At 33.0% G+C, this 57,671-nt stretch carries 50 protein-coding genes (2 of these 50 cut by a window edge); 15 read left to right on the top strand and 35 right to left on the bottom strand.

What is annotated here, in order from left to right; all coding sequences use genetic code 11:
- From B5X64_RS12985 to tsf, 5 genes are all read right to left on the bottom strand, one after another.
- Positions 1–2,436 carry the 5' portion of a T9SS type B sorting domain-containing protein gene (locus tag B5X64_RS12985; RefSeq protein ID WP_079465661.1) on the bottom strand. It extends 984 nt beyond the left edge of the window, so only the first 2,436 of its 3,420 coding nucleotides appear in the window; it begins with the start codon at positions 2,434–2,436; the stop codon falls past the left edge of the window.
- A 113-nt stretch (positions 2,437–2,549) separates the two neighbouring features.
- On the bottom strand, positions 2,550–5,387 hold the full coding sequence (locus tag B5X64_RS12980; RefSeq protein WP_079465660.1) for a T9SS type B sorting domain-containing protein: 2,838 nt from the start codon (positions 5,385–5,387) through the stop codon (positions 2,550–2,552).
- A gap of 142 nt (positions 5,388–5,529) precedes the next feature.
- The gene (locus B5X64_RS12975) at positions 5,530–8,589 is read right to left on the bottom strand and encodes a T9SS type B sorting domain-containing protein (protein WP_079465659.1); all 3,060 of its coding nucleotides are present in this window, start codon (positions 8,587–8,589) and stop codon (positions 5,530–5,532) included.
- Between the two features lie 80 nt (positions 8,590–8,669).
- Entirely contained in the window at positions 8,670–12,572 is a 3,903-nt protein-coding gene (locus B5X64_RS12970; RefSeq protein ID WP_079465658.1) for a T9SS type B sorting domain-containing protein, read from the bottom strand.
- A gap of 203 nt (positions 12,573–12,775) precedes the next feature.
- Positions 12,776–13,600 carry a translation elongation factor Ts gene (gene tsf, locus B5X64_RS12965; protein WP_079465657.1) on the bottom strand — a complete coding sequence of 275 codons (825 nt, stop codon included), beginning with the start codon at positions 13,598–13,600 and terminating at the stop codon, positions 12,776–12,778.
- 138 nt (positions 13,601–13,738) lie between these two features.
- Between tsf and B5X64_RS12960 the strand changes: the two genes are divergently transcribed.
- Entirely contained in the window at positions 13,739–14,440 is a 702-nt protein-coding gene (locus B5X64_RS12960) for a DUF6759 domain-containing protein (protein ID WP_079465656.1), read from the top strand.
- 39 nt (positions 14,441–14,479) lie between these two features.
- On the opposite strand, the gene B5X64_RS12955 is transcribed toward B5X64_RS12960, so the two are convergent.
- Positions 14,480–15,436, bottom strand: a complete 957-nt coding sequence (locus B5X64_RS12955; protein ID WP_079465655.1) for an acetyl-CoA carboxylase carboxyltransferase subunit alpha — start codon at positions 15,434–15,436, stop codon at positions 14,480–14,482.
- A gap of 47 nt (positions 15,437–15,483) precedes the next feature.
- The gene (gene gltX / locus B5X64_RS12950; protein ID WP_079465654.1) at positions 15,484–16,992 is read right to left on the bottom strand and encodes a glutamate--tRNA ligase; all 1,509 of its coding nucleotides are present in this window, start codon (positions 16,990–16,992) and stop codon (positions 15,484–15,486) included.
- A 120-nt stretch (positions 16,993–17,112) separates the two neighbouring features.
- On the opposite strand from gltX, the gene B5X64_RS12945 reads away from it, so the two are divergent.
- Positions 17,113–17,457: a phosphomannose isomerase type II C-terminal cupin domain gene (locus B5X64_RS12945; RefSeq protein ID WP_066674759.1), complete on the top strand. Its 345-nt coding sequence runs from the start codon at positions 17,113–17,115 to the stop codon at positions 17,455–17,457.
- A 98-nt stretch (positions 17,458–17,555) separates the two neighbouring features.
- Here the strand turns inward: B5X64_RS12945 and B5X64_RS12940 are convergent, their stop codons facing one another.
- Genes B5X64_RS12940 through B5X64_RS12930 form a run of 3 tightly spaced genes read right to left on the bottom strand, consistent with a single transcriptional unit; the run spans position 17,556 to position 20,426 of the window.
- Positions 17,556–18,455 carry a glycosyltransferase family 2 protein gene (locus B5X64_RS12940; protein WP_123921049.1) on the bottom strand — a complete coding sequence of 300 codons (900 nt, stop codon included), beginning with the start codon at positions 18,453–18,455 and terminating at the stop codon, positions 17,556–17,558.
- Positions 18,452–19,267 (bottom strand): DUF6492 family protein, encoded by an 816-nt coding sequence (locus B5X64_RS12935; RefSeq protein WP_079465652.1) that lies wholly within the window; start codon positions 19,265–19,267, stop codon positions 18,452–18,454. The genes B5X64_RS12940 and B5X64_RS12935 overlap by 4 nt, the downstream gene beginning before the upstream one ends.
- A 7-nt stretch (positions 19,268–19,274) precedes the next feature.
- Positions 19,275–20,426 carry a glycosyltransferase gene (locus B5X64_RS12930; protein ID WP_079465651.1) on the bottom strand — a complete coding sequence of 384 codons (1,152 nt, stop codon included), beginning with the start codon at positions 20,424–20,426 and terminating at the stop codon, positions 19,275–19,277.
- A gap of 98 nt (positions 20,427–20,524) precedes the next feature.
- On the opposite strand from B5X64_RS12930, the gene B5X64_RS12925 reads away from it, so the two are divergent.
- Positions 20,525–22,567, top strand: a complete 2,043-nt coding sequence (locus B5X64_RS12925; RefSeq protein ID WP_172459108.1) for a glycosyltransferase — start codon at positions 20,525–20,527, stop codon at positions 22,565–22,567.
- Here B5X64_RS12925 and B5X64_RS12920 read toward each other — a convergent pair.
- Genes B5X64_RS12920 through B5X64_RS12905 form a run of 4 tightly spaced genes read right to left on the bottom strand, consistent with a single transcriptional unit; the run spans position 22,564 to position 26,285 of the window.
- The gene (locus B5X64_RS12920; protein WP_066674749.1) at positions 22,564–23,400 is read right to left on the bottom strand and encodes a glycosyltransferase; all 837 of its coding nucleotides are present in this window, start codon (positions 23,398–23,400) and stop codon (positions 22,564–22,566) included. The genes B5X64_RS12925 and B5X64_RS12920 overlap by 4 nt on opposite strands.
- A gap of 3 nt (positions 23,401–23,403) precedes the next feature.
- A complete protein-coding gene (locus tag B5X64_RS12915; protein ID WP_079465649.1) occupies positions 23,404–24,375 on the bottom strand; it encodes a WaaS/CpsH family glycosyltransferase in 972 nt (323 codons plus the stop codon).
- Positions 24,372–25,310: a glycosyltransferase family 2 protein gene (locus B5X64_RS12910; RefSeq protein ID WP_079465648.1), complete on the bottom strand. Its 939-nt coding sequence runs from the start codon at positions 25,308–25,310 to the stop codon at positions 24,372–24,374. The genes B5X64_RS12915 and B5X64_RS12910 overlap by 4 nt, the downstream gene beginning before the upstream one ends.
- Entirely contained in the window at positions 25,311–26,285 is a 975-nt protein-coding gene (locus tag B5X64_RS12905) for a WaaS/CpsH family glycosyltransferase (protein WP_079465647.1), read from the bottom strand.
- 62 nt (positions 26,286–26,347) lie between these two features.
- On the opposite strand from B5X64_RS12905, the gene B5X64_RS12900 reads away from it, so the two are divergent.
- The gene (locus tag B5X64_RS12900; RefSeq protein WP_079465646.1) at positions 26,348–27,427 is read left to right on the top strand and encodes a glycosyltransferase family 4 protein; all 1,080 of its coding nucleotides are present in this window, start codon (positions 26,348–26,350) and stop codon (positions 27,425–27,427) included.
- Here the strand turns inward: B5X64_RS12900 and B5X64_RS12895 are convergent.
- The 5 genes from B5X64_RS12895 to B5X64_RS12875 form a co-directional block, all read right to left on the bottom strand.
- Positions 27,424–28,164, bottom strand: coding sequence for a polysaccharide deacetylase family protein (locus B5X64_RS12895; protein ID WP_079465645.1), 741 nt, complete (start codon positions 28,162–28,164; stop codon positions 27,424–27,426). The genes B5X64_RS12900 and B5X64_RS12895 overlap by 4 nt on opposite strands.
- A gap of 3 nt (positions 28,165–28,167) precedes the next feature.
- Positions 28,168–28,923, bottom strand: coding sequence for a glycosyltransferase family 2 protein (locus B5X64_RS12890; protein WP_079465644.1), 756 nt, complete (start codon positions 28,921–28,923; stop codon positions 28,168–28,170).
- A 69-nt stretch (positions 28,924–28,992) separates the two neighbouring features.
- Positions 28,993–29,751, bottom strand: a complete 759-nt coding sequence (locus B5X64_RS12885) for a glycosyltransferase family 2 protein (RefSeq protein WP_079465643.1) — start codon at positions 29,749–29,751, stop codon at positions 28,993–28,995.
- A 125-nt stretch (positions 29,752–29,876) separates the two neighbouring features.
- Positions 29,877–31,127, bottom strand: a complete 1,251-nt coding sequence (gene rocD, locus B5X64_RS12880; protein ID WP_079465642.1) for an ornithine--oxo-acid transaminase — start codon at positions 31,125–31,127, stop codon at positions 29,877–29,879.
- A gap of 249 nt (positions 31,128–31,376) precedes the next feature.
- Positions 31,377–32,402 carry an MAC/perforin domain-containing protein gene (locus tag B5X64_RS12875; RefSeq protein WP_079465641.1) on the bottom strand — a complete coding sequence of 342 codons (1,026 nt, stop codon included), beginning with the start codon at positions 32,400–32,402 and terminating at the stop codon, positions 31,377–31,379.
- Between the two features lie 504 nt (positions 32,403–32,906).
- On the opposite strand from B5X64_RS12875, the gene B5X64_RS12870 reads away from it, so the two are divergent.
- Positions 32,907–35,003 carry a WG repeat-containing protein gene (locus B5X64_RS12870; RefSeq protein ID WP_079465640.1) on the top strand — a complete coding sequence of 699 codons (2,097 nt, stop codon included), beginning with the start codon at positions 32,907–32,909 and terminating at the stop codon, positions 35,001–35,003.
- Positions 35,004–35,176: 173 nt separating this feature from the next.
- On the opposite strand, the gene accC is transcribed toward B5X64_RS12870, so the two are convergent.
- From accC to pdxA, 5 genes are all read right to left on the bottom strand, one after another.
- Positions 35,177–36,532: an acetyl-CoA carboxylase biotin carboxylase subunit gene (gene accC / locus B5X64_RS12865; RefSeq protein ID WP_066674717.1), complete on the bottom strand. Its 1,356-nt coding sequence runs from the start codon at positions 36,530–36,532 to the stop codon at positions 35,177–35,179.
- 97 nt (positions 36,533–36,629) lie between these two features.
- Positions 36,630–37,112, bottom strand: coding sequence for an acetyl-CoA carboxylase biotin carboxyl carrier protein (accB, locus tag B5X64_RS12860; RefSeq protein ID WP_079465639.1), 483 nt, complete (start codon positions 37,110–37,112; stop codon positions 36,630–36,632).
- A 127-nt stretch (positions 37,113–37,239) separates the two neighbouring features.
- Complete coding sequence (gene rpmF, locus B5X64_RS12855) at positions 37,240–37,443, bottom strand: 50S ribosomal protein L32 (protein WP_079465638.1); 204 nt, start codon at positions 37,441–37,443, stop codon at positions 37,240–37,242.
- A gap of 59 nt (positions 37,444–37,502) precedes the next feature.
- On the bottom strand, positions 37,503–38,024 hold the full coding sequence (locus tag B5X64_RS12850) for a YceD family protein (RefSeq protein WP_079465637.1): 522 nt from the start codon (positions 38,022–38,024) through the stop codon (positions 37,503–37,505).
- A gap of 83 nt (positions 38,025–38,107) precedes the next feature.
- Positions 38,108–39,199, bottom strand: coding sequence for a 4-hydroxythreonine-4-phosphate dehydrogenase PdxA (pdxA, locus tag B5X64_RS12845; RefSeq protein ID WP_079465636.1), 1,092 nt, complete (start codon positions 39,197–39,199; stop codon positions 38,108–38,110).
- A gap of 49 nt (positions 39,200–39,248) precedes the next feature.
- Here pdxA and B5X64_RS12840 point away from each other — a divergent pair, with 49 nt between their 5' ends.
- From B5X64_RS12840 to B5X64_RS12830, 3 genes are read left to right on the top strand one after another with little or no spacing between them, the layout of a single operon-like run.
- A complete protein-coding gene (locus B5X64_RS12840) occupies positions 39,249–39,845 on the top strand; it encodes a riboflavin synthase (protein ID WP_079465697.1) in 597 nt (198 codons plus the stop codon).
- Positions 39,835–41,289 (top strand): sensor histidine kinase, encoded by a 1,455-nt coding sequence (locus B5X64_RS12835; RefSeq protein ID WP_079465635.1) that lies wholly within the window; start codon positions 39,835–39,837, stop codon positions 41,287–41,289. Before B5X64_RS12840 ends, B5X64_RS12835 begins: the two co-directional genes overlap by 11 nt.
- Complete coding sequence (locus B5X64_RS12830; protein ID WP_079465634.1) at positions 41,289–41,993, top strand: tRNA1(Val) (adenine(37)-N6)-methyltransferase; 705 nt, start codon at positions 41,289–41,291, stop codon at positions 41,991–41,993. Before B5X64_RS12835 ends, B5X64_RS12830 begins: the two co-directional genes overlap by 1 nt.
- A 33-nt stretch (positions 41,994–42,026) precedes the next feature.
- Here the strand turns inward: B5X64_RS12830 and B5X64_RS12825 are convergent, their stop codons facing one another.
- Positions 42,027–42,737: a cell division ATP-binding protein FtsE gene (locus tag B5X64_RS12825; protein WP_079465696.1), complete on the bottom strand. Its 711-nt coding sequence runs from the start codon at positions 42,735–42,737 to the stop codon at positions 42,027–42,029.
- A 155-nt stretch (positions 42,738–42,892) separates the two neighbouring features.
- Positions 42,893–43,051, bottom strand: coding sequence for a 50S ribosomal protein L34 (gene rpmH / locus B5X64_RS12820; RefSeq protein WP_054511485.1), 159 nt, complete (start codon positions 43,049–43,051; stop codon positions 42,893–42,895).
- A gap of 210 nt (positions 43,052–43,261) precedes the next feature.
- Between rpmH and B5X64_RS12815 the strand changes: the two genes are divergently transcribed.
- The gene (locus B5X64_RS12815; RefSeq protein WP_079465633.1) at positions 43,262–44,266 is read left to right on the top strand and encodes a DHH family phosphoesterase; all 1,005 of its coding nucleotides are present in this window, start codon (positions 43,262–43,264) and stop codon (positions 44,264–44,266) included.
- A 125-nt stretch (positions 44,267–44,391) separates the two neighbouring features.
- On the opposite strand, the gene B5X64_RS12810 is transcribed toward B5X64_RS12815, so the two are convergent.
- From B5X64_RS12810 to tilS, 8 genes are all read right to left on the bottom strand, one after another.
- Complete coding sequence (locus B5X64_RS12810; RefSeq protein ID WP_228418910.1) at positions 44,392–45,147, bottom strand: patatin-like phospholipase family protein; 756 nt, start codon at positions 45,145–45,147, stop codon at positions 44,392–44,394.
- A gap of 102 nt (positions 45,148–45,249) precedes the next feature.
- Positions 45,250–46,032, bottom strand: coding sequence for an alpha/beta fold hydrolase (locus B5X64_RS12805; RefSeq protein ID WP_079465631.1), 783 nt, complete (start codon positions 46,030–46,032; stop codon positions 45,250–45,252).
- Positions 46,033–46,044: 12 nt separating this feature from the next.
- Entirely contained in the window at positions 46,045–46,566 is a 522-nt protein-coding gene (locus tag B5X64_RS12800; protein ID WP_079465630.1) for a hypothetical protein, read from the bottom strand.
- A 60-nt stretch (positions 46,567–46,626) separates the two neighbouring features.
- Positions 46,627–47,148, bottom strand: a complete 522-nt coding sequence (locus B5X64_RS12795) for an ExbD/TolR family protein (protein ID WP_079465629.1) — start codon at positions 47,146–47,148, stop codon at positions 46,627–46,629.
- 208 nt (positions 47,149–47,356) lie between these two features.
- On the bottom strand, positions 47,357–49,435 hold the full coding sequence (locus B5X64_RS12790; protein ID WP_079465628.1) for a protein-disulfide reductase DsbD family protein: 2,079 nt from the start codon (positions 49,433–49,435) through the stop codon (positions 47,357–47,359).
- A 99-nt stretch (positions 49,436–49,534) separates the two neighbouring features.
- The gene (locus B5X64_RS12785; protein WP_079465627.1) at positions 49,535–50,503 is read right to left on the bottom strand and encodes a redoxin domain-containing protein; all 969 of its coding nucleotides are present in this window, start codon (positions 50,501–50,503) and stop codon (positions 49,535–49,537) included.
- Positions 50,504–50,572: 69 nt separating this feature from the next.
- Positions 50,573–51,139, bottom strand: a complete 567-nt coding sequence (locus tag B5X64_RS12780) for an RNA polymerase sigma factor (RefSeq protein ID WP_079465626.1) — start codon at positions 51,137–51,139, stop codon at positions 50,573–50,575.
- The gene (gene tilS / locus B5X64_RS12775; protein WP_079465625.1) at positions 51,112–52,440 is read right to left on the bottom strand and encodes a tRNA lysidine(34) synthetase TilS; all 1,329 of its coding nucleotides are present in this window, start codon (positions 52,438–52,440) and stop codon (positions 51,112–51,114) included. The genes B5X64_RS12780 and tilS overlap by 28 nt, the downstream gene beginning before the upstream one ends.
- A gap of 86 nt (positions 52,441–52,526) precedes the next feature.
- Between tilS and B5X64_RS12770 the strand changes: the two genes are divergently transcribed.
- The 6 genes from B5X64_RS12770 (at position 52,527) to B5X64_RS12745 (ending at position 57,429) form a co-directional block, all read left to right on the top strand.
- Positions 52,527–53,360, top strand: a complete 834-nt coding sequence (locus B5X64_RS12770; RefSeq protein WP_079465624.1) for an OmpA family protein — start codon at positions 52,527–52,529, stop codon at positions 53,358–53,360.
- Positions 53,361–53,723: 363 nt separating this feature from the next.
- Complete coding sequence (locus tag B5X64_RS12765; RefSeq protein ID WP_079465623.1) at positions 53,724–54,371, top strand: O-methyltransferase; 648 nt, start codon at positions 53,724–53,726, stop codon at positions 54,369–54,371.
- An 84-nt stretch (positions 54,372–54,455) separates the two neighbouring features.
- Positions 54,456–55,172: a C40 family peptidase gene (locus B5X64_RS12760; protein ID WP_079465622.1), complete on the top strand. Its 717-nt coding sequence runs from the start codon at positions 54,456–54,458 to the stop codon at positions 55,170–55,172.
- Between the two features lie 5 nt (positions 55,173–55,177).
- The gene (locus tag B5X64_RS12755; protein WP_079465621.1) at positions 55,178–55,645 is read left to right on the top strand and encodes a DUF1648 domain-containing protein; all 468 of its coding nucleotides are present in this window, start codon (positions 55,178–55,180) and stop codon (positions 55,643–55,645) included.
- Between the two features lie 27 nt (positions 55,646–55,672).
- Positions 55,673–56,188 carry a hypothetical protein gene (locus B5X64_RS12750; protein WP_079465620.1) on the top strand — a complete coding sequence of 172 codons (516 nt, stop codon included), beginning with the start codon at positions 55,673–55,675 and terminating at the stop codon, positions 56,186–56,188.
- Positions 56,188–57,429: a 3-deoxy-D-manno-octulosonic acid transferase gene (locus B5X64_RS12745; protein WP_079465619.1), complete on the top strand. Its 1,242-nt coding sequence runs from the start codon at positions 56,188–56,190 to the stop codon at positions 57,427–57,429. Before B5X64_RS12750 ends, B5X64_RS12745 begins: the two co-directional genes overlap by 1 nt.
- Here the strand turns inward: B5X64_RS12745 and B5X64_RS12740 are convergent.
- Positions 57,421–57,671, bottom strand: partial view of a deoxyuridine 5'-triphosphate nucleotidohydrolase gene (locus B5X64_RS12740; RefSeq protein ID WP_079465618.1) — the 3' portion only. The gene runs 376 nt beyond the window's last position; only the last 251 of its 627 coding nucleotides appear in the window; the start codon falls outside the window, past its right edge — the gene reads right to left on this strand; its stop codon occupies positions 57,421–57,423. The two genes, B5X64_RS12745 and B5X64_RS12740, sit on opposite strands and share 9 nt — an antisense overlap.

Raw genomic sequence — 57,671 nt, 5'->3', positions numbered from 1 at the left:
ACCTACGGTAAAATTAACCTGCTGAATCACGGGTGCACATCCATCGGGAGAATCTACGCGAATGTAAATCGTAGTATTGGTGTTGTAGCTCCAGTTATTAGGAAGCGTAGCGGCATTTCCTAAATTAGCATCTGCTAAAAGTGCATAATATCTTACATTGGTAAAATAGAGAGGGTTGTTTAATATCAATTGTGTAATGTCTGATAGCACAATATTCACAGTTCCGTCCATATTTTCATCACATTGATTTCCCATATTTGCAGGAATTACTATCGCTAAAGGAAATAAATTTAAAGTAATCTGTGCAATACTTTTACAACCTGTAGTATTTTTTACAACAGCATAAACGATAGTTCCATTCGGAGCAGAATAGGTAGTGGGAACAGTTATTAATGCAGCTAAATTTTCGTTTTGTGCATCAAGTAGAGATGGATAATAAGTAATGGTTACCGGTGTGTTTGTGGTAACAATTGCTGAAGTAAGATTAAAAGTTCCGTTACCATTAATATTACAAGCGTTTAATATTGCATTATTTACGGTTACCGGACGAATATTAAGGGTTACTGTAACCGTTTCGCAATCCGGAAAGTTAGGATTATTCCCGCAGAAGGTGTAAACAAGGGTATCTGTTCCTGTAATAGAAGGATTGGTTACGGTATAGGTGATAACTCCTGTAGTTGTATTAATGGTTGCGGTTCCTAAAGTGGGAGCGGTGGTAATGGCAACTGTTGAGGCAACTGGAGTTTGTGTAGAAGTTGTAAATACAGGTGTGATAACTTTTGTCTCACAGATATCATAAGTGACAGCCGACTGTTTCATACAGTTTAAAACCTTGAAAGGTGCTGTAATCAATGGAGCACAGGTTCCCATCGTTACCGAACATGTATAATTTCCTGATCCGGTAGGAGTGTAGGTAGGTGATGTAGCTCCCACAATAAGAACTCCACCAACATACCATTGATAAGAATCATAGATAATCGGGTCTACCGTAAGTACAATCCCGGGTACACAATCTCCGCCGGATTTTAAAATTACTGGCTGTGTAGAGAATCCTGCAAAGAAACCGCCATATCCTACGGCATCACTTCCTGCTGTAATTCCTGCTGTAATTGCTTTTGTTGAATTTACTGTAATTGTTCCTGTTGTATTGGGAATACCATAAGTTACCCAGTTGGTTGTTCCTGTCATATCGAAAGGGCCGGTTCCTGGAGGAGGAGGGGTTCCATTTACAAAAACGGTAGCGCCTCTTTCGGTAATAAGATTTAGTTTTGTTGGGATTATAAGAATTCCTGCAGGATTAGCAGTGGTGTGTACCAAATTTTCATTAATAAATCCTATTTCGTCAATCTGTTTTGGCAGATAGCAATTGAGTGCAGGGATAAAATTAAAGCCACCCGTTGCCACTTCATTTGCTGTAGCACCAGCTCCTGCGAGCATTTGATAAACGTAAGCATTTTTGCTTGTTACAATATACAGGTTATAGTGGGAGGTTCCTTGAAGTTGATATTTCGTATCTGGAATTACAAAATACTGTCCGGTATTCAGGTTGGCAACGGGTGTCAATTCATTATTTACATACACTGCAGTATTGTCTTGAGTAGCAATTACCAATGCTCCTTCCATATTGCTGCCGATATTTCCGTTACCTTTTACAAGGGCAAAAGTAGTCCCAAGCTGGCTTACTGGTATCGACTGATCCATTAAAATATCAGAACTTGTAGGGTTGTTTCCTGCATATTGTCCGTTGAAGTTTCCGTTGGTGATATTTACAGGTTTTGTGGCTACAACTTTAGCACCAATAAATCCGTCAAAATTTCCGGTAATATTTCCAATTCCATCAATTATGTAAGATTGTCCTTTATTTAATGTAAATGTCAGAGTAGGGTTCGTAGCTCCCGAGGTTCCGTTTGAAAACTGTACGGTATTTTTGTAACCGGAGATGGTGACCGTTGTGTTGTCTTCAGTTGCCAAAACACTTGTCATAAAATTGAGAATGGCATTATTTACTGTAATGGGAGCGGTAGCTACATGAAAAGTTGTGCCGGTGGAAGCAATACCTTTTGAGGTAATAATTTCTGCGTGGTTAAAAACCGAAAATCTTAGATTGGCATAAAAAGGAAAGTCGGCTTTTAGATATAAACCTTTTGAAGTAGGGGTGAAAAGGTCGGTCTGCTGAGTCGTAATAATATATTCTCTAAGAACATCAAATTTTTGCGGATTGTTTTTGCTAATAGTAACGGTTCCAATAACAACATTATTATTGTATATAGTAACTACAAATGGAGTTGTACGGTTGGTAGAAAGATAAAGTTTTTGATAAGGATTTGGGTTTCCTGTACGATCTACCATAGGAGCAAACCAGTGTTCCCTATCCAATTGAGCGAATGAAGTAGAGAATATATAAAAAATAAGAAAAAAAGATAGAATTTTCTTCATATTGGACTTGATTTTACTACAAATTTAATAATAAAATACGTTAATAGTTTTATAAAAACACAAAAACCACGATTTGATATCGTGGTTTTTATAATATTTGATTTGAAAATTGGTTATTCTCTATTTTTCACTAAGATCCAGCCTGAGAATTTAATTGGCGTTTTGGTTCTGTTATTTTCATTCCAGCTGATGCTGTACCAATAGTTTCCTGTAGAAACTTTCTTTTTATCGTTGGTCGTGCCATCCCAAGTATAGTTATTCTCTTTATTGCCCTGATGAATTCTGTTACCATATCTGTCAAAAATATTCAATACCAGATTTGGTTTATTAGCAAGAGCAGAGTAGTCTAAAATATCATTTATTCCGTCTGAGTTTGGAGTGATTACATTCACAATATTCGGAATTGTAATACTTACTTCAATCGGTACACAAGTGAATGTGTCTCTTACGTAAACTTTAATATCACCTCTAGGAAGATCTGTAAATACGTTTGAAGACTGAAAGTTGATATTATTTATTGAATATTCGTAAGGGCCAACACCTCCGGTAACATATACCGTAATACTTGTGTTAGAAACCTCAATGTTTGTAATAACCGGCTGTTCAGAAGCATAAACTTTTACCGCTTGTTTTGTCGTACAGTCTCCTGTTTTCAATTTTACCCAGTAAGTTCCTACTCCAACATCTGAGATTGTTTGTGTAGTAGCTCCTGTGCTCCATAGATATGATGCAAATCCTGGTCCTGCATCTAATACCGTTTTGTCTTCGATACATATTATTTTATCAACTAATATAGCTGACTCTACAGGTGCTAAAACCACTAAGGTTACTTTTGCCACACGATAACATCCGTTTGCATTCGTTACTCTGATGTAAACTACACCATTTGGAGCAATATAATGATCAGGAACCAAGATCTCATTCGTTTGGTTATTAGCATCAGTTAAAGAAGGGTAATATGTTTTAGTAACTCCAAGTTGACCGGTTACGTTAGCGTTTGTAAGATTAAACAATCCTGTTGCGATATTTTCTTCTAAGAAACAAGTTCTTAATGTAGCATCATTTACCACAGGGCTTTCTGTTACAGTCAGTGTAAGGGTAATTTCTTCACAATCTACAAATTCAGGATCGTTTCCGCAGAATTTATAAACAATTGTATCTGTTCCTACAAAACCATTGTTTGGAGTATATCCTATCACTCCTGTTGTAGGATTGATGATTGCAGTACCATTCGCTGGTGGTGTAATAATTTGAACGCTACCTGGTGTAAATAGCTGTGGAGACGTCGTAAATTGTGGAACAATATTTAGATATCCTTCACACACGGTTTTAGTCTTAGCAGTTTTCTCAAGACAAGTGAATACTTTAAATACAGGAGTAATTGCCGGCAGACAAGTTCCTACTGTAATTTTTACGGTGTAATTTCCTGCGGTAGGTGGGGTATACGTGTTCCCATTGGCTCCAGGAATTGCAATATCGTTTCTATACCACTGATAAGTATCGTAACTGTCATCTACTTCTAAAATCAATCCAGGGATACATTCTCCTGTTTGTCTTGCAATAAGCGGAATTGAAGAGAAACCTGCAAAATATCCTCCATATCCTGCAGAATTATATCCTCCATTAATTCCTGCAGTTACTGCTTTTGTAGAAGTAATCGTTAGGTTTCCTGTAATGGGTTGTATTGCATACGTTACCCAGTTGGTGTTTCCTGTAAGTGGGAATGGGCCTTGTGCGGCAGTAGGAGTTATTGGTGCACCACCATTAGTGGAATAAGTAACAATAGCACCTGCTTCGGTAAGGATATTAAGCTTTAAAACAATTGCTCCTGATGAACCAGGCATTTCTTGTACTTTACCAATCTCATCGATTTTTCTTGGCAAAAAGCAGTTCAATGGGGGGATATAGTTATAACCTCCTGTTTCTGTACCTGTTCTTCCAACTAATTGATATAAATAAATATTTTTAGTTGCTTTTATATACATGTTGTAGTGCCCGCTTGTACCCTGCTGTACATAATTATTCTCTAGAATTCTATAATAGTCTCCTTCAGCTAGCGTTGCTACTGGCGTTCCATTTCCATTAAGGTAAATTTCGGTATTGTTTTCGGTTGCAACAATGATACCTCCTTCAGTATTGAATGAAGGAATCGGAGATAAACTTCTTACCATTGCAAATTCGTCTCCAAGACGGTCTACTGGAACAGATTGATCCATAATAAGATCGGAGCCGTTACTTGTTTGTCCTGTAGCATACATTGCATTTGCATTTCCATTAGTTACAGAAATTGGTTTTGTGGCAACAATTTTTGATCCAATAAAACCATCTCTATTAGCTACAACATCGGCTTGTCCTGCTAAAATATAAGACTGTCCTTTATTTAAATTGAACGTTAATGTAAGTGGAGGGGTTGTATTATTTACAAACTGAACATTTGCGTCATATCCCGAAACTGTTACTGTCGTAGCATCTTCGGTTGCCATAATTCCGGTTGTGAAATTATGAGTGCTAGATGTGGTTGTGATAGGAGCCGCCGCTGCATAAAATTTTGTTCCTATTCCTGCTTTACCTTTTGATGTGATAATTTCACCATGTGCACCCATAGCAGCTCTTAATGATGCAAAATAAGGCTTGGTACCTTTGGTATAAACTCCCATATTGACTGGAGTAGATGCCATACTGTTATTATCTGTCCAAATAAACTGTGGTGGTAGAGGAAATGATTGTGGGTTATTTTTACTGATTGTAACTGCTCCTATCTGGGTATTGTTATTAAAGATTTTTACTTCAAAAGGAGCGACTGAATCTGTAGATAAATAAAGGGTGTGAGTGTATGGCGTGCTGTTTTGACTGTCAAAATAGGGAGCAAACCAATGGTCTGTATCTCTCTGAGCAAAAAGTATATTGCTGCTAAAGAGCATTAATAAAAAAGTGAGTAAAAGTTTTCTCATAATGTAGAATTAGGATTTTTACAAAAATAATAGAATAATTTAAAAGGACTGTAAAAAAAACATGAAAAATATAAAATAATTAGGAAATAGGTAAAAAAAAGCCACAACCGTTAAGTTGTGGCTTGATATTAAAAAATGATTCTTATTCTCTATTTTTTACTAAAATCCAACCTGTGTATTTAATTGGAGTTTTTGCTTCATTAGGTTCATTCCAGCTGATGTGGTACCAATAAGTTCCGGTAACAATCTTTTTATTAGAATGGGTTCCGTCCCATCGGTAATTATTAGATTTATCCCCTGTGAATATTTTGTTACCATATCTGTCATAAATTACGAAATTAAGATTATCCTTATAAGCTAACTCTCTGTAATCTATGTAGTCATTTACGTTGTCTCCGTTAGGCGTAATTGCATTGACTAAATTAGGAACAGTAACTTCCACTGAAATAGGATTACAGTTGAAAGCATCTTTTACATAGAATGTATGTTGCCCTCTCGTAAGATTGGTGAAGACATTAGAATCTTGCCAAGTGGTTACTCCGTCTACAGAGAACTGGTACGGTGCTACTCCTCCGCTTACAATTACTGTTGCTGTATTATTAGAAATTTCAATTGAAGTAATGACAGGATCTTGTGCTTTTTTTACACTTACAAACTGCTTCACAGAGCATCCCGAATCCTGAAGAATTACCCAGTAATCACCTACTGCTACTCCTACTATTGATTGAGTAGTTGCACCAGTGCTCCAACGGTAAGATTGATATCCTGGACCTGCATCTAAAGTAGTTCTGTCGTCAATACAGATGTATTTATCTACCAATATCGGTGATCTTTTTGGAGGAGTCACTTTCAGATTGATTTTAGCAATTGCATAGCAGTCATGTGAGTTGAAAACTCTTGCATACACTGATCCGTTTCCAGAAATATAAGTGTCAACCCCTACAATTTCATTGGTTCCATTGCTTGCATCTACCCATGTAGGATAGAATTTTTTTGTAACTGGTGATTCAGCGGTTACATTAGCACTCACTAGATTAAATCTACCTTTGGTTTCGTTGTTTTCTAAGAAACATTCTGTTAAAGTATCTTCTTTAACTACCGGAGTAGGGAAGAAATCTAAAGTAATTTTAGCATTTCCTACACATCCTTCAGCTGTTAAAACCCTTACATATACTGAACCTAAACCTGAGAAATAATTTGTTGGATTAGTAATTTGATTTGTATTAGCTTCTAAGTTTGCTAAAGTAGTATAGAATTTTTTTGTTGTTGGTACTACATTGTCAGTAACATTTGCGGTAGTTAAATCAAAAAATCCGTTTCCTGCGTATTGACAAGCATAGATAGTTCTGTCTGTAAGTACAAAAGGAACTACGTTTAAGTTTAAAGTTATCTGTTCACAATCTACAAATTCGGTAGCATTACCACAGAATTTATAAACAATCTTATCTGGTCCTAAGTATCCTGGGTTTGGAACATAAGTAATTACTCCTGTAGCAGGATTAAGTGTTGCAGTTCCATTGGCTGGCTGTGTAACGATTTGCACAGTTCCTGGTACTGGTATTTGAGTTGAGCTTGTAAATGTAGGAACAATTGCTTTTGTACCACAAATATTAATATTTTGAGTAGTTTGTCCCAAACAAGTAAAGACTTTGTATATTGGAGTGGTCACTGGAGGACAAGTTCCCATCGTTACTTTAACAGTATAGTTTCCGGCAACCGCAGGAGTTATTGTGTGAGCAGTTGCTCCAGGAATTGCGACGTTGTTCAAAAACCATTGATAACTGTCATAACCATCATCAACTTCTAAAATAATTCCGGGAATACATTCTCCCGTCTGTTTTGAAATTACCGGAATTGAAGAGAATCCTGCAAAATATCCACCGTATCCAGCTGTTTCATATCCACCGTTAATACCTGCCGTAACGGCTTTGGTCGATGTAATGGTTAAATTGTCTGGTATTCCTTCAATAGCATAGGTTACCCATGTTGTATTTCCTGTGAGAGGATAAGGCCCTTGTGCTGGAGTTGGAGGGACATTGTTTACTAATACTGTAGCTCCTGCTTCTGTTAAGATATTTAATTTTAGATTAATCGTACCGGTATAACCAGGCATTTCGTTGATTTTTCCAATTTCATCGATTTTTCTAGGTAAAAAACAGTTCAATGGGGGAATATAGTTAAACCCACAAGTTGCACTATTATCGTTTACAGAAACCAACTGATATAAATATGCATTTTTGGAAGTTGTAACCAACATATTGTAATGGTTATTAGTTCCTTGTAATTGATAAGCACTTCCCGGAATTCTATACCATTGCCCTTGATTGATAGTGGCAACTGCGGCTCCCACACCATTTAAAAATATATCTGTATTATTTTCTGTAGCGATTACAATTCCACCTTCTAAATCTGAGGTGGTAGATTTAGTTCTCACCATTGCAAAAGTACTACCTAGTCTTTCTACGGGAACAGATTGGTCTAAAATGGCATCAGATCCGCCCGCAGTTCCTGTATCTCCGAAATTTCCGTTAACGTTTCCGTTGGTTAATGTAATCGGTTTATCTGAAACAATTTTAGCTCCCATAAAAGGTGCTGTTCCTGAGGTATTTCCTGCAAAAATAAAAGATTGCCCTTTATTTAAAGTGAAAGTATGGGTGTTTGTTGGTGCTGGGTTTGTAGGTGCTCCAAAAAATGTGACGCTACCATTCCAGGTTACTGTAACTACTGTATTGTTTTCTGTTGCTAAAACTCCCGCTGTAAAGTTATTAAATGTTGCAAGAGATGGAGTATTAGCTACGTAAAACTCCTTTCCAAGGCCTGCTTTACCTTTACTGGTAACAATTTCTCCATGTGAGAACTGTCCCATTCTTAGCGTACAGTAGAATGGTTTACTTCCTTGTAGATACACTCCTTTAGTAATAACATTAAATGCATCCGCAGCAAGATTAGCTGAGATTGTAGTGACCGGAATGTCGAAGGTCATTGGGGTGTTTTTGCTAATTGTTACCGTTCCTATAACTGCATTATTGCTATAGACAGTGACTGCAAAAGGTGTTGCATTGTCGGTAGACAAATATAATTTATTTGTGTACCCTCCAGCGGTAGCATAATAGGGTGCGATCCAATGTTCTGTATCTCTCTGTGCAAACAGAGATGTAAACATGCTGAGTATTAATACTAAGCTGAGTAGAAATTTTTTCATATAAATATGGAATTAGTATTTGTACAAAATTAAAATAATATTTAATATATTGTTAATAAATCATAAACAAAATTTAATATTTACTCTCGATTCTTTATTAATAACCATCCAGAATGAGAAACTTGTAATTTTGTATCGGGCTCAATCCACTTAAGAATATACCAATATGTCCCTGTTGATAGATTTCTTCCATTAGATTTTCCATCCCATTTGTAATTGTTGCCCGAAGATTTATAAACGGCTGCTCCATATCGGTCAACAACTTCAATGCTTACCTGCTCTTTTATTTTTAAATCTGAATAATCTAACATGTCATTTCTTCCGTCCCCGTTTGGAGTAATGGTGTTTATTAAATTTAAAATTAAAAAATCTTTGATAACAGGCAGGCATCCATCTCTTCCGATTACATATGCTTTGTATGGGCCTCTCGTTAAACCTGTAAATACATTAGAATTTTGATAATCAGAACCATTTAAAGAATATTGATAAGGTGCAGTGCCTCCCGTAACATTAATAGTTGCAGTAGTTCCTGTAACTACAATACTTGTAATAGTAGGAGCTTGTGCTGCAGTTACGCTTACAGTTTGTCTGTAGGTACAACCATTAAAACTCAAATCCACGTAGTAAGTTCCTATCCCAACTGTAATGGTTGAGGTGGTTGCTCCCGTGCTCCATAAATAAGATGTAAAGCTATCTCCGGCATTTAAAACAGCTTTGTCATTTAAACAAATAATCTGGTCTTTCAAAACTTCAGATTTTTTTGGAGACCTTAAGCTGATTTTTAAAGCTGCTGTATTTGGACACCCATTATTACTCGTGAATCTAATATAAAATGTAACAGCAGTGGTAATGATTTGGTTTACTGCTAATCCGTTGATTCCTGATTGTGCATCTGCCAATGTTGCGTGGTAAGTAAGCGTCACAGAAGGATCTGTAGTAAACTGATTTTTATAATCATTTAGATTAACACTTTGCGAACCGTTTAAATCATTATCACAAATTTCAGCAGTAAAATTCGTAGCCAGTAAGGTGATTTTATTACCTACAGTAAAATTAATCTGTCCAAAAGCAGTCGGACAAACTGTACTTGTACCATCTACTCGTATGTAAACAGTTGTTGCTGAGGTATATGTCCAGTTTGTTGGAAGTGTGTTAGTATTACCTGCATTAGCATCAGCCTGACTTAAATAATATCTTACCGTAAAATTTGCAGAGTTGGTTACAATTTGCGGAGTAATAGTAAAGAAATTTACATTCACAATTCCGTCAAAATTATCATCACAAAGATTACCATTAAAATTCGCAATATTGATATTAGGAACAGCATTTACTTTAATAGATAAATTAGCTGTACTAAAACACTGTGTTGCATTTGTAAATCTTAAATAAAAAGTTCCCGTTGCTCCGTTATTGATTGTTTGTGTTGCAGGGATTACGTTTGCGCCAGATTGTGCATCTGCTAAACTATTGTGGGAAGTAACGTTAGTTGCAGGATCTGTGGTGAAAATGTTTTTATAATTATTTAGATTCACTGTTTCAGAGCCATTCATATCTGTATCGCAAATTTCTAATACGTGCGTTGGAGTTAGCAAAGGAACTTTGTTTTTAATAACAAAATTAATTTGTCCAAATGCGGGAGGACATCCATTGGTGCTTTCAGCTCTTACATAAACTGTTGTATTTGAAGTGTAGTTCCAGTTAGTTGGTAATGTATTGTTATTTCCTGCGGTTGCATCAGTTTGATTTAAATAATATTTTACAATAAAATTCCCTGAATTGGTAACAATTTGAGGAGTAACTGTTGCAAAATTGATGTTGATAGCTCCAGAAGAGTTGTCAATACAAAATTCTGCATTATAAATGCTTGTATTAATGTTTGGAGCTGGATTCATTATCAGTGTAATCTGTGCAACTTTAGAACATCCGTAAGTAGAAGTTACATTGGCATAAATAATTCCTGCAGATCCTGTATAATTTGTTGGATCAGTAATTTGGCCTGTTAAATTTACATTGGTAAAATAAGTAATGTTGGCTCCAGCAGCTGATGTAACATTTGCAGTCGTTAGATTATAGGTTCCATTTCCTGCAACGCTATTACAAATGCTTATTGAGGCATTGTTGACCTGAAGAACATTGGTATTAATAATAATTTTAAAATATTCAAAGGCAAAAGGGTTTCCATTTCCTTGAATATAATAAATAAACTGGTCTGTAGTATTTGCAGTCGCCGTATTTGGGGTGTAAGTAATTTGTCCAGTGGTTGGGTTTACTGTTGCAGTACCGTTCGTTGGCTGAGAAATAATAGAAGTTAATGATGGAACAATGGTTTGTGTAGAACTAGTAAATACCGGAGTAATCACTTTCGTGTTACAAGAGCCGATTGTAAAAGTTGTTGTTGAAATTGGCGGACAAAGTGTATAATTATATATCGTCGTCAATTTTGTTTCACAATTGTTCTTAGTTACCGAACAAGTATAAGCTCCTGCTCCATACGGTTCAGGATTAATGGAAAAAGAAGTTGCGCCTGGAATTGCAACACCATTTAAATACCATTGGTAACCATCGTAATTATTATCAACCTGTAAAAGAATTCCTGCGTAGCAGTCACCGGTTTTTGTAATTGCCGGAACTGATGAGAATCCTGCAAAATATCCACCATATCCTACAGCGCCACTTCCGGCAGCAATTCCTGCAGTCATTGCTTTGGTAGAGTTTAATGTCACATTACCTGTCACATTTTGGATAGAGTAGCTTACCCAGTTAGGGTTTCCTGTTACAGGATAAGGTCCGTTTCCTGCTGCAATATTACCTCCGTTTAAAGTTACCGTTGCTCCGGCTTGCGTAATAATATTTAATCTTGTAGCAAAAGTTTGTCCTCCAATTCTGTTGATAAATCCTATTTCGTCTATTTTATTAGGCATAAAACAACTTAACGGCGGGATGAAATTCATTCCTCCGGAAGCATACTCATTTCCATTGGTAGCACCCGAAAGAAGTTGATAAACATATACGTTTTTAGTTGCAGAAATATTCATGTTATAATGACCATTTCCTTGGTTTTGGTATCGTGCACTAGGTACTAAATAGTATTGTCCTTCATTAAGAGTTGTTGTAGCTCCGGTTCCGTTAAACGTAATCTGTGTATTATTTTCTGTAGCAATAATCAAAGCTGTTTCCATTTGAGAAGTCACGCTACCGTTTCCTTTTACAACAACGAAATCTTTTCCTAAACGATCTACAGGAACTGCCTGATCCATCAAAATATCATTGTTGGTGTAATTTTGATTAGTATAGGCAGCATTAAAATTTCCGTTTGTTACAGAAATTGCTTTTGTAGCAACAATTTTTGCTCCTACTAGTCCTGTTTTGTTGATATTAGACCAAGAACTTACGACATCTAAAATATAAGATTTACCTTTATTAAGTGTAAATGTTCTTGTAGGTGAAGATATTCCGTCTGAAAAAGTAATACTCGGATTGTAACCGGAAATCGTAACGACCGTGTTGTCTTCGGTCGCTATCACTCCAATTGTAGAATTCATGTGGTCTTCGGATCCCGAAATAGGAGCTACTCCGGCATAAAATATTGTTCCTAAACCAGCCGCACCTTTTGAAGTAAGAATCTCAGCATGATTCGACATTGCAAATCGGTAATTGGCAAAGAATTTTTTTGAACCTTTTACATTCAATCCCATGTTATTCGGAGTAAACAACTGGCTTTGTGAAGACGCAATCAAAAAGTTATTAGGGATAATTACCTGTGTCGGATTATTTTTACTTACCTGTACCGTGGTAAATAAGGTATTATTGTTGAAGATTTGTACGGAAAAAGGTATAGTTTCATTGGTAGATAAATATAAATATCCTTCAAGACCGCCCGTTCCTGCTTTTGCAGACATCGGAGCAAACCAGTGCTCGGTGTCTAGCTGAGCATTGAATAATAAACAATAAAATGTGCAAATAAGTAGTAGATATTTTTTCATGCCTAAATTTAAGGGGCGACAAATCTAAGTATTAATAATCAATTTTTTAGAGTATTTTTTTAACACTTTTTTGATATTTCTGAAAATGTGGAAAACTTAAAATTAACTTCATGTATTGTTAATATTCTAATGTGAATATAATAGACAAAAAAATCCCGATGAAAAATTCATCGGGATTAATATTTTAAAACTTGAAAAAGTTATTATAAGCTAACTCTTACAAATCCTGTTACTTTAAGGTCTCCATTTACAGATTTCACATAATCAGCAACAGAAATAGAGCTGTCTTTGATGAAATCTTGGTGTACCAAAGTATTGTCTTTGTAGAATCTCTGCATTTTACCTTTCAAGATATTGTCGATAATGTTTGCAGGCTTACCTTCTTCAGTAAGTTTGTGTCTTTCGATTTCCAATTCTTTGTCAATCGTTTCCTGAGAAACAGAAGTTTCGTCAAGAGCAATAGGGTTCATTGCAGCAGCTTGCATAGAAACAGATTTAGCAGCCTCATCAGCACCGTCTACTTTAGCAGAAAGTGAAGTGATTGCAGCGATTTTGTTTCCAGCGTGGATGTAAGCTCCCAAGAAAGGTCCTGTAATTCTTTCGAATGCACCGATCTCGATTTTCTCACCGATAACTCCAGTTTGCTCGATTAATTTCTCAGCAACAGTCATTCCGTGGAAGTCTGTAGCTAATAATTCTTCTTTAGTAGCAGCAAAAATAGCCATTTCAGCAATTTCGTAAGCTAGCTCGATGAACGCTTCGTTTTTAGCAACAAAGTCAGTCTCACAGTTTAGAGAAATTACAACACCTAAAGTGTTATCTTCGTTTACTCTAGCGATCACAGCACCTTCAGAAGAATCTCTGTCTGCTCTGTTAGCTGCAACTTTCTGTCCTTTTTTTCTAAGGATATCAACTGCTTTTTCGAAGTCTCCTTCTGCTTCAACTAGAGCTTTCTTGCAGTCCATCATACCTGCACCTGTTTGGTTTCTTAATTTTGCTACGTCTGCAGCAGCTGGTGAATAAGACATAATATTTATTATTTTTTTATTTAAAATTATAATTAACTTTAATAGTTTATTTTTGAGCAGGGCAAAGATAATGATTTTAATGATAAACTAAAAAATGACTTTTAACGTTATAGTATTTATTTAATAATTTTTTATTCCATGAACAAAATATTTTTAATCCTATTTCTATCCATTTTCAGTTTGGGGTTTTCTCAAAAAAAGAAAAAAAGTAAGTCTAAAGTAGTTGCAGAAAAGGAAACTGTAATTATTTATACGCTGGAAGAAGCACAGACAAGTGCAGAAGCAAGAATAATTGCAGGTTTTATTAAACAAAATCCGGGGCACGAAAAAAATGATGAACTCAAAAGAAAATTAATTACCATCATCATGGCAGATAACTCTATTGAAGCTAAGCCTACAATAAAACCAATCAGCAAAGATAAAATTGAAAAAATTGTAAGCAACAGTGAGCTCAATAAAGGCAAAGCGATAGCTTCTAATTCTAATAAAACAGCTACACCTGAAAGATCAGTTTCTTATGCTTCGATGGGAAGTTCTAGTAAAAAATCTGAGCCAAGTGCTGATGCAAAAAAAACAGCTTCTTACCTGACGCATCTTTTTAATAATGACCCAAGTGATAAAGAAGCTTACATCAATATCAGAAATAAATCAAAATGCAGATTGATCGTAAAAATAAGCGGAAAAAAATATTATAATCTTGATGTTCCTGCTAGCGGACAAAACTTTATAATGGTCGAAAAAGGCGATTATGTTTTAACAACCTCAGTTTGCGATGCCAAATATTCTTCTTTAAAGAAAATAAATAAAGATATCGAGATTCAGCTTAATGTAGCTGAGTAAAAATAAAAAAGCGGTTAAGAATTTTCTTAACCGCTTTTTTTATCCTTTAAATTGCCCCATCGCAATAAACTTGTCTTGTCTGTGTGTTTCAAGTTCCTTACCTGTAAATTTAGAGAAAGCTTTTATATTCTGTAAAATAGAAGCTTTTAAATTTAAATAAGCAACTTCAGGATCATAATGAGCTCCACCAAGTGGCTCTTCTACAATTCCGTCGATGAATTTTTCTCTCAATGCATCTGCGGGAGTAAGATTTAATGCATTTGCAGCATCTTCTTTATGATCCCAGTTTCTCCAAAGAATTGAAGAACAACTTTCTGGTGCAATCACGGTGTACCAAGTGTTTTCTAGCATATATACTTTGTTACCAACACCAATTCCCAATGCTCCACCACTTGCTCCTTCACCGATAATATAAGTGAAAATAGGCGTTTTAAGCATTGTCATTTCGAAAATATTTCTCGCAATTGCTTCACCTTGTCCTCTTTCTTCAGCTTCCAAACCAGGATAAGCTCCAGGTGTGTCTACCAAAGTAACTACAGGAATTCTGAATTTTTCAGCAAGCTTCATTAGTCTTAAAGCTTTTCTGTATCCTTCAGGATTTGGCATTCCGAATCTTCTGTATTGTCTTTCTTTGGTTGTTCTTCCTTTTTGAGTTCCCAAAATCATGATTCTTTGACCATCAAGTGTAGCCAAACCACCAATCAATGCAGGATCATCTGCAAAGTTTCTGTCACCGTGAAGCTCCAGGAAGCTTCCTTTATCTACCATACCTTTGATGTAATCTAAAGTATATGGACGATCCGGATGACGCGATAACTGTACTCTTTGCCAAGGGGTAAGATTTCCGTAGATCTCTTTTTTTGTATCCCTGATCTTGTCTTCGATCTGGCTGCATGCTAATTTTACATCAACACCACTTTCTTCTCCTACTAAAGAACATGTTTGATATTGATCCATCAGCTCTTTTATAGGAAGTTCGAAACTTAAATATTCCATTCTTGAAGTAAATTAAATCTTTCAAATGTATGAAAAATTATGAAAACCTATTTAAAATTATTTACAGCATTGCTTATTCTAGCGACACTTTCCTCTTTTCCAATGAGTTCCAAAATATCCGGAACATCTGGTCCTTTCAGTTCTCCTACCAAAGCTAAACGAAGAGGCATCATTACTTTACCCATTCCCAAGCCTTTGTTTTCAGCAAAATCGTGTAAATTCTGTTTGATATTTTCTGATGTGAAATCATTGATTGATTGTAAATTTTCAGCAAATTCAGTCAAAAGATTTGACGTTTCGTCATTCCAAGCTTTTTTTGAAGCTTTCTCATCGTAAGAAGTTGGTGCTTCAAAGAAAAACTTTCCGTTTTCGTAAATATCTTTCGGGAAAGTTGCTCTCTCTTTCATCAGATGAATAATCTTTAATAATTTTTCATCAGCCATATTTAAATTTAAATCTGAATTTTTAAGAATATTCATCAATTCTTCATCAGACGTTTTTTGAATATACTGATGATTAAACCACTCAGATTTTTCTTTGCTGAATCTTGCGCCAGCTTTATGAACTTTATGCAAATCAAATTCTTTCACCATTTCATCCAAAGTCAAAATTTCTTTATCATCTGCAGGAGACCAACCTAAAAGTGCGACCATATTGATGAATGCTTCAGGCAAATATCCACTTTCTCTGTATCCTTTAGACACGTGTCCTGTTGCAGGGTCTGTGAAATTCAACGGGAATACCGGGAATCCGAATTTATCACCATCTCTTTTGCTTAATTTTCCTTTTCCTTCTGGTTTTAGAATTAAAGAAAGGTGAGCAAACTGAGGCGCTTCCCAACCCATTGCTTCATATAATAAAGTGTGTAAACCTAAAGAAGGTAACCATTCTTCACCACGGATAACGTGAGAAATTTCCATCTCATGGTCGTCGATGATGTTGGCGAAGTGGTAAGTTGGCATTCCATCGTTTTTTACCAAAACTTTATCATCTAAAATATCTGTGTTTACTGAAGTGTTTCCACGGATAATGTCGACCAAGCCTAAAGTTCTGTCAACAGGCATTTTGAATCTTACAACGTAAGGTGTTTTTGCCTCCAACAATTGCTGAACTTCCTCTTCAGAAAGTGCAAGACTGTTTCTTAAACGGTTTCTGGTTTTATTGTCATAAGAGAAAACATCACCTTTAGCTTCATATTCGGCACGGATAGCATCTAATTCTTCTGCTGTGTCGAAAGCGATATAAGCATAATCTGTTTTTAGGATCTGCTCTGTATATTTATCGTAAATATCTCTTCTTTCAGATTGTCTGTATGGAGCAAATTTTCCGCCTTTTTTAGGGCTTTCATCTGGTATGATTCCGCACCATTCCAAAGCTTCTTCAATGTATTCTTCAGCGCCCTCAACATATCTTGCGGTATCTGTATCTTCTATTCTCAATACAAATTCACCACCTTGATTTTTAGCAAAAAGATAATCATATAATGCGGTTCTTACGCCTCCCAAATGCAAAGGTCCTGTAGGACTTGGTGCAAAACGGACTCTTACTTTCTCCATTTTAAATAAAATTTCTGCAAATTTACTTAAAATTAAATATTTTAATGATGTTTAATGTTTTCTATATTGGGTTTTTTAATCTTAATATATACATTTGTATAAATTTAGAATTCAAAGAATATGTTAGAAATTGGTGAAAGACCTTGGGGGAAATATTATGTTTTGGCAGACGAACCTAATTATAAACTGAAAAGAATTGAGGTAAATCCAGGGCAAAAGTTATCATATCAATATCACCACAAAAGACAAGAGCAATGGACGATTATTGAAGGTGATGCTACTATTATTTTGGATGATAAAGAAATAAAACTGTCTTATGGCGAAAGTATTTTCATCCCTTTAGGAGCTAAGCATAGAATCATGAACCTTTCAGAAAAACCAGTTGTCTTCATCGAAGTACAGACAGGAACTTACTTTGGGGAAGATGATATTGTGAGGTTGGATGATGAGTATGATAGAAGCTAATTGAATTATTAATTCTTACTAATAAATAAAGCCAAAAATAAAACAAATATTATTTTATTTTTGGCTTTATTATTTCAAACTTCTTATTGAAGTAAAGTTTAAAAAAGTTTCTTTACTTTAAATTTTATTTTTTCTAATAATTTTTTTTCGGTCTTGTGCTTTTCAGTTTCAAAAAAGTAATTAACCCGCCATGGTTTTTCAGATTTTGTAACCAATTCGAATAAGATTCTATTTTTTTCGGCTAATTGTAATCTTTGTTGATAGGTTTCATCATCTAAAAGATTTTTATCTGTGGTATAAGATATTTTAGAATAATGATTTTGATGAAGTACAATTGGGGCTTCCACAATTTGTATTTCAAGACCTTTTAAATTTACTCTGTATAAAAATTCGTTATCATCAAATGCAATTCCTTTTGCAAACCTTTCGTCAAATCCTCCCAAATCGTATAAGTTTTCTTTTGTAACAGCCGCACAAAAATGATATCCCTTAGGATTTATAACGGGGTGATTGTACCAACAGTCTAATCCGTCTCCGATGTAGCCTACATTATTTTTTTGCATAAGTTCATTCAGCTTTTCAGAATCATTCAGAAAAGTTTCAATATTATTTGTGCTCTCTATACCGAGAGAAAAACATGCAAAACTTATATAGTTTTCATTAGTGATATTTTCTAAGGTATACTTTAAAATGTCTCCATGATGAGTACATTCAGGATTCTGTAATATGATAATATCTCCTTTTGCTTCTTTAAATCCTATGTTAAAAGGAATACAAGAATTAGAGTACCATTTGTCTTTTTTTTCTAATCTGATGATTTTTAAAAATGGATACTTATTGGTAAGTTCTTCTAATCTTTCGTCTTCATCACTACCGTCATCTACAGCAATTACTTCAATATCTAATCTATGATTTTCAATTTGTTTTGAAATACTTAAAAGGGTAGTGTCAAAAAGTTTTTTTCTGTTGTAATATGCTGTTACTATTGATATTTTCATTTGAATAATAAGAATTTTTTCTTTTTTATCTCCCAATTACTTTGGAAAATAATGCCTAAATATACTTTTTTAAATTTCTCAATATCATGGAATTTTTTTTCAAGCTGATATTGTTTTTCGTAATGATATACTTTAAAAAAACCTTCTATAGGATACAAATCTATAAGTTTAGTCTTAAGAAGATATTCTCCGTATATCACACATTCCGATGGTGGCGTTACTTTATCTATTTCCTGGAAAAAATCTAAAAAAGTTTTATTTTCATTTTTTAAATAAACTTCTACAAAATGTTCCCAAACTTTACAGCTCCAAAGATACGGAGACGGGCCGTAATCCCATTCTTTTCCTTTGTTCCCAAACAATGGGCGAGTTGCTCGTAATGCTTCTTTAAAGAAAATGTTTTCAGAATCTAATCCAATGTTTTCCATTGTTTCCAAAAAGGGTTTAGATTCATGCATGATCGTGTAAGGCGTATTTTCATCATATAGAAAGTCTGAATAATAAAAATCCGTAATAAATTCTGAATCAGAATCGATACACAAATAATTTTTGCAAAGGTTCAACTTATAAACGTGAGCTTTTATGATTTGTTGATATCTCCATCCATCAGAACTGTCAGCCGTAATGATATCTGAATCTTTAATAATATTATAATTTTTAATATTTTCTTTAAAAAAATCAAAATCATTGTCATTGACAGATATAACGACAGGAATATTGTCTTTATTATGCTTTTCTATTGATGAAAGAAGCTTTTTTACCCTTTCAAAATCGGGTTTATATGTTTTAATGAATAAAATAAGTGAATGCATAATGTCATTAAAAATTTAAAGTTTTTTTCCAAAGTTTAATTGATTTCTCTTCAGAAAAATTATTTTTGAAAAACTCAGTGGCCTCCTGTTTTTGTTTTTCGTAGTCTGATGAATTGTTTAAGAGATTGTTGATAATATCTGCAAATATTTTTTCATCATCACTTACTTTACAGCCGTTATTTTTTTTGTCTGAAAACCCATCAACCGCTTTTTCAGTTCCTACTACAGGCAGTCCGAAAGATAAGGCTTCCACGACTTTAATTTTTATACCGGTTCCTTTCAGCATTGGGCAAATTGCAATTTTACTTGCATGATAATAGGTTTTTAAATCGTCTGCAAAAAATACTTTTTCAATATTTTCATGATTGGGTACGTATTTACAGATTCTTCCGATAATACAAATTTTTATTTCTTTAGTGAGAAGGGGCAAGACTTTTTCGACAAACCAGTTAATCGATAATATATTAAAAGGGTTGTCACTTCCTACAAATATAAGATCATATTTTTTTTCGGTGTTTGTGTCTTCGAAATTTTCTGGAAAACTTGGTGGAATATTAATCACTTTATCTCCTAAAAAACTGTTGAAAATAAAGTATTCGTCCTGAGAAATAGTAACCACTTTATCATAAAACGAAAGGTTGTTGATTTCTTCACCGAATCTTTTACCCAAATCAAGGTTTTGATTGTTATAAAACTCATTCAGCGTAATCCAGTCGTGAGTATCAACGATGGTTTTGGATCCTTTTAGATCCTGATCACGGATGAGATCTGTCCAGAACTCGTAATTGATAAAGATATAATCGTACTTTTTCTTATCAAGAATAGCTCCAAAATTATTTTTTAAATAGGTGGTAAGATATTGATTTGGATTTTTTTTCTCAATTTTTTTCAGAAATTTGTATTTCCAATATTCAAGGGTTAGTTTTTTCTTTGGTGGTTTGGTTTTCAGAACAAAAACAGCGTCAATAATTGTAGAATCAGTATCTTCAGGAGAATCTCCAAAACTATTGTAATAATCTTCTACCCCTACAAGGTCAATATTCAAGCCTAAAGACTTCAATTGTTTGAGATTGGTGTAAGTACGTAAAACATTTCCGGCTCTTTTGGAAAAAGGACTTTCGGGAAAGAAAAATAATAAGTTCTTATTAGAAAAATTCATTAATGATCTTGGTTTAGGATGAGGATTCTTGAAAGTTGAGGAAATAAATGCTTAAATTCGTTTTCGCAAAAAAACTTAGACAAAATAATAAATTTAAAATGGGAATTAAAAGGTTTTTTAAAAATAAAATCAAGGATTATCACTTTATCAAAAATAGGAGAAAGGTGACTGCCAATCTTCAAAATCTTGATTTTTTTAAAAATCATCCATTTAATTTTTCTACAGAAATCAATCCTGAAGTTTCAATTATTATTCATGACGTTGATGATTTGAAAACGATTCTCAATTGCCTTTATTATATTCAAAAATATGACCAAAATATTTCCAGAGAAATTATTGTTATTAATGATAAAAATATTGATGAAATAAGCAGTTATTTAGGAAATATAAAAGGAATAATCTTAGTTAATTCTGAAGAAAACCTTGGTTTGGTTAAAGGTTTAAATCCTGTCATTGAAAAGGCAAAAGGAAAATTTATTTATCTTTTAGATTCTAGTGCTTTGGTTCAGGAGAATTATTTGTCAAGTTTGATGGAGGTTTTTAATACCAAAGAAAATATAGGAGCGGTAGGTTCTAAAATTATTTCTGCTGAAAATACTATAATTGAAGCCGGAAGTTTAGTTTTTGAAAATTCTGAAATCGTTGAATTAGGTAAATCTGAAGCGATTGATACTCCTCAATTTAATTTTGTAAGAAAAGTAGATTTTTGCACTGGAAGTCTGTTGTTCCCTAAAATCAATAAAACCGGAGATTTAAATTTACTGAATGAAACATTTTCTTCATCGCATTTTGCAGAAGCTGATTTGTGTTTGAAATTGAAAAAAGAAGAAAATTTAAATACTTATTACCAGCCAAATTCAGAAGTTGTTTGTTTTGATAATTCTTTTAAAGTAAAAACAAACAATGATAAAGAAGGTTTTGCTAATCATTGGAATTCTTATTTTACAGATAGAAAATATTTAAAAAGCGAGAAAATCAATTATAGTACTCATTACAAAACTCAAAATTTTCTCTTTTTAGAGGAAAATATGCCAAAACCAGATCAGGATTCCGGCTCAAGAAGGTTTATGGAAATTTTAAAGATACTTCAGAAAAATGATCATCACATTGTTTTAGCAGTTAAACATTTTGATGAAGCTAAAGATTCTGATTATATTCCTTACTTTCAAAATGCTGGTGTTGAAATTTGCAGAGATTATGTAAATGCCCAAAATAAAATTGTAAAAGTCGCCGATCAGGTTGTAAACGCTTTATCATATGTTGATGTAGTCTGGATTTTCAGACCTTTAGGCTTTGATCATTGGTATAATTTGATCCAAGATAAAGCAAGCGGGAAAAAGATTATTTATGATATGGTTGACCTTCATTATTTGAGAATGGAGCGCGAAAATAATTATATCGATGTTGTCACAAAAGAAAGAGAACAGGAAATAAGTTTCTTCAAAGAAAAAGAATATGCAGGAATGAATATTTCAGATGCTGTAATTTCTATCAGTGATGAAGAAAAAAACACAGTTTCTGAAAACGGGGTCAAAAAAGATAAAATTTTCACGGTAAGTAATATTCACAAACCTGTAGAAAATGTTCCGTTAAATTTTTCAAAAAGAGATGGATTACTTTTTATTGGTGGTTACAATCATTTGCCGAATATTGATGCCGTGAAATTTTTACATGATCAGATTATGCCTTTAGTTTGGGCAAAAAATAATCAGATTAAAATCTTTATTCTAGGACCAGATTTCCCTGCCGATCTGAAAGAAAAATACCATTCTGAGCGTTTTCAGATTTTAGGGTATCAGGAAACCGTAGATTTTTGGTTTGAAAATTCCAGAGTTTTTGTAGCACCACTTCGTTACGGAGCCGGAGTAAAAGGAAAAATCGGACAGGCTTTAGAATTTAAATTACCTGTAATTACCACCGGAATTGGTGCCGAAGGAATGAGCCTTGAGGATCAAAAAACAGCGTTGATCTCTGATGAAAATCCTCAAAATTTTGCAGATAAAATCATTGAATTGTATGATAATGAAAGTATTTGGCAGACTTTACACGATAACAGCCTTTTGCCGCTTTCAAAATTCTCTATAGAAACTCAGGAGCAGAATATTAAAAAGATGCTTCAGTATTTAGGGTTCGAAAATTAATTTTTATAAATTTTCTGATATTTTTTAGGCTTAAAAAATTTATAAATCAATTTTCTGTACCATTCATTATAATACTTGGCTTTATACTTCTTATTCTCGCGGATTAAACTCATAATGTTATGAAAATCTAACCCGTTTTGTTTATAAAAGGTATAATGTTTTTTATAGATCTCAAAGAAATTATCAGACAGTCTGGAGCTGTTGTCGATGCTTGTATTGGTAAGCGAATCTGCCGTATTTCTGATTCTGTAGAAGAATAAAAATTCATCAATTTTATGAACTTTCACTCCCATTTCAATTAAATAAATCCAGAAATCCCAATCTTCGTAGTAGTTTAATTGAGTATCAAAACCTCCGATTTTATCAAAATCTTCTTTGTAAATAAGAGCGGTAATAGGAATACAGTTTTCAATTAAGAAATCAAAAGTGTTGAAAGGCTGAAGAACCCATTCTTTATCTGTTTTTTCGAAGAATTTTCCTTTCGTGTAGCAGATTCTAACCTCTTTGTTTTTTGAAAGAATCTGATGTGTTTTTTCTAAAAATGTTTTGTCGATAAGATCATCACAATCCAGAAAGAGAATATATTTTCCTGTGGCAGATTTCACACCGTTATTTCTGGCAGAAGATTGTCCTTGGTTTTCCTGATGAATGATTTTTAGATTTTTAAAAGCTTCATTTTGTTCAATTAGATCTAAAGCTGCTCTTTCAGAACCATCATTCACAATAATAACTTCAAAATCCTGGTAGGTTTGATCATAAACACTTTTTAAGGTTTCATGAATGTAGTCTTCACCTTTGTAGTAAGGAATAATGATAGAGATTGTTTCGTTCATGTCTTAAGAAATAAGTGTTTTGAACCAGTTTTCAAAACTGTATTTATTTTTGATTTCTGCAGGAATTTCCTGATAAGGATTTTCAATAAAACTATTCAGATTCTCTTCAGAATCTTCGCCAATGATAAAGATGTTTTCTGGGTTGTAAAAATCGTAATTTTTTACATCCGGATTATCAGTAATTAATTTCTTTTCGTATTTTAATGCTTCAAAAAAGCGGAAAGATAACCCGTTGTGTTCTTTCAGTTTTAAATCTAAAAGTGCTTTAGAGCTTTTAACCCAGCCCATATTTTCATCGTATGTCAGAAATTGATTGGTGAAATTGATTTCTCCTTCAGCTTCTCTTTTGTTCCAACTGAAAAGCAGTATTTTTTGACTGATTTTTTTCAGACTTAAAATTGCTGAAATGTCTTTTAATGTTTCAAATCGCTCTTCCACATATGTTCCGATATAGAAAACATCGTTTTTTATGGTTGGTTGGGCTTTCTCTTCTTCAAAATTAAAAAAGAAATTGGTGAGGAAGAAAATGTTTTTCTTTTCATCAACATCATTTTTGTCAAATACGAAAAACCTGTCAAAGAACTTAAGTTTAGGATAAACATTCGGTGTTCTGTTAAGTCCGTCCCAATGATTTCCGACGAGTTTTTTAGTTTTGGTTCGAATAATGCTTAAGAATTCTTCGGAAAAGAAATCTGTTGTCATCACCAAAATCGTTTCGTATTCGGGCAACCTTTTAGCCTTTTCTAGCAATGTATTTTCTATAAAGGCTTTCCTCAGAATCTCTTTGTACTTTTTGTCTCCTAAAACTGTTTTTCGGTAAACATTATTAAGTTGCTCACGCCAGTTTTTGTATCTGAATTTTTCATCAGAATACAGTAAAAAATCTACATTGTCATAATTCAAAGACTCCAGGTTTTTTTTGATGAGGTCTGAAATTCCTGCATAGTTATGCATGATGATGAGGATTCTGTTCATCTGTAAAAATATTTAAAGAATAGGAAAAGAGCAAAACGCTCAGATTTTAATTTTTGGTATAAAGCTAATTTTTCATTCTGAACTTCTTTCAAAAATCTTTTCGCATTTTCATTAGAATCTTTTTCAAGATAAACTGTGAATTTTCTTTCTTTATCATTAAGCGTTCTCAGTTTTATTTTAAAATCTCTGAACGTTTTAGGGGCTTTATCATAATCGAAACGGCTAATCAGTTTTTCTTTAGAAACTTCATCTTTAGAATAACAGATTCCTCCGACCTGTTGCTCGCTGTGAATACGATATGAAAAGAGTTTTTCATTTATAAAAGCAAAATTTTTCTGTTCAGAAGAAACCAATGCAATCCACTCGTCGTGATGTAAACCTTCAACCGTTGGAAAGGGTAAAACTTTATTAATAAATGATTTTCTGATGGCCATTGAAGCTCCTGTTGCAAAATTTCCAATGGTTGCAAAAATTTTAAAATAGTCGATTTCTTTTTTGTTTTCGCTTAAAAAATTTGGAACGTCCCAAACTGTATATAGATTTTGCTGTAGACTGTTCTCATCGATAATAAATCCGTTTGAGCATATAACATCAACATTTTGGTTGTCTTCGAAAAAATCACTGAAAATTTTCACTTTATTGTTTTCCCAAACATCATCCTGGTCACTTAAAAATATAATTTCACCACTACAAAGTGAAATGGCTTTTTCAAAGTTTTTTACACTTCGTAAATTTTTTTCATTGAGATGGATTTTAAAAATATTGGGGAATTTATTTTCGTATTCCGACAAAATACTTAGGGTTTTATCTGTTGATCCATCGTCGCACACTACAATTTCATCTACTTTCAAAGACTGCTCCAAAATAGAATCTATTTGTTCTCGGATGTATTTTTCGCCGTTATAAGTACAAAGTGCAACAGAAATTTTTGTCATTTAGCTCAGATTAAAAACAGTATTCACCCAATTGTCTAAGGTGTATTTGTAATAAATTTCGTCCGGAAGTTTTTGATAATCCTTTTCAAAAAAAGACTTTTCAATATTACTAAAATCATCATTGAGTATCAAAATGTTTTCCGGATTATAAAAATCGTAATTTTTAATCGTTTGATTATCAGTAATGAACTTTTTTTCTAAAGCCATTGCCTCAAAAATACGGAAACTTAGCCCCATTTGATTATCTCGCTGAAGATCAAGAATCACTTTTGTGTTTTTGTATAGTTTTGGTAATGATTGTTGAGGAATATTTTTGGTTCTGAACTTAATGATATTGATGTTTTTGGAGTCAACAATTTGTGTAATCTTATTTTTCCAGCTTTTCTTTCCGGCAACAATTGTTTTAAAATTGATGTTTAAATCATCAATTTGATTAATTAAAATATTAAGTTTCTGTAATCTCTGCGTATCGTACGAAGTGATATAAAAAAGATCAAGATGAGGGTGCTGCTGCTCATAAGGGCAGTGTTTCAGATAATTATAATTGGTTATTTTTTTGAATCCATGTTCTTTCACATCTTCGTCATCAAAAGAAAAAACGGTGTCAAAAAAATGTAAAATATGATGGGCAGGGTTTCTTGACATGCTGTCGTATAAATAGGCAATATTTCGGTCTGTATATTTTCTGATTACTTTATGTACATGTTCTTCAATACCTTCGGGATTAATAACTAAAATTTGGTCTTGCTTTCCTATTTTTTTTAGAGAATTGATGATGAATTCTTGTCTTTTCTCGTGCTTCAGATTTTTTCCGATAAAAACTTTGCTCATTGCATTTTTTACCCTTGCACCAAAATTTTTGTGCGTAAAAGCCCCGATGTTGATGTGGTAGGCATCTACACCTTTCTCTTTGAGTTTATTTACGATATGTTCATCATAATGCCAGAAATCAAAACTGATTAAACAAATTTTCATAAAACAAAAGTAAAGATTTTAAAGTTTAAATTTCTAATTTTGGGGAAAAGCCCCTGTTTTTCATGAAAAAGAATATCCTTATCGACGTTGAACGACTCAAATATCCTAAATCGGGAATCGCAAATGTTTGCATTTCATTAATCAATGGGATAGACGAAAAAGTGTGCCATTTCAATTATACACTTTACGGTCCAGAGAAAAATATTCCTACAACACGATCTGATTTTAAGATTGTTAACTGGAAATTTTGGCATAAAAAAATTACAATAAGTACTTCGTCTTTTTCACTGATTCATGTAACACATCAACTATCAGATTATTTTCATTCTAAAAAAAGTCATCAGAAAAAGATTGTTACATTACACGATTTGAACTTTCTTCATGATAAAAGTTCTGAAAGAAAAATCGAAAAATCGAAAAAACTCGTTCAAAAAAACATTGGAAATGCTGATGCCATAGTTTGTATTTCAGAGTTTGTGAAAAATGATTTTCTTAAAAATAAGCATTTGTTTACTTTAAAAAACGATGTAAAAATTGAGGTAATTTATAATGGATTGATTTTTCCTGATAATAAAATTTTTAGTTCTGAAAAAAAATATGAGTTTATAGACAGAAAATTTATTCTAAATATTGGGGTGCTTTTCCCCAAAAAAAATCAGAAAGTTTTGCTCAACCTTATTACTAATAGCGAAAGAGAATTGGTTTTGATTACCTCTTCAGCAAAGTCTGAATACAAAGAAAAGTTTCTTGAGAAAGTGAAAAACTTAGGTTTAGAAAAGAAAGTTCATATTTTAGAAAATGTGGATAATAATGAAAAGTATTTTCTGCTTCAACGTTGTGAATCGTATTGTCATCCTTCATTGGCGGAAGGTTTTGGTATTCCTCCAGTTGAAGCAATGTATTTTGGAAAGCCCATCTTTCTAAGCAATTTAACCAGCCTTCCCGAAATTGGCGGTGATTTGGCTTTCTATTTTAATGATTTTACATCAGATTCGATGAAAAGAATTTATGATGAAGGAATTGAAAAATTTAATGCCGATAAGGTAAATTATAAAACAAAATTAAAGGATAGAGCTTCGAAATTCAGTTATAAAAGTATGGCCGAATCCTATGAAGGTTTATATAAAAAATTGTTAGATTAAAGCTTTGTTTTCCCAAATTTGAGCTTCCATTTGAATGCTTTTAAAGAATCATCATACTTGATGTCGATACGATTGACTTCAAATCTCTTTTTAAAAGGATAAGATGCTACATTATTTCCGATTCTCATCGCAGAAACAATTCCGATTCTTTCAAGCATTTTGAAAAATTCTACTTTACGTTTTTTTTCTTTTGGAAATTTCCCATAAGGATAAGCAAGAACTTTTGTGAAGTTAATTTCGTTCTGTTCCAAAATTTCAATGTTTTTTAGAAGATCTGCTTCCGATTCTGATAACATCATTTGTGAAAAATTCTTATGAGAATGGCTGTGTAAAGCAATTTCAACTAAATTAGGGTTCAAAGATTTTATTTCGGTAAAATTCATGTAGACTCTTTCTTCTCCATTCAGATTGTTTTGTATAAACTCAGTAGGAATGAAAATTGTCGCTTTCAACTGGTATTTTTCGAGGAGAGGAATCAGATATTTTAAGTTATTATAATACCCATCATCGAAGGTTAAAATAATTTTATTCTCAATAGATTTTGAAGTTTTTAAATCTTTGAAAAATATAGTTTTGAAATTGTTTTTGATGTAAATCAGTTGCTCTTCTAGATTTTCAATCGTAACAATCAAATCATTTTTATATGCGATAGATTGCGGTAAAACCTGATGATACATCAAAATTCTAATGCTTTCTTTCTTTGAAAGCCCCCAAACTCTTTTAAAAAACTGAACCATATTCTATCTGAATTTATGAATTTCGTGAAGTTTTTTATATTTAAGGAAGGTGTAAAAGGCTGCTGTTGCTGCAGCGTAATAACCAACCAAACCGTCAAGAAATCCTAACCGTAAAAAATAAGATTTGAAGAACTGAAACATAGGTTTAAAAAGAATTTTAAAAATATTAGATTTTTTACCATTCTTATACATCTTTTCTGCCATCATCGAGGTATATTTATTAGACTTTTCGATGTGGTGATAAATGTCTTTGTATGTGTAATGATTTATTTTCCCTTTCAGTTTTCCTTTAGGTTCTGTCGTAATGAATACTTCATGTACAATGTCTTCAGAGTATTTTCCGTGGCCTTTTCTGAAAAGTCTTTCTCTTTTTATATTTCCCCAACCTCCATATTTTAAGGTTTCCCCCAAGAAAATATTATTAAATTCGGCGTCATAAACATTGAATTCCGGTTGTGGTTCTGAAATTATTTTTTTGATTGACTTTTTTAATTCTTCATCAGGAATTTCATCAGAATCTAAAAATAAAATCCATTCAGATTGACATTGCTCAATCGCAAAGTTCTTCTGCTTTCCAAAACCCAGAAATTTTTGCTGAATAAATTTTACTGTTGGAAATTTTGAGCAAATTTCTTCTGTACAGTCTTTAGAAAAACTGTCGACAATAACAATTTCGTCAGCTATATCGTGAATTGCATTCAGATTTTTTTCGATTATTCTATCTTCGTTAAACGTAATTATTGCTACCGAAAGCTTCATAGATTGATGACTTACTGATGCAAAAATACAGTTTATTTTCAGAATTTTAAAGCTGGAAAAAAATAATCGTTATGCATATTCTTCTTTTAGAAATTCATAGGTTTTAAAAGAACTTAAAGCGCTTAAATAGGAAAGTATTAACCCTTTTTTACCGTCTAAGATACCGAGCTTTAGAAAATACATTTTAAAAAAATTAAATGCACTTTTTGATAATTGCTTCACCATTTTATAGTGCACACCTTTTTCGTGTAAATCTTTTGCTTTCAGTTTTGAATAGTGAATAACTTTTTTGTAGTAAGCATCATAAGAATCAAAAGAAAAATGAAGAAGATAGTTTTGTAAAGTCCCGGGGTTATCTACGTTGCTTAACCCTTCATGTACTCTTTTGTTTTCATCATAATGTGCCACTTCTTTTTTGAATAGACGGATGTTTTTATCATTCTGAGTGCCCGAATAATTTACTTTTTCACCCATAAAGAAGAATTTACGTTTAAAAAAATAGGCATTTTGAGTTATAGGTTTTTTTATTTCTTTCAGAATTTCACTTCTCAATTTTGGAGTAATTCTCTCATCAGCGTCTAAAAATAGAATCCAGTCGTTTTTTGCATAAGAAATGCAGAGATTACGCTGTTTGGTAAAGTCTTCAAATTTATTTTGATAGAGGTTTACCTTTGGATATTTATTTTTTATAATGTCAACTGTTTTATCTGTGCTGAAAGAATCCAAGACAATAATTTCATCGGCAAATTCTACCGAGTTTAAAGCTTCTTCAATATTTTTCTCTTCATTAAAGACAATTAATAAAGCACTTATTTTTGGATCTTCCATACCTTTCACATTATAAAAGGTTAGATGAAAAATAAACGCAAAAGTTAAACAATCGTTTGTTCGATTTATTAAATAAATGAATAACACTCTGATTTAGAGTGTTATTCATTTAAAAATATTTGAATTTATTTTTTATAATTCAAGATTGTTTGTTCAATAATCTTCACACAATCTAATAATTGTTCTTCTGTAATAACCAATGGTGGAGCTAATCTGATGATGTTTCCGTGAGTGGGTTTAGCCAAAAGTCCGTTTTCTTTTAACTGTAAGCAAAGATTCCAAGCAGTAGAGCTTTCAGGAGTATCATTAATTAAAATGGCATTTAATAAACCTTTTCCTCTTACCTTGGTAATTAAGTCTGATTTTTCGATTAGTTTTTCAATTTCACTTCTGAACAATTTTCCTAATTCTTCAGCTCTTTCAGAAAGTTTTTCTTCTTCTACCACATCAAGCGCTGCAATGGCAACGGCACATGCAATAGGGTTTCCTCCAAAAGTAGAACCGTGTTGACCCGGCTTGATCACATTCATAATCTCATCATTCGCCAAAACTGCAGATACAGGATACATTCCTCCAGAAAGTGCTTTTCCTAAAATTAAAATATCAGGTTGCACGTTTTCGTGGTGACAAGCAATCAATTTACCCGTTCTTGCAATTCCTGTCTGTACTTCGTCTGCAATGAAAAGAACATTGTATTTTTTACATAATTCTAATGCATTCTTAAGGAAGTTTTCATCCGGAACATAAACTCCAGCTTCTCCCTGAATCGGCTCAACCAAAAAAGCTGCAATATTTTGAGCATCATTTTTTAAAACTTCTTCTAAAGCTGTAAGATCGTTGTAAGGAATTTTTACAAATCCCGGAGTGAAAGGTCCGTAATTTTTATTAGCATCAGGATCGTTTGAGAAAGAAACGATTGTTGTCGTTCTTCCATGGAAATTATTTTCACAAACTACAATTTTAGCTGCATTTTCTGAAATTCCTTTCACTTCATAGCTCCATTTTCTGGCTAACTTTACTGCAGTTTCCACAGCTTCAGCTCCCGAATTCATTGGTAGAACTTTGTCAAAACCAAAAAGGGTAGTGATCTTTTTCTCGTATTCTCCCAAATTTGAATTGTAGAACGCTCTTGAAGTTAAAGCCAGTTTTTTTGCCTGATTTACTAAAGCATCAACAATTTTTGGGTGTGAATGCCCTTGGTTAACTGCTGAATAAGCCGAAAGAAAATCGTAATATTTTTTACCCTCAACATCCCAAACAAAAACGCCTTCACCCTTATCTAAAACCACCGGAAGCGGATGATAATTGTGTGCACCATGTTTTTCTTCGAGTTCGATGAAATATTGTGAGTTTTTTGTTTGTTCTTGTATTGACATATTGTTTTTGCTTTTTTACAAATTTAAACATTCTGAATGAAAGAGATAAACAGTAAAATAATGTTTGAACGATTGTTAATTAAGTTTGTTTTAAGGTAGGTTACATAAGTTTCAGAAGAAAATTCATATAATAAACTTGGCAATCAGATTTTATATCTTTTTATAGGCTTTGATTTAATTTCTTATAAATAAAAAAACCGTCTTTCTAAAAGACGGAATGTTGTATAATTTAGATTTAAAATATTGACTTTAAGGAGCTAAAGTAACTTGATTTTTAATAATATAATTATCAATATAAAATTTAAGCTTTGCTTTTTTTACAGGATCTTTTACTAAATCATAAATGATAACTAGACCGGAATTTCCAAAATCTACAAGAACTGAATTTTCTTTTGTTACCGTACTTTGCCAATCGATAAAGTTAATTGTCGGAGTTTTTTTATCAAGGTTAAATATGCCTGCTTTTGCTTTAGACTTATCACCACCTCTGGTTTTATAATATAATTTCTTTTCGTAGTTTTTTGAGGCTTCTATAGCATCAATTTCATTATTGTTCACGTCGTTTAAATATGTTCTTACACCAATTCTTGCAGCACGTTCACGGTCATGGTTTGTTGTTTTGGCCTGAAAAATCATATCTACTTTTGCTCCAGTGTATATATCTACTGAAACATGAGTTCCATAGTCTTGAACAATCTGTTCAGGAGTTTTTTCCTCAATATCGTTTAAGAAACTTGAAGTTAAATAATTACTCAATAGTTCTGCTGTAGCATTATATCTAAATCTTTTAAGCTTTATAATCATGTTATAACTTCCATAGATATATGAATTATCAAAAGTTTGATCATTTAACATGGCTGATGCAAATGGTATTGTTTTACCGTATACTTTTAAGAGTTTCGTTGCCTCAACTTTCTTAGATATCATTTCCGAAAATGAAGCAGCATCTTTCCCATATTCATCTTTTTGCTCCTGAGAGAGTACTGTTTCATCAGATAGCCGTGAAGGGTTTTCTATTTTAAACTTATCTGTATCTATAATTTTTAATGCGGTAGAGTTTGCATCTGCATATTCCCCTGTTACGTTATAACCATATCCCAAAGCATTATATACCCCAAATTTTTTGACAGGGTCTGTTATAGGAATTGTAATATGTTCTTGATTTTCAAAGTTTTCTGTATTTTTTTCAGCTATTATGTCTTCATCTGTTGATGTACATGATGAAACGATGGCCAATAAGGTTGCACTAAAAAAAATGAAGAGCTGTTTTTTCATAATTTAATTATATTTCTCTAAGATATGATTAAATAGTTTTATAGAGAAGTTTTCTTTTATGATAAAAATCATTGTGAAGCTTTACTTAAAGGGTGCTTCAAGTAAAGCAGTTTTCAATTTTATTATATTTTCAATCCATTATAAAACTCACCATGAATTTTATAGTGTCGTTTTCAGAAATATGACCCTTATTTTCAATCAATTATCTGTAATGAAATATAGTTTTTAGCCCTTCAGCATAGAATTCTTCCAAAGCACGTTTTATTTTTGCAACTGCTTCTTCACGGGCTTGAAAAGTTCTCATCAATTTTACAAGATGTTAATGTGCCAAAGTTTTTGCATTTCGAATACATGTGAACTTCAACAATTAATTTTTATTTGTACCCTTTTTCAAGCAAGATAAAGTATTGAGAGTTTGTTATTTATTTTGCTGTTAGGTATTTATTTTTTATAAAGTTAAATTTCTTTGATATATTTTCTAAATTTACTTTTAATATAGTGGTGATGAAAGTACTATTAATTTTTCTTTTTTCCTTTTTTATAATTTGTATTTCGGGGCAAAGGAACAGGGAAGCTGAAGATTCTGCCAGAATAATATTGCGCCAGAAATTTTTTTATGAAGAAAATGGAAAATTTGGAGTTAAAGACAGTCTTGATAAGAAACTAACTAATGCGACATTCGACAACATTGATTTTTTTGATGAAAATTTATTTGTAGTCGAAAAGAATTCGCTGTTTGGAGTAATCAATCATTTAGGGAAAACAATCGTTCCGGCTCAATACAAAAGTGTGAAAAATAGCAAATCTAATTTTGCAAACGCAAACGCAAATACCAAAGAAAAATTAGAAAAATATTTGAAAGATGTAATCTTTTCTTATACCAATGAAGATTTGTATGATGAGCAATACGGAATTTACTCTAAAAATGGAAAATTGCTGTATCCTCCTATAATTCATCGTTTTTCTGAGATTAAAGAATATAAAAATATTGTCTATTTTATTGTTATTGAGTATCCTAAAACAGAAGGGTTTTCAGGAAAATACAACGAGAATACATTAAAAGTGAGCCAAAATAGACTGGTGAAGTTTGAAAATAACCAATTTAGTGCCCAATCTATAAAAGTAGATTATGACGATTTAGGTTTTTTGCCTATTAAAAATATCTTATTCTACAAAGAAGGTTTTAAAGGAGGCTTTTATAATATGGAAACCGAACAGAAAACCGAACGAAAGTATAAATATTACCGAGTTTTTAATAACAAGATATACGCAGCCAAAGAAAATTTTTATAATTATATTCTTGATGAAAATTTCAACGAAACCATTAGTAAAGACAGCATCAGCAATATAACAAACGGTTATATTTACCTTAAAGAAGGTGTGAATTCTCGCTTGATGAAAAATGGTATGAAATCGAAATTTTCTTACCCATTAATTGAATCTGTTTCTCATTATTATGATTACGGGAATTATTCTAAGAACGAAAATTATGAAAATTATTTATCCCAACTATTCAAATTTCATCCTAGTAAAGGCAAATATGGACTGATTGATTTTAATGGTAACATATTCGTAGAACCAAAGTATGAAATTATAAATGTTTATCCGTTGCGAAAATATGTAGAAGAAAGTTATGATGAAAAAATGGAAGATTATTACAAGAAAAATCATCTTGATTATTTGATTATTCCTGGAGGTTTTTTTGGACCCGAAGGAGCCTATTTTAAGGAGTTTAAAATCATAAATTCTGTTGGCAAAGAAATCGTTTATCTGGACGAAAAAAATTATAATACATACGTTACGGATAATAATTTTGGAAGGTATAGTAAAAAAGGAATAACTAAAGATTTTTTTTATAGTAGTTCTAATCTTCAAAATGGTTTCTTTGTGTACGATATAAGAAACCAAAAGATAGTTTTGGCATCAGATAAAGGTTATTTTTCTCTTAGAAAAAACTTTGGTTTTGTAAGGCGATTTTATGATGAAAAAAACCAAGAAAATACGGTTACTTATTACAGTAACAAGCTGAACAAACTTTATGAAGAAAAAACAGCGATAAAAGAATATGATGAAATAGAGAGAAGTGTTATAAAAAGCAAAGCAATATACTTCTTTAAGAATAATAAAGTAGGGTTGGTTGATTTTGAAGAAAAGAAAGTTTTGCCTGCGGAATATGACAACATTAAAATCGTAAATTTTCATTATTATAACTATTATTATAGAAGTGAAGAAGACCTTGTTACCTCATTTATCGTGACTAAAAACGGGAAAACCGGTTTGTTTAATGACGCATATAAAAAAATAATTCCATTAGAATATGATGAAATAAAATACCTGAGTAATCCGTATTTTGAAGCTTATCTTGTGAAGAAAAATAATAAGTATGGTTTGGTATCTAAAAATAATTTATTGCTTGTACCCATCATTTATGAAAATGAAATTTTCTTTGATTCGGAAAGAAAAAGGTTTGATATAAAAAATGAATATAAAACCGTTTTTATGCTTGATTATAGGCAGTCAAACAAGAATAGTTGGTATAATGTTTACAATGACAATAATTCTTATATCATTACAAATGGTATTATTACAAAGATTGAATAATAAGTACTGTCAATGAAAGCTCTGAAATCATTAGTGATTGGCTTTTAGTAATCAAGAAATTTCAATAAAAAGATTATTTTTTTTTCTACTCCAAACACCTCATTAAAATCCAGCTTCTCACAAAAAAAACCGCCTCATAGGTGAGACGGTTTAAGTATTTATCTAAAATAATCTTAGTGATTATCATATTTTCTATCCATTACAAAACTCTCCATGAATTTTGTCGTGTAGTTTCCTGAAAGATAATCTTCATCTTCCATCAACTGTCTATGGAAAGGAATTGTAGTTTTTACACCTTCAACATAGAATTCTTCCAATGCACGTTTCATTTTTGCAATCGCTTCTTCACGGGTTTGAGCCGTAGTAATCAGTTTTGCAATCATTGAATCGTAGTTAGAAGGAATGGTATATCCAGAATAAACGTGAGTGTCTACTCTGATGCCGTGGCCTCCAGGAATATTTAATCCAGTGATTTTTCCCGGTGAAGGTCTGAAATCTGCATAAGGATCTTCCGCATTGATTCTACACTCAATTGAGTGTAATTTTGGATAATAATTAATTCCTGAAATTGGAGCTCCTGAAGCTAATAAGATTTGCTCACGAATCAAATCGTAATCTACAACTTGCTCCGTAATAGGGTGCTCAACCTGAATTCTTGTGTTCATTTCCATGAAATAAAAATTTCTGTGCTTGTCAACAAGGAATTCAATAGTTCCTACCCCTTCATAACCGATAAATTCTGCTGCTTTTACCGCTGCATCACCCATTTTCTCACGAAGCTCGTCAGTCATGAATGGAGAAGGAGTTTCTTCAGTTAATTTTTGGTTTCTTCTTTGTACAGAACAGTCTCTTTCAGAAAGGTGACAAGCTTTACCAAATTGGTCACCTGCAACCTGAATTTCAATATGTCTTGGTTCTTCAATCAGTTTCTCCATGTACATACCTCCGTTTCCGAAGGCTGCAACAGCTTCCTGAATTGCAGATTCCCAGTGTTCTTTTAGGTCTTCAGCTTTCCAAACAGCTCTCATCCCTTTACCTCCACCACCTGCGGTAGCTTTAATCATTACCGGATAACCTGTTTCTTCTGCAGTTTTTACGGCATGCTCGTAAGATTCAATTAAACCTTCAGAACCAGGTACACAAGGTACGTTTGCCGCTTTCATGGTTGCTTTAGCGTTTGCTTTGTCTCCCATTCTTTCAATTTGCTCAGGACTTGCACCAATAAATTTGATACCGTTTTTCTGACAGATTCTTGAGAAATTAGCATTTTCGGATAAGAAACCATACCCAGGGTGAATTGCATCAGCATTGGTAATCTCTGCAGCAGCAATAATATTAGGTATTTTAAGATAAGAGTCTTTACTCATTGCAGGACCAATACAAACAGCCTCGTCAGCAAATCTTACATGAAGACTGTCTTTGTCGGCAGTAGAATATACTGCAACGGTTTTGATTCCCATTTCTTTACAAGTACGTAAAATACGCATTGCAATTTCGCCACGATTGGCAATTAATATTTTTTTGAACATCTTCTTCAATTTGAAAATTAGATAATTTGAAAATTAGATAATGTTATTTTAATGTAGAATTTAATCTAACATCTAATGTCTAACATCTAACTTCTAATCAAGATGGATCTACTAAGAATAATGGTTGGTCGTATTCAACAGGAGTAGCATCATCAACTAAAATCTTAACGATTTTACCGCTCACTTCAGACTCAATTTGGTTGAATAACTTCATTGCTTCGATTACACAAACTACTTTTCCGTTAGAAACTTCATCACCTACGTTTACAAAAACATCTTTATCTGGAGATGGTTTTCTGTAGAAAGTTCCGATCATTGGAGACTTAATAGTTACATATTTACTATCATCAGAAGCCGCTTCTGTTTTTTCTGGAGATGCAGAAACCAGAGCTGGAGCGTGGCCTGGAGCTACCTGTTGTGGAGCTTGCTGATACATTGCAGGCTGAGCAACATAGCTTACTTCATTACCTCCTAGTGGAGTTTTAATAGTAATTTCGAAATCTTTAGTTTTGTATTTTACTTCTGAAACTTCAGCTTTAGATACAAACTTGATAAGATTTTGTATGTCTTTAATGTCCATAAATTTGATATTTGATTTGCTGTCAAAGATACCAAAAAAACACAAAAAACAACAAAAAACCGCCAAATTTTATAAAAATTGGGCGGTTTCTGTATTAAAACGAGTGTTTTTCGATGAAAAGCGACTCTTAGTTTTCTTCTATAGTAGCTACTTCTTTTTCCATAACTATTTTACCTCTGTAATATAGTTTTCCTTCATGCCAGTGAGCTCTGTGGTATAAATGCATTTCTCCTGATGTTGCATCTTTTGCTAATTGAGGAACTACAGCTTTATAATGAGTTCTTCTCTTATCTCTTCTTGTAGACGATTGTCTTCTCTTTGGATGTGCCATTTTGTAATAACTTTTTTAATTGATGAGTGATGAGATTCATCATCTCATCATTAAACTATTTAATTTTTATTCTTTAAATTTTTTAATGCGTCCCATCTTGGGTCGCTTTTTTGTTCTTCCTCTTCTATTTCTTCTGGACTGAATTTTTCAAGGATTTCCAAATCTTCATCACTTATATTGGGTGATAATTTTTTCATGGGTATTGAAAGTGCCACATTTTCATATATCAATTGTGAAATATTAAAAGCGTGGTCGTTTGTAGGAATGGTGATAACATCTTCTTCGCTGTCATCGTATTCTTCCCCAAACTTTACCAAAATACCGATTTGGTTTTCAATAGAGTGTGTAAAATCTTCGTTGCTGATATCGCAAACCAATTCTACTGTACCCTCTACTTTTATTTCAAACTCTAAAAAAGTAGTGTGCTTATCAAGTAAAACATCTACTGCTATTTTAGGATTTGTAAATTCCTGATCAGTTTCAAATAATTGAAAGAACTCTTTATCTATCTCATATTTGAACTCGTGCTTACCAGTTTTTAGCCCGGAAAAGCTTACGTCGTAGTTTCTTAACTTGTCCATAAAATGAGTGTGCAAAAATATGCATTTTTTTTAATATTACAAATAAAATTCATAACAAATTAATTTTTATTCGTTTACAGATTTTACATTTCGCTTTCTATAGGTAAATCTTCATCGACTCCGTTGTCTGAAGGCATTCTTCTTGGCTGCAGACGATTGCTCATCAAATCTTTATAATCATTTCTGTGATTATAAATTTTAATTGCCGTAAAAATCGCCTCCACAAAACTCTGTTCATCAGCGATGTTTTTTCCTGCAATATCATAGGCTACACCGTGATCGGGAGAGGTTCTGATAAAAGGAAGTGCTGCCGTATAATTTACACCTTCTTCATAAGCAAGTGTTTTAAAAGGAGCTAATCCTTGGTCGTGATACATCGCAAGCACAGCATCGTAGTTTTTGTATTTTGCCGGCTGGAAATAGCTGTCCGCTGGAAAAGGTCCGAACGTAAGGATTCCGCTGTCTGAAAGTTCTTTTATTGCCGGAGAAATGATTTCTATTTCTTCGTTTCCGATTACTCCACCGTCACCTGAGTGAGGGTTTAAACCTAAGACTGCAATTTTGGGTCTTCTGATAGCGAAATCTTCAATTAACGTCTGATTTAAAGCTCGAATCTGCTTTTTTATTTTTTCTTTAGAAATGTTTTCAGCAACCTGAGAGATAGGAATGTGGTGAGTAGAAACTGCTACTTTCAAATCTTCTGACACCAAAAACATTAATCCTTTTTTATTAAATTTTTCTTCAAAATAACCGGTGTGACCTGCATGTTTGAAACCCATCTTCATCATTTCATCTTTGTTGATTGGCGCAGTTACCAAAACGTCAATTTCACCTTTCATTAAAGCTTCAGTTGCAGCTTCTAATGAGTCTATTGCCATTTTTGTCGATTCTTCTGTAGGTTTTCCTAATTCTACATTAGAATTTTCTTTCACTAGATTCACCATATTGAGCTTTCCGTTTTGAGCTTGCGAAGCTTCAGTAATGTAGTTGAAGTTTAAATTAAGCTTAAAAAGGTTTTTTTGATAGGTGAAAAGTTTACCTGACCCAAAAATAACTGGAGTGAAAAAATCAGTAATGGTTTTGTCAATCAGAGACTTCATGATGATTTCGGGGCCAATGCCGTTGAAGTCACCAATTGAAATTCCTACTCGTACTTTATGGTTTTTTGGGCTCATTTTGATTATCTTTGAAGATTATAATTTTACAAATTTAGCAAAAAATAATATGTTCACAGGAATTATTGAAGCAGTAGGAGTTATTGAGAAGATACAAGAAAACGGAACGAATATAGACTTTACCCTAAGTTGCTCTTTTACGAACGAACTAAAGATTGATCAAAGTCTTGCGCATAATGGCTGTTGTTTAACGGTTGTAGAGATTAAAGATGATCAGTATGTGGTTACGGCAATCAATGAAACTTTGGAAAAAACCAATTTAGGAAAATGGAAAAAGGGGAGTGTGGTAAATTTGGAGCGTTGCATGATGATGAATGGAAGGCTTGATGGGCATATTGTACAAGGGCATGTAGACAAAACCGGAGAAATTGTGAGCATCGAAAACAAAGATGGCAGTTATTTTGTTACTGTAAAATATAATTCAGAAGGTAATTTTGTTACAGTTCCTCAAGGTTCAATCACGATGAATGGAATTAGTTTGACGGTAGCTAAAAGTGAAGATTTTCAGTTTTCTGTAGCAATCATCCCGTATACTTGGGAGTTTACCAATATGAATACCCTTCAAGTGGGCGATAAAGTCAATCTTGAATTTGATATTATTGGTAAGTATATTTCAAAATTAATTAGCAGGCAGAATGGCATTTAATAAATATAAAGGATATAGTTTAAGAAACCGTGTATTTTTCGGATTCTTATTAATATGTCTTTTAAGTGTTGCCGCATCTTCTCTTGTTCCTTACTTTGTTTTGCGAAATAATGCGTTGGAGCAGAGTAAAATTGATATGCAGGAGAAAACCAATGCGGTGATGGCCTATTTTGATTATGCTTTGAGTCGTAGTACGGTACAAACCGAAGACCTTAGAAAGGTTTTAGGAAATAAGATATTTGAGATTGCAGATATTAACCAACATGATATTATTGTTTACGATCTGAAGGGGAATTATTTGCTTTCAAATAAAGATTTGAATCTTGTTGATCGCAAGAAAATCCCAATGGATATTGTTAATAAACTCTTGTCGAAAGAGACTCGATATGATGTTCGTGGGTATGATGCTTCCAAAGATGCGGTGTATACTTCATCATATCTTGTTCTGAAAAATAATATGTGGGAACCTATCGGAATTATCTATATTCCGTTGTATCATAATGAGTCTGCTTATATGGAGGTTTTACATAAGTATGTGATTTATATTCTTTTAATAGACTTAATTATTATTGTTTTCAGTATCTGGCTTAGTTGGGTTACATCAAATAATTTAGCTAAAAATATTACGAAATTCTCTGATATGATTACGCGTATCACTCTTTTTGAAAATGAAATGCGCCCTATTAAATATTATAAAAATGATGAGTTGAATGCTTTGGCGAGAGCGTATAACAGGATGATTCTTCAAATTCAGGATCAGAAAGAAAGGCTTCGTTTTAAAGCGTCAGAAGAAGCGTGGCGAGAAATGGCAAAACAGGTTGCTCATGAAGTGAAAAATCCTTTAACACCGATGAAGCTGACTATTCAGAATTTTGAAAGAAAGTTTGATCCCCAAGATCCAAATATTACAGAAAGAGTAAAGCAGATGAGTAAAACAATGGTTGATCAGATCGATGTTATTGCGACAGTAGCTTCTGCCTTTTCAGAATTTGCAAAACTTCCCGAAAAAAATAATGAAGTAATCAATCTGAATAATGAGATAGAAGATATTTTAAGGGTTTTCAACGATGATCAGATATTTGTTCATTCTAATAAGAGCAATATTATGATTACGATGGATCGTGTTTTCCTTTCGAGAATTATTACCAATTTGGTTACTAATGCTAAGCAGGCAAAAAGTGATGATAGAGATTTGTTGGTGAATGTAGATATTGAGCAGCATCAGAGAAGGGTCATAATTTCTGTGCAGGATAACGGAATCGGGATTCCTGAGGGTATGTATGAAAAGATTTTTGAGCCTAATTTTACCTCTAAAAATAGTGGGATGGGACTTGGTTTATCAATGGTTAGAAAAATGGTTGAAGATTATAAAGGAGAAATTTCTGTGAAATCTGAAGTAGGAAAAGGTTCTACATTCATCATTACTTTACCGACTAATTTATAGTGAAATCTTTTAAATTTAAACAGTTCGAAATTCAGCAGTCAAAAAACGTATTCCGTGTAGGAACAGATGGTGTTTTGTTGGGTTCTTTAGCGAATATAGATAATGCCTCTAAAGTATTGGAAGTAGGAACGGGAGCAGGCTTGATTTCATTGATGTTGGCTCAAAGAAATTCTTATGCAGAATTTTTAGGAATTGATATAAATGAAGAAGCGGTAAGTCTTACTCGAAGTAATTTTGAAAACTCACCTTTTCAATTAAGACTAAAAAATAGGCATCAGGATTTTAAAAATTTTGAATCGGATGAAAAATTTGATTTAATTGTTTCAAATCCACCATATTTTGAAGAATCGGATTCCGAAAAAGATAAACTGGCGCGTCAAACCGTTGGGTTGAATTTTTTGCAGTTGATTTCAAAATCATCAAAACTGCTTTCTGAAAACGGCATTTTTTCGGTCATTATTCCTTCTGAAGTAGGAAATGATTTTACGAAAATTGCCAATGAAAATCAATTATTTCTGATCAGACAGGTTAATATTAAAGGAATTGAAAATTCAAAAGTAAAAAGATTAATTCTGGAATTTTCTTTAACGAAAAAAGAAGTTGAAGAATCTGAATGTATTATAGAAAAAAGTCCGAGACAATACTCGGACCAATATATTGAACTCACCAAAGAGTTTCATGTCTTTAAAGAAGTTAGAAATTAGTAATATCTTAATTTCTCAATTTTTTAATGTACTTTATTCAAACAATTCTGAGGTATCCAATACAGAAACTTTTCCGTCTTCACATCTGATTGCTTCTCCCGGGAAATTTTGAATCATGTGATAATCGTGAGTTGCCATTACAACAGCAGCGTGATTTTCTTCAGCTACTGTTTTCAACAGCGTCATAATTTCGTTAGAAGTTTCAGGGTCTAAATTTCCTGTTGGCTCATCCGCTAAGATTAAGTCTGGGTGATTAAGAAGAGCTCTTGCAATGGCGATACGCTGTTGCTCTCCACCAGAAAGTTCATGCGGCATTTTGTGCTTTTTACCTTTCATGTTTACACTTGAAAGCACTTCATTGATTCGCTCATCGATTTTGTGTTTGTCACTCCATCCTGTAGCTTCCAGTACAAATTTTAAGTTTTTTTCAACCGTTCTGTCAGAAAGCAACTGAAAATCCTGGAAAACAATTCCTAGCTTCCTTCTTAGGTTAGGAACGTCTGATGCTTTTAATTTAGCCAAATCAAAACCTACGACCTCCGCTTTTCCTGCAACCAACGGGATGTGCCCGTAAAGAGTTTTCAAAAGTGAGCTTTTTCCGGAGCCTGTTTTTCCGATAAGATAGCAGAATCTTCCTTTTTTAATAGTAAGGTTGACGTCAGAGAGTACCGTGAAACTTTTTTGAGCAATCTTTGCATGATCCAGGCTTACAATGATGTCTCCGGTGATATTTGTATGTGGCATAAATTCAATTTTTATAGGCTTTTCAGAAAGCACTTTTTTTAGATTTTAAAAATAAAAAAAGATATTCTATAAACCTAAAAATTAATATATTTTAACAACAAAAAATGCCTGAAAAAGTACTTTTCAAGCATAATCTGTATATTGTAATTAAAGAATTATCTTTTAGCTCTTGCAGAACTTACTGAAAGGCTTTTTCTGCCTTTAGCTCTTCTTGCAGCTAAAACTCTTCTACCGTTTGGTGTAGACATTCTTTCTCTGAAACCGTGTTTGTTTCTTTTCTTTCTTTCTGATGGCTGGAACGTTCTTTTACTCATTACTATATATTTTAGTCGTAATTATCTATTAATTTTCAGGTTGCAAAGATATCATTTTTTTTATTAGATACAAATATTACCTTTCTTTTTTTGAAATATTTTTAATTGATTTATAGAGGAGTTAATGAAAAAAACTGCACGCATGCTATTTTATATTTACTATTCTTTCCGTTTAAAACCTTTATCTTTGGAAACTCAAATTTAAAGAAAATGTTTACACCTGCAGAACTTTTAGAAATTAGTCAGCTTCTTGTCCCGGAAAATAAAATTGTTATTCTTACCCATTATAACCCGGATGGAGATGCTATTGGCTCAAGTTTAGGTTTAAAACATTACTTAAAAGCAAAAGGTTTGGAAGCTGAGGTCGTTGTTCCCAACGATTTTCCTAAGTTTTTGAAATGGATGCCTGAAGCGAAGAAAAATATTGTAGGCGAATACAAAAGAAAAGTGGCCTTTGATATTATTAATGAAGCCGATGTCATTTTCTGTTTAGATTTCAATTCTCCTGCAAGAATCGGGATTCTAGGAGATTGGTTGATGAGAGCAAAGGCAAAAAAAATCCTTATAGACCATCATCAGCAACCTGAAGATTTCGATTTTGTGTATTCAGATACCGTTATTCCGGCGACTTGCCAGATGGTTTATCATTTCATTGAAGCCATGAATGATGAAGATTTGGTTAATAAAGATATTGCAGAATGCCTTTATACAGGTATTATGACCGACACAGGAGGTTTTCGTTTTCGTTCTACCAGTGCGACAACGCATAGAATTGTTGCTAATTTAATTGAAAAAGGAGCAGATCCGTCTGTAATTACATCCAATACCTGGGATACCAATACCGTTTCACGTTTGCATTTATTGGCGCTAATTCTTGGGAGAATAGAGGTCGTAAATGATGGGAAAGTTGCGGTATTATATCTCACAAGAACAGAACTTAAGGAGTATGGTTTCCAGAAAGGCGATACAGAAGGTTTTGTAAATTACGGATTGAGTATTGTCGGAGTAAAAATGGCAGCTTTTTTCATGGAAGATCTTTATGAGGATTTCATTAAAATTTCTTTTAGAAGTAAAGATGATGTCGATGTAAATCAGTTTTCAAGAAAATATTTCAGCGGTGGAGGTCACATCAATGCAGCGGGAGGAAAATCTATGGAATCTTTACCAGACACGATTGAAACTTTTAAAAGCAGAATTGCGGAGGAGAATTTGTAGTTTAAATTAAAGAGAGTAAGATTAAAAATCTGCGCTAACTTTGTCATTCAGAGCGAAACGTAGTGTAGCGTGGAATCTAATCTAATTTGAGATTGCTTCGTCGCTTCACTTCTCGCAATGACAAGCTACACTTTCCTATATCCTCTTTCTTCAAGGTCATTACAGGTATATTCATACACTTCCTGAAACATCACATCCAGAAACTTTTTATTGAAAAGGCTGAATTTGGTCATCTTGGGTGGGTCTAAAAATATATCGCAATGGCTTGCTTTAGAGTAAACAGATTTGGCAATGGCTAGATGTAAAATACGGTCAAATTCTTTCATTAAACTCATGTTTTCCAATCCGTCGTAGCTAATAGAATTGACGTGTGAGGCAATCAGGAAATCGCATTTGTCAATGATAGGTTCTATTGGTAGATTGTCTAAAACCCCGCCGTCGACATAAATTTTTTCTCCAATTTTTACAGGAGGTAAAACAAAAGGCACACTTGAAGAGGCTAAAAGTGGCCCGAAAAGCTCACCTTCAGAGAAAAAATCAACAATGCCGTGAGTCATTTCCGTCGCAGTAACATACACTGGAATTTTTAAAATCTTAAAATCATCTTCGGGAAAATGGTCATTAAAAAGTTTAAGAATAAATTTTGAGCTGAAAATTCCGTTTTTGGAAAGTTTTAGGTAAGAACGTGAAAAAAACGTAGTCTGCCTTACGATTTCCATCATTTCATCAGGTGTTTTTCCGAACGAATAAAATGCGCCAACAATAGAACCGGCACTCGTTCCTGAAATAATGTCCGGTTTAAGATCATATTCTTCCAATGCTTTTAAAACAGCAATGTGGGCAATTCCGCGCATTCCGCCGCCGGAAAGTGTAAGTCCTATAATGGGTTTTTTTTTTTGAAAGAAAATAAATTCATTGAAAGATTTAAACCTTACTAAGATATGGTTTTATAAATAAACGGTATTCAAGATTGATAAATGATTTTAAAGTACCAATTTTTTGGGTAAATGATGCAGAAGCTCTGTGTTGATAATTTCAGCACAGATAGAAGGTTTTTCCCAATGTCCGTTGTGTCCGCAGTCAAGAACATAAGATTTGATATTGGTGCGGTCTGGAAGATTATGGATTGTATTTTCAGTTTTTACGGCATTGTCGTGTTTACCGGCAAGAACTAAAATCCGGCATTCCAGATTTTCTAAAATATGTTTTTTGTCGGTTCTTTCCACCATTCCTTTTATGCAGGCTAAAGCTCCAAGATTATTGGTTGATAATGCAACTTCCAAAGCTGTTTCTATTTTTCCTTCCAGAACATCTCTTTCATTAGGATTAAATAAATTAGGAATTCCCACTCTTGCGTAATGGGCAAAAGCATCTTTTATCACTCTGTAGCTCTTTTTACGCTGTTCTTTTTTCTCTGCATCATCCGGAAAATAAGTAGAGAAAAATAAAGTAAGGCTTTTTAAATAATCAGAAAATTGCTCAGCAAATGCTAAAGAAACGTAACCACCCATTGAATGACCGAGCAAGTGTATATTGTCTAAATTTTGATGGTCTAAAACTTTTTTCACTTCTTCTGCCATCATTTCCATAGTGTGAACTTCAGCTAAGATATCCGATTTTCCATGTCCGGGAAGATCTATTTTGAGTAAAGTAAAATCTTTGGAAAGGTTTTTTTCAAGGTCACTCCAGATTGAAATGTTTTCCATAAAACCATGAAGCAGAACCAATGTCTCTTTTCCTTGTCCTTTTTTTTCAAAATTGAGCATAACTTTAAAATTTTAGTATTGAATGTCGATATAATCTACAAATCCCGAACCATTTACCATATCCTGAAGCCTGTACGTTTTTCCGCCATCTTTAGATGCAAACGTTTTAGTTCCTTTTCTTGTGTAAGGTTTTCCGTTGTCGTTTTCAGGTATTTTTTGGGTGATTTCTCCGGTGAAATTCATGTGTTTTGGTGAAACGACTTGTATAAAGCCTTTAATAGTTACCGAATTATTTCCTGATTTAATGCTTCCTGAAACATCATAATTATCTCTTTCGCCTTCAATTTTTGTAAAATTTACAGATCCTGAATATTTGGATGAACTGTCATTCTGATAAAAGAATTTGTGGCTTCCACTGAAATCTTTAAAACGGTTTTGAGATTTAATGCTGTCGTTCAGTTTTGTTCTTGAAGCGTTGATAGAATCTACAATTTTTGTACTGTCAACTTTATCGTTAACTTCTGTAGTTTCTTTTTTTGAACATGAAAAGCTTAAGATTCCGATTCCTGCTAAAATTAAAATGTTTTTCATCATGGTTTGAAATTTTACGCTCAAATTTATAAAAAAAGAGCATTATAAAAATGCTCTAATGTTTTATTTTACTACGTTTTCGTAAACTTTCTTTTCCCAGGGTTTAATATCGCTTATGCCGTATCGTTCCTTTTTCGAAATCGAAATATTATCCATCATATCTACAAAGTTTTTGTAATTCGCATCATCAGTCGGTTTTACAATAATGGTGAAAATTTCTTTCTTCGGAGCTTTTTCATAAGCATTAGAAATTATTTTTGAAACATTTAAACCATTATAATCTGTTTCTTTTAAACTAGCTTCTGTAAGGTCTTTTTCATTGCTTTGATGATAAAAAATTCTGTTATTTTCCCCAATAATAAAAGTGATTTGATTTCTGTAATCAATATCATAGTTTGTAAGAATAGGATTGGGATCTTTTGCCGGCAAGCCGAGATCCATTACATTAGGTTTTGTAAAACTTGATGTAAACATGAAAAACATCAATAATAAAAAATTTAAATCGACCATCGGAGTCATATCGATTTTAATAGGTTTCTTGTTTTGCTTGCCTCCGGATTTTTCTCGTGTAATAACTTCAGCCATAATTCAGTTTTTTAAATGTTGAACAAAATTTTAAAATCAATGAAATTTTATTTCACTTTAAATTGATTCGATGCAAAGTTTATACCTAAATTTTCAATTTAGTGTTAAATTATCGAAATTAATATTTGTTTTAATAATTTATTGGTATATCCATTAAAAAAGCCTTATCAAAATGAATTAATAAGGCTAAATTTTATAATTGATGATCTTATTTATTATTCTTAAAATAATTGACACCACATTCCAAGAATTTTTTAAACTTCTCTTTTTCCATATAACCTGAAACCGGAGTATTGATTACTTTTCCATCAGGAGTTAAAAGAACGTAATGAGGCTGCGAATTATTATTAAAATTAGCGGTTTGGAATAAACTCCATCTGTCACCAATTGTTTTCACTTTCTTCACCTGTCCGTCTCCTAAATCGATTTTAGTTTTTTGGTCTTCAGGAAGCTCTTCTTTGTCGTCTACGTAAAGAGAGGCAAGTACAACATCATTCTGAAGAATTGGTAAAATATCCGGCTCGCTCCAAACAAATTCTTCCATTTTTCTGCAGTTTTCACAGCCGTACCCTGTAAAGTCAATTAGAATTGGTTTGTTTTCTTTTTTGGCGAGTTCAATAGCATTAAAGAAATCATGTTCAGGATGCATTCCCAGAATTCCGTCTTTTTCGTCATGGAAATAACTTACATTCAAAGGAGGCAAAATTCCGCTTAATAACGATAGTTTTGGTCGTTCTGCAGGAATTAATCCTTGAATTAAATACACAACAAAACCAATTCCTAAAACTCCGATGATCTTTCTTGTAATAGAAATTTTCGGTTTCTTGTCATCGTGAGGGAATCTTATCAATCCGAATAAATAAATAACCAATCCAATCGCAACTACGATCCAGATTGCGATAAACAGTTCTCTTTTAATTAAGAATGTTTTAGAAACTAAATCTGCTTTTGATAAGAATTTTAAAGCCAAAGCCAATTCCACAAAACCTAAAACTACTTTCACGGTATTCATCCATCCTCCCGATTTTGGAAGACTTTGTAAAGCCTGCGGGAATAACGCCAGTAATCCGAAAACAATCGCCCAAGCCAATCCGAAACCTGCCAAAGCAAACGTTAGTAACATTGGAACGTTTGCCGAACCTGTAATGGCACTTCCCAATAAACTTCCCAAAATAGGACCTGTACAAGAGAAAGAGACAATTACCAAAGTTAAAGCCATAAAGAAAATACCAATCATTCCACCTGCTTCTTCTGCTTTTGAAGATTTATTGGCAATCGAACTTGGTAATGTTATGTCGTAGTATCCGAAGAAACTTCCTGCAAAGAAAATAAAGATGATAAAGAAAACGATATTCAGCCAAACGTTGGTAGAAATTTCGTTGAAAATATTTCCTGCGATTCCATCAATTAAATGGAAAGGAAGACTTAATAAAACAAAAATTAAAAGAATGAAAAACCCATACACCAAAGCGTCTCTTTTCCCTTTTGCCGGATTTTTATTTCCTTTTGTAAAGAAAGAAACCGTTAATGGAATCATCGGGAAAACGCATGGTGTTAACAAGGCGATTAAACCACCAATGAAACCTAATAAAAGATACGTCCAGTAATTTTCATCAATTTTAGATGAACCCGTTCCGCAATCTGTTAATGGTTTTGAGATATCAATAGAAGCTACTTTTAATTGTTTAGGGTCTAATTTTGCAGTCTCAACAATTGTAGAATCTCCTTTTACAGGATTTCCGGTAAGCGTTTCAACAACTTTAGCAGAATCTTTAGTTGCCTCAGTTTTATCATCGGTTACAGCTTCTTCTGTCACTCCTGTCGGAGTAATTTTTTTGTTGAATTCTAAAGTATTCGGAGCAAGACAAACTCTGTCGTCGCAAGTCTGATAAGTGATTTCAGCAACAAGATCTCCTGCTTTCGTAGGGTCTTTTAATTTAAATTTTTGTTTAAAACCAGCAGAGTTGGAATAGTAAATAATCGTTCCGCCAAAAGCTTCAGAAAATTCTTCATGTTTTTTTCCTACTTCATGAAATTTTCCAATCAGTTCTATGTTTTTTCCAGAAACGACATATTCTGTTGGGATTCCTGTGTCTTCCGGGATGTCTCTCGAATAAATGTGCCATCCACTTTCAAGCGTTGCATTCAAAACAGCTTCGTACTGATTGTTGCCCAATTCGTTGACAGTGAATTTGAATTTTACGGGATTTTTTATTTGTGCTGAAATTCCTACAAAAAGCAATAAAAAAGTAAATGTGAGGATTCTCAGAATAGCATTTGACCGCATATGATAAAGGTATTTTTAATTAAATGAATTCTACAAAAATAAAGGTTTAGAATCTCTTACCAAAGTGTAAACTTACTTTAGTTTAAATAAAAAATGAAACTAAAGTTGATTCAAGATATTCTCTAGTGAAGCTCTCTCTTTATAATCCGGATTAAAATGTCTCCACGAAATTTCTTTATTTTCATTAATAATGAACGTTGCAGAAACAGGAAGTCTTCCGGAATGATCCGATCTGCTGTCTGTAAAATCGCCTTTTAATCTTGAATTGTAAAAATCAAGTGTTTTTTGCTCCGGAGTGTAAAGTACATCAAACATTTCGGCAATTTTATAATCTTCATCGTGCAAAACGGTGTAATCTGTTTTTGTTTTAGCGATGGTTTTTTCGATAAACTCAGGTTTTTCTGGCGAAATAATAACTAGTCTTGCGTTTTTTGCTTTTAATTCCGGTGAAATATTTTGCAGGCTTTCAACATATTTGTTGCAGTAAGGGCACCATTGCCCGCGAATGAAAACCAAAACGATTTTCTCCTTTTCTTTTGATAAAGTAAATGTTTTTCCTAAATGGTCTTTAGCAGAAAAATCAGCAACTTTATCTCCGACCATTTTTCCTTTTACCTGGTCGATTGTTTTAACTGTATTTTTTGAAAAAGCTTTATCTAAAACAGCCATCCCGACTCCCGAAAACTGTTGAGCATTGTAATACCCAAAATCATACTGGATTACATCACCATTCTTATCTAAAAATAAAAACGAAGGATAATTGACAATTTTATACTTTTTTACAAGCTGAAGCCCGTCTTTGTCTTTTTCGGCATCAATCGCAAGATTTACAAAGTTTTTATTGAAAAGTTCTCCGATTTTTTCATCAGTAAAGGTATTCTTTTTCATCAGTTTACATGGTCCGCACCAGGTTGTAAATAAATCGATGAAAATGAGTTTGTTTTCTTTCTGAGCAATTTTTTTTGCGGCTTCAAGATTTACATCTTGAAAATTGATGCCTTTTTCTTTTTGCGCACTTACAAAAATTCCTAAAAACAGAAATGTGCTGAATATAATTGTTTTGAACATAATGATTGTTTTTATTAAGTTCTCCCAAAAAGAAAAAAATCACCCGTTGTTTAGATGATTTTTTATAATTTATTGATTTTCAGTTTGAAAAGTTTTGTCTTTTATCTTCCGGATTTGTTCTACACATTTGTATTTTTGGTTTTGCGCATTGTGCTTGCTGGAGTATTTGTATTTATCCTGAATCTCTTCAATGCTTTTATTTTTTATGAAAATATCCTGAATTAAATTTTGACAATGTGAAGAAATAGCTTTCATATATCCCGTTAGCTTTTCCCAATAATATTTTTCATTTTCAATGGCAGAATTAATTTCCTGCTGATTTTCTATGAAATAAGTATCCGGAAATTCTATATAAAAATTTCTGTTTTTTAGTCTTTTCAACCATAGATTTTTAGAAATTCCTACAATATAATTTCCTAAGCAAGTGTAAGCTTCAAAATTATCGCGATGTAGTTTTTCGTAAAGAATAAGCAGCGAATCCTGAAAAATATCTTCTGCGTCCTCAGATTTTCCTTTGTTATTAAGAATGTATTTTTTTACATAAACAAAATAATTTTGATACAAAATACCGAAAGCTGCATTGCTGTTTTTTTTGAAATCTTCTATGGCTAAAGAATTGGTTGTTCTTCTGTCCATTGTACTGTTGTTGTTTTTTGTGTGTTGACTTCTGCCTCAAATCTACGATCTTGTCTTAAAGGAACGATTCCTAAAATTTGATCTTCAGCATCGCACAAAACCCATATTTTTTCTTTAGTTAAAACAGATAATTTTTCATCCCTGAAAAACTTAGAAACCTTCTTTTTTCCTGAAAAACCTGAAGGGTAAAACTCATCACCATCTTTTTGCTTTCTTAGAGACAAAGGAAATTGAAGTTTGTCTGTATCAAAAACCCAATTAAAACAGTTGCCATCTGGAATATAACTTTTGATATTGATCGTTACCTGATCTTGATGAAAATCAAAATTATTGAGCAAAATTATTTCAGGATTAATTTCTCTCGAAAGGTTTTTTAATTTTAAAATTAAACCTTCTCTATCAACGGTTAAATGATAATCTTCTGAAAAAAAAGAGCTTCCGTTTTCTGCCGAGAAAATTTTCTGAATTTCTTCCGTTCGTTTAAAACCATATTTTTTTAAAATCTCAAACTTTACGAAATCGCTTTGCTGAGCCAGCTTTTCTTTTGATAAGATTTTGTGCTCTTTGTTAAATACAGAAAAATTTTTTTCTATGATCTCAATTTGGTCGTGTACAAAATCTTTGGTCTGATTCAGGAAAGAAATGCTTTTTCTAAAGTTTTCTAAAAACTGATCGTTGGTCTCAGAAAGTTTCGGGACGATTTCATTCCTGATTTTATTTCTCAGATAATCACTTTTTTTATTAGAAAGATCTTCACGAAATATAATATTGTTTTCTTTAGCAAATTGATAAATTTCGTCTTTTGAAAAATTCAGCAACGGTCTTAAAATATTATTTTCATTGGCCGGAATTCCGCTTAAGCCATTAATGCCCGAAGCTTTTGAAAGATTGATAATAAATGTTTCCAACTGATCATTCAGGTGATGAGCGGTTACCAAAAAATCTAAATTTTCTTTTTTTTGAATTTTTCGGAAGAACTGATAACGAAGTTCGCGCGCCCAAAGCTGAATAGAATTTTCCGGTTTCTCATCTTTCTCCGAAACTTGATATAAATGAAATTTAATATTATGCTTCTTGCAGAAATCTTCCACTACTTTCTGATCAGAATCAGAATCTTCACCACGAAGTTTATAATTAATATGCGCAACTTGAAATTCTAAACCTGAATTTCGTAATTCATTAAATAGATAGCCTAAAACCATAGAATCTGCGCCTCCGCTTACCGCCAAAAGATAGGTTGGGTTATCTGATAATTGAGTAAGATTTTGAAACTGTTTTTCGAATGCAGATTGTGTAAGCATAATGCTCAGAATTTCTTTTGTACAAAGATAATCCTATTTATTAAAATGAATTTTGTTACCTTTGAAATCGTTTAAAAAGTTTATTTATGAAGATTTTTAAAATTTTAGTAGCTTCAGCGGTGGTGTTAGGAATGACATCTTGCGTTAGTAAGAAGCAGTATGATGCTCTAAGTGGCAACTACAAACAGTGTATTGAAAATATTGGTGAGAGACAACGTGAAATTCAGGATCTGAAAGGTCAGAATTCTACATTGACGGCGGAAAATAACTTATTAAAAAGTCAGCATGATGCTTTGAAATCATCTTTGGATGCTTGTCTTTCAAATACCGGAAAAAGCTCATCGAATATTGATAAATTGGTTGGTGAAATCAATGCATCAAACTCTTATATCAAACAGCTTATTTCTGCAAATGCGAAAAATGACAGCTTAAATTTGGCGTTATCAAACAAGCTAAAAAGATCTTTGGATAACATGGCTGATCAGGATGTTCAGGTAAAAGTTCTTAAAGGTGTTGTGATGATTTCATTGTCAGATAAATTGTTATACAAAACTGGTGACTACAATGTTTTACCTGCAGCTCAAGAAGTTTTGGGGAAAGTAGCAAAAGTAATCAACGATTATGATAAATATTCTGTATTGATCGAAGGAAATACAGATAACGCACCATTAAGCTCTGTAAACTTGCCAAGAGACAACTGGGATCTTTCTGCATTAAGAGGTACAGCAATTGCTAAAGTATTGCAAAGTCAGTTTGGAGTAGATCCTGCAAGAATTACAGCAGGAGGTCGTTCTGAATACAATCCTAAAGCGACAAACATGAGCGTTTCTGGAAGAGCTGAGAACAGAAGAACCGAAATTATCATCATGCCTAAGCTGGACGAGTTTATGAAATTGATGGATATTGCTCCTAAAAAGTAATAAAACAAAATTTAAATAAAAAATTCCGATAATCACTTATCGGAATTTTTTTTTGTCAAACTACATCTTCTTTTTTTAAGAATTTTATAATTTGATCCCAGAAATAACTGCGTTTTCTTTTTGGGAAATTATTTTTTGTGGATGACTTGGTGTTCGTGTAATTCTTATCGTCATTCACGGGTAATAAATTTGTTTTCATCATCTTCATTTAAGTATTTTTACCTCCTTCTCTGTTTTTGCAGTGCCGCAAAGTTATTGAGCTTTCGCCAACAAAACAATCCGTATTTTTACGGATGTTTTGTTGAGAAGCATTCGTAATAAGACACCGAATTATTTTAATTAAATTTGAACAAATAAAAAATCATGAGTTTTTTTGAAGAAAAAAATCCTGAAATGGATCGATATCTGGAAAATCACGCTTCTTCTGAGCCTGAAAACCTTAAAAAATTAAGAAGAGAAACTTTTCAGAAAACCACTCAGCCGCATATGATTTCCGGTTATCAACAGGGAAGGCTTTTAACGATTGTTTCTAAAATGCTGAATCCTAAAAATGTTTTAGAAATAGGTACTTTTACAGGTTATGCTACACTTTGTTTGGCAGAAGGTCTATCTTCTGATGGAAAAATAACGACACTTGATGTAAATGAAGATTTGGCTTATCTTCCCAAAAAACATTTCTCGGAAAGTAAATTTTCAAAACAAATTAATTTTCAAATTCAGGATGCAAAAGAGTTTCTGCGAAATACCGATGAGGTTTTTGATCTGATCTTTATTGATGCTGATAAAGAAAATTATGCAGAATATTTCAGATTAATTAAACCAAGAACAAAATCTGGCTCTGTAATTTTATTTGATAATGTACTTTGGTATGGTAAAGTTTTAGAAGAAAATCCTAAGCAAAAATCTACACAGATTATTAAAGAGCTTAATGATTTGGTGGCAAAAGATGATGATTTTGAAAATCTTATTTTACCTTTGCGTGACGGAGTGAATTTCCTCAGAAGGAAATAATTTGAAGTTGAGTTTAAGTTTAAGGTTAAAATTTTATAGTATTATTTTTCTCAACCTAAGCCTTAACCTTTTAATTAAAATACAATGAATAAAGGAATTTGTACAGTAACTGTTGCGCCTGTTCGTGCTGAAAATTCAGATAAAGCTGAAATCGTTACCGAGATTTTGTATGGTGAAAGTGCAGATATTTTGGAAGTAAATAAAAACTGGACAAAAATAAAAATGCACTACGACGGTTATGAAGGCTGGATGGATACCAAACAAATCAAACCTGTCACTGAAGAATATCTTGCCAACAGAAAAGTAAATTTAATTACGGAAGATTTTTCGTCGGTAATGACTCTTGAGGGGAAAACATTATTGTCAATGGGTTCTGAAGTCGAGTTTCCTGCAGTTGCATCAAGAAGAAGCCACGATGTACGTGAAAGTATTGCTTTGACAGCTAAAGAATTTCTCAACATCCCTTATTTGTGGGGTGGGAAAAGTTTTTTTGCAGTTGACTGTTCCGGATTTGTACAGTTGGTTTATAAAATCCATAATGTAAAAATGCCCAGAGATACTTATCAACAGGCGGAAGTAGGGGAGACTTTGAGCTTTGTAGAAGAAAGTCAACCTGGAGATTTAGCTTTTTTTGAAAATTCTGAAGGCAAAATTATCCACGTCGGAATTATGCTTGAAAATCAGAAAATAATTCATGCTTCCGGAAAAGTGAGAATAGATACGCTCGATTCTAGTGGAATTTTTAATAAAGAGATGAATAAGCATACTCATAAACTAAGGGTTATTAAAAGCATCCTTTAATCTTTATGGAAAGCATTATTTATACTGTCTTTGATATGCTGAACTTAGTGTTAATCCTTTTTTTATGGATTTATACTTTAAGAATATTTAAAAAACTACCGGAAAAAATCCCTACCCATTTTGATTTTGAAGGAAAACCAGATTCTTTTGGTGGAAAAAGATTTATTTATTTTCTGCCTATTTTGTCATTGATATTTTACATCGCTTTTTATTTTATCACCAGAAACCCCGAGTCTGGAAATTTTCCTGTTGAGATTACCACGGCCAACAATGAAATTCAGTTTTTCATCATGATTCTTTTGATGAAATGGCTTATGTTTCTCGTTGTGCTTTTGTTTTTAAATCTTCAGGATTATACGATTAGATATAGTTTTAATGCTGACTCAAAAGCGAGAGTTCATATCTTATTATTTATTCCCTTTATTTTTATAAGTGTCATGGTGGCGATTGTCATGGCTTATATTTATGAATAAAAACCAATATCTTTTTTAAAACTAATAATGAAAACAACAAAAACATTAGCTCAAATCTCAAGTTCAAAAGGGTTTCAGCTCTCAGAAATTTTGGTGAGCTGGCAATACTATACTGAAGAAACAGTAATTTTAGCGTATTTAGAAATCAAAAGAAGAGGAATTCAGATCAATGAAGAAATAGAAAAGCTAGTTACTGCATTTTCTGAAGCTCAAGGAAAACCCATTTCCCAGCTTGAAACAGAATTATTTGAAACTAAAAATGTAGCGAATTATCAGGAGTATTATCAATCTTTGCCTAAGTTTTCTGAAACAGTAAATGACGAAAGTAAAAGGCTTGAAAAATTGAGAAGAGATCAAATGTTCCAAAGAGAAGTGATAGAAAAAAAACAGGCGAATAAAGATATTCTCTATGGTGGATTATGGTTTGGAGGTGGTCTTGTGGTAACTTTAGTTTCTGTGGCAAGCGGAAAAGGAGGTCCTATTGCTTACGGGGCAGTACTTTTGGGCGGAATTCAGTTTTTTAGAGGTTTAATGAAAAGCTAATGATTTTTTTATACAACATATTTATAAATTTCCTCATTTTCGGAATGAAGGTTTTGTCGTTGTTTAATGATAAAACTAAAAAAGGCGTTGAAGGCAGAAAGCAATCTTTAGAGCTTGTGAAAAAAGCATTTTCAAAGACTGATAAAATTTTGTGGATGCATGCTGCAAGTCTTGGAGAATACGAGCAAGGGCTTCCTGTTTTAGAAAAACTTAAAGAAGAATTTCCGACCCATAAAATTTTGATTACCTTTTTTTCACCTTCCGGATATGAAAATGTGGTTAAGAAAAAGCATATTGCAGATGCAGTTTGTTATCTTCCTTTCGATAGAAAAAGTACCGTAAAAGAATTTGTTTCTCAGTTTGACTGCGAATTGTTTTTCACCGTAAAATACGATTATTGGTATAATCTTCTGGATGAACTTAAACGTAAAAATGTAAAAACTTTTGTAATTTCAGCATTGTTTTATGAAAGACAGTCTTTTTTTACAACGTATGGAAAGTGGTTTGTAAAACAGCTGACGCAGAATATAACATGGTTTTTTCATCAGACACAGCATTCTTATGTTTTAGCTAAAAGTATTGGCCTACTAAATTCTTCGGTGACTGGAGATACTAGATTTGACAGGGTAAAGCAATTGAGACTTAGAAATAATCATGTTGATTTTGTTGAAGAATTTCTCGGAAAAGAAAAGGGAATTGTTTTTGGAAGCTCATGGCAAGCGGAAGAAAAAATCGCAAAAATAGTTTCAGAAAAAAATGAGCGTTTAAAAATAATTATTGCTCCACACGATTTGAAAAGAGTAGAAAATTTAAAAGAAATTTTTCCTACTGCGGTTTTATATAGCGAATTGCAAAAAGACACTCAGACACTCAAGCACTCGAATGCTCAAACCTTAATCATAGACAGTATCGGGATTCTTTCAAAACTCTATTCTTACGCTGATATTGCAGTTGTTGGAGGTGGTTTTCATGATGCAGGTCTTCACAATATTCTGGAAGCAGCAACTTTTGGTGTTCCTGTGATCTTTGGCAATAAGTACAAGAAAAACCCTGAAGCTGATCAATTAATTTTGGATGAAGGAGGTAAGCCTTTTGAAAATGAAAATTCGGCGGCTCAATTTGTTTTAGATCTATTTAAAGATGAAAAAATGCTTTTAGAGATGTCTGAAAATGCTGAACAATTTGTGATTAAACAACCTTATTCTTCAGAGCTCATTCTTCAGAAAATCTTATCACTTTAAAAATCCCTGGTTCTTAATATCTTTGATGATCAAATCAAAATGTTCTGGAATTCTATCGGCATTGAACCAGTTAAAATCTACTCCATTGTTGATAAATAGTTTCTCAAGATAAATATTAGCAGTGATTTTCTCGTGTGCAACTGAAAGATACTCATCGATTTCCATCCAATAATCTTCATCTAGTTTTTTAGTTAAAGCTAGAGATTTTACAACTTTATTGATGATATAAAGATAAAGTTTGT

This window comes from Chryseobacterium balustinum (assembly GCF_900168205.1).
Lineage (GTDB): Bacteria > Bacteroidota > Bacteroidia > Flavobacteriales > Weeksellaceae > Chryseobacterium > Chryseobacterium balustinum.
Note: the sequence above shows the minus strand (reverse complement) of the source record. Positions and strands in the feature narration are given on the sequence as shown.

What these genes read in the sequence shown, in the direction of transcription:
- B5X64_RS12760 (WP_079465622.1), top strand. Translation starts at nt 54,456, where the DNA reads ATGAATAAAGGAATTTGTACAGTAACTGTTGCGCCTGTTCGTGCTGAA.
- B5X64_RS12750 (WP_079465620.1), top strand. Translation starts at nt 55,673, where the DNA reads ATGAAAACAACAAAAACATTAGCTCAAATCTCAAGTTCAAAAGGGTTT.
- B5X64_RS12875 (WP_079465641.1), bottom strand. Translation starts at nt 32,402, where the DNA reads ATGAAAAAACAGCTCTTCATTTTTTTTAGTGCAACCTTATTGGCCATC.
- B5X64_RS12900 (WP_079465646.1), top strand. Translation starts at nt 26,348, where the DNA reads ATGAAAAAGAATATCCTTATCGACGTTGAACGACTCAAATATCCTAAA.
- B5X64_RS12745 (WP_079465619.1), top strand. Translation starts at nt 56,188, where the DNA reads ATGATTTTTTTATACAACATATTTATAAATTTCCTCATTTTCGGAATG.
- B5X64_RS12870 (WP_079465640.1), top strand. Translation starts at nt 32,907, where the DNA reads ATGAAAGTACTATTAATTTTTCTTTTTTCCTTTTTTATAATTTGTATT.
- rpmF (WP_079465638.1), bottom strand. Translation starts at nt 37,443, where the DNA reads ATGGCACATCCAAAGAGAAGACAATCGTCTACAAGAAGAGATAAGAGA.
- B5X64_RS12850 (WP_079465637.1), bottom strand. Translation starts at nt 38,024, where the DNA reads ATGGACAAGTTAAGAAACTACGACGTAAGCTTTTCCGGGCTAAAAACT.
- B5X64_RS12805 (WP_079465631.1), bottom strand. Translation starts at nt 46,032, where the DNA reads ATGCTCAATTTTGAAAAAAAAGGACAAGGAAAAGAGACATTGGTTCTG.
- B5X64_RS12945 (WP_066674759.1), top strand. Translation starts at nt 17,113, where the DNA reads ATGTTAGAAATTGGTGAAAGACCTTGGGGGAAATATTATGTTTTGGCA.
- accC (WP_066674717.1), bottom strand. Translation starts at nt 36,532, where the DNA reads ATGTTCAAAAAAATATTAATTGCCAATCGTGGCGAAATTGCAATGCGT.
- B5X64_RS12970 (WP_079465658.1), bottom strand. Translation starts at nt 12,572, where the DNA reads ATGAAAAAATATCTACTACTTATTTGCACATTTTATTGTTTATTATTC.
- B5X64_RS12795 (WP_079465629.1), bottom strand. Translation starts at nt 47,148, where the DNA reads ATGGCTGAAGTTATTACACGAGAAAAATCCGGAGGCAAGCAAAACAAG.
- B5X64_RS12780 (WP_079465626.1), bottom strand. Translation starts at nt 51,139, where the DNA reads ATGGACAGAAGAACAACCAATTCTTTAGCCATAGAAGATTTCAAAAAA.
- B5X64_RS12790 (WP_079465628.1), bottom strand. Translation starts at nt 49,435, where the DNA reads ATGCGGTCAAATGCTATTCTGAGAATCCTCACATTTACTTTTTTATTG.
- B5X64_RS12935 (WP_079465652.1), bottom strand. Translation starts at nt 19,267, where the DNA reads ATGCATTCACTTATTTTATTCATTAAAACATATAAACCCGATTTTGAA.
- B5X64_RS12940 (WP_123921049.1), bottom strand. Translation starts at nt 18,455, where the DNA reads ATGAAAATATCAATAGTAACAGCATATTACAACAGAAAAAAACTTTTT.
- B5X64_RS12825 (WP_079465696.1), bottom strand. Translation starts at nt 42,737, where the DNA reads ATGCCACATACAAATATCACCGGAGACATCATTGTAAGCCTGGATCAT.
- gltX (WP_079465654.1), bottom strand. Translation starts at nt 16,992, where the DNA reads ATGGAGAAAGTAAGAGTCCGTTTTGCACCAAGTCCTACAGGACCTTTG.
- B5X64_RS12890 (WP_079465644.1), bottom strand. Translation starts at nt 28,923, where the DNA reads ATGAAGCTTTCGGTAGCAATAATTACGTTTAACGAAGATAGAATAATC.
- rocD (WP_079465642.1), bottom strand. Translation starts at nt 31,127, where the DNA reads ATGTCAATACAAGAACAAACAAAAAACTCACAATATTTCATCGAACTC.
- tilS (WP_079465625.1), bottom strand. Translation starts at nt 52,440, where the DNA reads ATGCTTACACAATCTGCATTCGAAAAACAGTTTCAAAATCTTACTCAA.
- B5X64_RS12770 (WP_079465624.1), top strand. Translation starts at nt 52,527, where the DNA reads ATGAAGATTTTTAAAATTTTAGTAGCTTCAGCGGTGGTGTTAGGAATG.
- B5X64_RS12910 (WP_079465648.1), bottom strand. Translation starts at nt 25,310, where the DNA reads ATGACAAAAATTTCTGTTGCACTTTGTACTTATAACGGCGAAAAATAC.
- B5X64_RS12920 (WP_066674749.1), bottom strand. Translation starts at nt 23,400, where the DNA reads ATGAACGAAACAATCTCTATCATTATTCCTTACTACAAAGGTGAAGAC.
- B5X64_RS12905 (WP_079465647.1), bottom strand. Translation starts at nt 26,285, where the DNA reads ATGAAAATTTGTTTAATCAGTTTTGATTTCTGGCATTATGATGAACAT.
- B5X64_RS12975 (WP_079465659.1), bottom strand. Translation starts at nt 8,589, where the DNA reads ATGAAAAAATTTCTACTCAGCTTAGTATTAATACTCAGCATGTTTACA.
- B5X64_RS12800 (WP_079465630.1), bottom strand. Translation starts at nt 46,566, where the DNA reads ATGATGAAAAACATTTTAATTTTAGCAGGAATCGGAATCTTAAGCTTT.
- B5X64_RS12815 (WP_079465633.1), top strand. Translation starts at nt 43,262, where the DNA reads ATGTTTACACCTGCAGAACTTTTAGAAATTAGTCAGCTTCTTGTCCCG.
- B5X64_RS12765 (WP_079465623.1), top strand. Translation starts at nt 53,724, where the DNA reads ATGAGTTTTTTTGAAGAAAAAAATCCTGAAATGGATCGATATCTGGAA.
- B5X64_RS12980 (WP_079465660.1), bottom strand. Translation starts at nt 5,387, where the DNA reads ATGAGAAAACTTTTACTCACTTTTTTATTAATGCTCTTTAGCAGCAAT.
- B5X64_RS12785 (WP_079465627.1), bottom strand. Translation starts at nt 50,503, where the DNA reads ATGTTCAAAACAATTATATTCAGCACATTTCTGTTTTTAGGAATTTTT.
- B5X64_RS12930 (WP_079465651.1), bottom strand. Translation starts at nt 20,426, where the DNA reads ATGAATTTTTCTAATAAGAACTTATTATTTTTCTTTCCCGAAAGTCCT.
- B5X64_RS12955 (WP_079465655.1), bottom strand. Translation starts at nt 15,436, where the DNA reads ATGGAATATTTAAGTTTCGAACTTCCTATAAAAGAGCTGATGGATCAA.
- B5X64_RS12960 (WP_079465656.1), top strand. Translation starts at nt 13,739, where the DNA reads ATGAACAAAATATTTTTAATCCTATTTCTATCCATTTTCAGTTTGGGG.
- rpmH (WP_054511485.1), bottom strand. Translation starts at nt 43,051, where the DNA reads ATGAGTAAAAGAACGTTCCAGCCATCAGAAAGAAAGAAAAGAAACAAA.
- B5X64_RS12755 (WP_079465621.1), top strand. Translation starts at nt 55,178, where the DNA reads ATGGAAAGCATTATTTATACTGTCTTTGATATGCTGAACTTAGTGTTA.
- B5X64_RS12885 (WP_079465643.1), bottom strand. Translation starts at nt 29,751, where the DNA reads ATGGAAGATCCAAAAATAAGTGCTTTATTAATTGTCTTTAATGAAGAG.
- tsf (WP_079465657.1), bottom strand. Translation starts at nt 13,600, where the DNA reads ATGTCTTATTCACCAGCTGCTGCAGACGTAGCAAAATTAAGAAACCAA.
- accB (WP_079465639.1), bottom strand. Translation starts at nt 37,112, where the DNA reads ATGGACATTAAAGACATACAAAATCTTATCAAGTTTGTATCTAAAGCT.
- B5X64_RS12840 (WP_079465697.1), top strand. Translation starts at nt 39,249, where the DNA reads ATGTTCACAGGAATTATTGAAGCAGTAGGAGTTATTGAGAAGATACAA.
- B5X64_RS12925 (WP_172459108.1), top strand. Translation starts at nt 20,525, where the DNA reads ATGGGAATTAAAAGGTTTTTTAAAAATAAAATCAAGGATTATCACTTT.
- pdxA (WP_079465636.1), bottom strand. Translation starts at nt 39,199, where the DNA reads ATGAGCCCAAAAAACCATAAAGTACGAGTAGGAATTTCAATTGGTGAC.
- B5X64_RS12895 (WP_079465645.1), bottom strand. Translation starts at nt 28,164, where the DNA reads ATGGTTCAGTTTTTTAAAAGAGTTTGGGGGCTTTCAAAGAAAGAAAGC.
- B5X64_RS12835 (WP_079465635.1), top strand. Translation starts at nt 39,835, where the DNA reads ATGGCATTTAATAAATATAAAGGATATAGTTTAAGAAACCGTGTATTT.
- B5X64_RS12915 (WP_079465649.1), bottom strand. Translation starts at nt 24,375, where the DNA reads ATGAACAGAATCCTCATCATCATGCATAACTATGCAGGAATTTCAGAC.